A 57,671-nucleotide genomic window follows, 5' to 3' on the forward strand; every position below is an offset into this window, starting at 1 on the left:
CCCACCGCCTTGAGCGTGATGAACGCAACGGAAAGCGTACAGAAGGTGCATGTGTCCGCGGCACGGGTTATGGGCGCGTCTCGCGCAGCCCTGCTGCGCCGGGTCTACCTGCCCGCCGTGATGCCGGAACTGATCACCGGCGCACAACTGGCGTTCGGCAATGCCTGGCGGGCGCTGATCTCAGCGGAGATGATTGTCGGCTTCGGGTCCGGGCTGGGTCGCTCCCTCGCCTACTCGGGGGAGATCGCGGACATGACCGGCGTGATGACCAACATCCTGGTGATTGCCATTCTCGCCACGCTGATCGACCAGGTGGTCCTTGAGGGAGTCAAGCGCCGGGCTTTGCGGTACCAGTACCTGTAAGCGTGATCGCGCACGGGTGATCTGTACCCGCCGTGTTAAGAATCGACAATAAAGATCAATGATCACCACCTGAGAACCGGAATCACTATACTGGTTTCCCATCATTCCAATAAGAATCCCGGGAAGCCCTATGCGTGCTGTTGTTCTGGCCATCCTCCTGATCCTGGCTCACAGCCCTGCCCTTGCCAAAACCCCGTTCACCACCCAGGTGGATCCGGCCTGGTTCCGCGAGGTAATGCCCTCGGCAGAAACCTTTGCAGACAAGAGCGGTGATCCGCCGGTCATTCGCGGCTATCGGACCCGCCCGGAATCCGGGGAACGGGAACTGGTGGGATTTCTCTTTTTCAGCAAGGATCTGCCTCCGGAGGAAAAGGGTTACAGCGCGCCCATCGACATGCTCATCGGCCTGGGCACCGACGGGCGCCTCACGGGCCTGAAGGTCCTCAATTATGTGGAGTCCTACCGCTATTCCCGCGGCGATTTTCTCGCCCGCGAAGGCTTCCAGGAGCAGTTTCGCGATAAACCCATCAACGACGAGTTTCGGGTCCGGCGGGACCTGGACGGAGTCTCCAACGCCACCATCAGTAGCTGGGCCATCGCCCGTACCGCTCGCACAGCGGCCCGTAAGGTGGCCACAGCCTACCTCCAGTACGAAGAAGGCGATCAGCTGGCCAAACAGTGGGCCGCAAACGCCCGGGAGCAACTGGATCAATGGTCCTGGCAGGATCTGCTGGACCGGGGCATGGTGGCCCAGGGCCAGGTGGCCACTCCCGTAGGAGAGCCTCTGCAACTGTCAATTGCCTATATGGGCCGCCGGGTGCTGGGCGAATACCTGGTGGGGGATGCGTACGAAAAAGCGGAGCGGGACGCGAGCATCCGTTTCGATACCCCGGAGATGCTGCTCTTCGCGGTCGGTGGCGAGTCCTCTCAGTATTTTCGCCAGGAGAGGCTGGCGTTACAGCAGGGAGATGCACCGCCCCGCCGAATCCATCCGCGCAGGATCGTTAACGCCGGGAACGCGGATCAGGGCGCTATCGCCGGCCACGCCACATTTGCGGGCGCGGTTGTACTCGAAGGGGAACTCAATTTGAGCCAACCCTTCGCGGTGGTCTATCAACCCCTGGGCGGCGAAGATCTGCACCTGGAATATCAGCTCGACCAGTTGAGCCTGGCAATCTCCCGCGATGAACCCATACTGTCCCTGGAAGAGATCGAGAAAGCCCGCCTGGCTGAGGCCGGCCTGTTTGAACGCTTGCGTCACGACCCGCCCTGGGGGGAAACACCCTGGGCGAAGGTGGCAATGCTGCTGATGATCTTGGCCCTCGTCATGGCCGCTTTCCTGCGCAAGAGCAGTGCTCTGCGCTGGACCGCCCTGACCTTGACCCTGGTCTACCTCGGTTTTGTGGATGGCGGTTTCCTGTCCGTGTCCCACCTTACCGGCGTCATCATGCAGGGGCCGGAGATTCTCCTCAACAACCTCCCGGCCCTGTTGATCGTCACCTTCACCCTGGTGACCACACTGCTGTGGGGGCGCGTGTTCTGCTCATCCCTCTGCCCCTTTGGCGCGGTACAGGATTTTATCTCGCGATTTGTTCCCCAGCGCTGGCAACGTTTCAAAGTGCCCCAGGTTCTGCACGACCGTGCGCTATATATCAAGTACGGGATTCTGGCGCTGATCCTGGGCAGTGCTCTGGTGCAATCACAAGTGAGCATCTTTCAATACTTCGAGCCTTTCGGAACATTGTTCTTTTTCAGTTCCTCGGTGCTCCTGTGGACGATTCTGATCGCCATCCTGGCGGGTTCGGTGTTCATTCCCCGCTTCTACTGTCGCTACCTCTGCCCGCTCGGCGCGGCGTTGGGCGTGGTCTCTCTGGTGAGCCCCTTCCGCATCAAGCGCGTGCCCCAGTGCGAAGTGTGCAAAGTCTGCGAGAACGCTTGTCCCACCGGCGCCATTCGCGGCCCGCAAATCGATTTCAAGGAATGTGTGCGCTGCGATATTTGCGAGAGCAAACTGATAGAAAAGGCAGGGTCCTGCCGGCACAGCATAGAAGAGATTCAGAAAAGACAGAAAAAAGCCCAGGTGATCGCCGTCGACACGTCGGTTGGGTGAGGCCAAGGGCCGTAACCCAACAGCGCGATCCCATGTTGGGTTACGCTTCGCTAACCCAACCTACAAACAACGCACTACCGCACCACGTAGGTTGGGTTAGGCCGTAGGCCGTAACCCAACAGCACCGACCGACCCGATGTCGGGTTACGCTTCGCTAACCCAACCTACAAACAACGCACTACCGCACCACGTAGGTTGGGTTAGGCCGTAGGCCGTAACCCAACAGCACCGACCGATCCCGTGTTGGGTTACGCTTCGCTAACCCAACCTACAAACAATCCATCGAACCCGCTCGACCCATTCAACTAATCTCGATGAAACCCTCGGCAACCATCACACTGGGACCACCGACCCGCGCTTCAACCACGTCTCCGTCCTGCTTGAGAGCTTTCACATGAAGCACGCTGGGACGCCCCATTTCCACCCCCTGGGCTACGGTCCAGTGGAGGTCTGCATCATCCTGCGGATGATAGTGGGCCAGCAAGGCACCCAGGGCGACGTTGGCACTACCCGTGGCCGGATCCTCCGGCACGCCGCTCAGCGGTGCGAACATCCGGCTGCGGATCTGAAATTCGTCGTCGCTTCGTGTGTACACGTGGATCATGTGGGACGGTGACTCCAGGTCCTTTAATGCCTGCAGGTTACATCGCGCCCGGGCCAGCGTTTCCGCGTCACGGACCTCCACGAACAGGAACGGCAGGCCCACAGAGGCCACCTGGGGCGCGTGCGTAGCCAGCACCACATCGTCACGCTCCAGGGACATAACCGCCGCTACCGACTCGGCGGCTACAGTGGGGCCGAGTTGCAGCGCCTCGGGCGCCAGCAGTTCGCAGTGCACCAACCCGGCCTCGCCTTGCTCGACCCGTACCGGCACAAGGCCGGCTTCTTCCTCAAAGACCAACTCGCCGCCATTGGCCACCGCAACGTCGCCGGTGGACGCCAGCACGAATGCGGTCCCCACGTTGGGGTGCCCGGCAAACGGGACTTCCTGTGCGGGGGTGAATATCCGAATCTGGCGGTGGCCACTGCTCCGGGCCGGCAGCACGAAGGTGGTCTCGGAGAAATTGAATTCCCGCGCGATCTGCTGCATCTGTGCGTCGGAAAGTCCATCTGCCTTTGGGAGTACTGCGAGTTGGTTGCCACCAAAACGGTGACGGGTGAAAACATCGCAAATGTAGTAGTGGTATCGCATGGCAGGCGTCCTGGGGTTGAGTTGTCGGACTGGGCGGGCATAGTAAATCAGCCACTTGCCCCATGACAACGACCGGTGACAGCGCGGCGGGATCGAACAGCAGCGATAAATCAGGGGCGGGCAGCGCCCGGGAGCAGCGAAATGGCCGGGGCGCGCCGGAAATGACCCGCTTCAGAACTCGTACACGAGGCTGACGCTGGTCTGGGTGTCGGTGTTCTCCCGATCGGGCGGTACGTCGGAGATGTGACGGGCCTGGAAGGCGATTTTGGTCGCCAATTGACCAATCAAAGTGGAAACCAGGCCGATCTCGAATTTGGAGACCGTGAGGTCTTCGCCGATCTCACTGGTGAGGCTCTGGGTCATGCTCGCGGAATCGCTGAACGCCCAGTCGAGGCGCTCACCCAGTGTGAGAATAGCCTCGCCCTCATCTTCTTCGATCACATAGGCATTGTGGCGATAACCGAGGCCTGCGTAGGTTTCAAGCATCAGGTCGTCGCGATTGAAGAAGTAGTGACCGTAACCGACCGAGGCCGTGGCCTGGTAATCGAAGCCGGTAAAACGATCGTCCGTATAACTGAGCTTTCCGAACAGGTAATCGTCGTCGCTGATCTGAAAATCGGACTTCCCTTGAGCAAAATAGCGCTCGCCATTGGTCACCGATTCCTGCTCCGTATACAGCCCCTGAAACTCCAGCGAGTGCACCCAGTTTTCATTGCGCCGGGTATACAGCATCTGGGTTTCAAAGGTTTGGCTTTCGGTGTTCCCGGTGGTTCCCACGTAGCCCAGCGAAATGCTGGCATCGTAGGGGCGCACATCCTGGGCGTGGAGGGCGAAGGGAATGAGAGCACTTGTTGCCGATACAAATACCAATGCGCGTCGCGCCTTCATGGGGACTCCTTTCTCTCCCGTCGTGACTTGGCTCCAGAAGACACAGATGAGCTTGCGGAAGTTCCGCGCGACGGATATGGCTAAAAACGCGGCATTCTACAGCATCAGTGGAAACGGAACAGCTTTTCCATTAACGGACGCACCTTGGCAAGGTCCGCAAGGCGATCCCGGCTCGCATTCCGAAAACCCAGCGCAAGGAGGACCACGCTCCCACTACCACTGCCGCGGAGCCCCAGAACTTCATCCACCCCTATTGCATGGCTTCGACGATGTTCACGATTATTCGTCCTCCACCTGTGCGGTGGTAGCGATCGACCCGCCCCAGTGAAACAACAGGCTTCCGCCCACCACCAGAATGGCGGCCAGCAACAGATTGGGCGGCGGCGATTCGTTCAGGGCGAATACGGCGATGATAGTGCCCACCAAAGCGGCAACGATGCCGATCTGGCTCAGGTAAACGGGCCCGGCAATCTTCTGCAGGATGAAGAAGAACAGATACAGCACCGAGAAGATGGCGGTTTCCGCCAGCAACAGCGTGTGCGGCACGCCTCCCGCAAACAGCTCCGAAAACCGCCCCGCTTCGGCGACCATCGCCACCGGCGCGAGGCTCAAGGCCGCGCCCAGCATCATCAAAGCAGCAAGGTAGATCGGCCCACCCCGCTCGGGCCAGCGCGCACTGCGGTAGATGTTACCGATCGCCAGCAACAACGGCATGGCCAGCACCACCAGGGACCATCCCAAGCCCACATTCGGGGCGCCAGCCTGGCCGGAGGCCAGCAGCAAACCGGCGCTCAACCCCAAAACCACACCCAGCAAGCGCGCCGGCCGCAAGCGCTCCATGCGGAGCAGCACTGCCAGCAGCCAGGTAATCAGAATAGGAAACGCGAAGCTCAGGGAGACGAACCCTGCCCCGACCCGGCTCACAGCAAGAAACCCCAAGGCCTGGGGAGCGGCCAGCAACACGCCCGAGACCAGCCCGTACTCGAGGCTGCGCCCATCGAGCGGCATCTCTTGCCGGCCAATTACAGCCATGCCAATCAACGCCAGACCGGCGCCGCCCATGGCCAGAGTCAGAAATGTCAGGCGCGGCAGGTGTGCGCCGTCTGCCTTCTTCATGACCATAACGGACAGGGCAATCAGGCTGCCTACCAGGATCAGGCATCCGAAAGCGTAAACGGCCCGCTTACGCGCCTTTGCGATTCTGTTCTGCATAAAAGTCGACCCAATTTTTGAACCACCTGGAGGGGAAACCAGGAACTACTCGCCGGTGCCTGCGTCGGCCTCCGGGCAGCGGTACCGAACAAAATCGGCTCCGTAGGTAATATCTGTCAACTGCTCCCCTTGCTCCGACAACCGGAAGTGTCGAAAGGACGACCAGCGCTCCCCTTCCCCCTCCAACTGCGCGATCAACGCAAGCTCCTCGTCGCCCTGAGTGGCGAAAACTTCAATGACTCCCCTGCTTTCGTAGAACGCGATCCAGTTGCTGCCGATTCGCAAGCGTGAGGCATTGCGGCCGGTGCCGCAGTCTGCAATTGTGCGATTCCATTCGCCCTGAAACTGCGGCGGAACATCCCGCGCAAGGGCCGCTCCGTTCAGGCCGGGCACCACGGCGAACAGCAGCACCGTTTGCATTGTATTGATCTTCATCGCAAAACCTCGCTCTCAACCCACCAACACGAAAATGCGGGCCCAATTATGCCTGACGCCAACAAGAAATAGTGAGCACGGGGAGGATTCAGACGGATGCACTTCGGCGAGCGGACGCGCTTGATCTGACAACGTCCGTCAGCTCGCCCGTTCCGCAGGGATTGAGAAGCGGATTGTGTTCACGAGAGGAGCGGGCTGCCCAAAGGCAGCCCGCGGTTTTATCTTGGTTTTTTCTGCCACTGCCCGAATGTCGGCGCTCCCGTCCCGCCGCTGGCCGGAACCGGCAGCAGACTGCCGGCCTGTTCGCGCACGGCGTGGTCCATAGCCAGGGCAATAAACTCCACGTAGGTTCGGCTCAGGTGATGGGTATCGAAGTACATCAACCGATTGGCGAACACCACCGGGCAGCTTTGATCCGTGCAGATCAGATCGCTGAAGTCCACCGAGTGAAACAACGGCATCCTGGCCTCATACGGCTCCGCAGGATTCTCCTGCAGGAAAAGGTCTGTCACCGGCCGCGCACATTCTCCTGCGGTCTCCAACTTGTTCCACAAGCACACATTGGGATCGCTCTCGAACCAGGGATTGTCGCGAATACCGAGCACCGGAATCCCGAGCCCGGTTATTTCCTGCCATTTTTCCACGTAGGCGTTCGGCACCACCTCGGGGACCGTCCACTCGTTCTCCCGGTCCAGTCGAGTGGAGTTGGTTACCACCAGATCGGGCTTCAACTCCTTGATGCGCCCCACAATTTCGTTATTGAAGGTCTCGCAACGCAGGTCCATCCCTTCCAGCCATCCCAGTGCACAACTCATCTGGACGATGGTGACGACCTTGAACCCGTAACGCTTGCCGAGCACGGAAAAGGCGGACTCCCACTGGGCCGCGTGAGACCCACCTACGATGGCCACGACCCGATCGGAATCCAGGTCACCGTACTCGCACAGTTCACCAGTCAGACAATGCATGATCGGCTCGGCTTTGTTGTCGTCCACCGCCGCAAACTGACTGAGGTCCACCCCACTGGCATCATGCTGGATGCCAATGCGCTGCCCGGTAAAGTAGCGGGGATCCGCCGCTGTGCTCTCTTCAAACTTGTCATACAGGGATACCGCGTACTGGCGAGCGCCAACGGCAGGCAGCATGGTCGGCACAAAAAACAGGAAACCCACTGCGTAGGATGGCCAAAGGCGCGTTTTGGGAAGCAGCCGCAGGGGCCGTTCCACCGCCTTGGTGGTGAGCCAGGACAGGCCCAGGGATGCGAGCACCACCACAAGCCCCTGCCACAGATTCAGCTCGATACTCTCGAAGTAATACTGGGCATAGACAAACAGCGGCCAGTGCCACAGGTACAGAGTGAAGGAAAAACCGCCAATGGCGACCAGCCAGCGTGCGGACAGCAGCCGCGAAGCCAGGGGCAGGTAGCGGGCATTCGCACCGGACACAATCAGCAGAATGGCGCCCGCAACCGGGAGCAACGCGATATAGCCCGGAAAGTTCACACCCCGGGGCACCATCACCCCCGTCGCGAACAGAATCATCAACCCGGCGACACCGCAGAGAGAAACCAACACGGGGCCGAGCCGCAGATGCGGCAACACGAGGGCCAGCAAACCGCCCGCAAGAAACTCCCAGAACCGGGCGCCTGTATCGAAGTAGGCCGGCGCCGGCATTCGACCGGTAGCAAGTAGCGACCAGGCGAAAGACAACAGCAGAACCGCGCCGAGCAGCCCGATCAGCGGGCGCAGGGAGCCTGCACGCCTGGCCAGCAAAAGCCCTGCACCCAGAAGAAGTGGCAACACAAAGTAGAACTGCATCTGCATGGACAGGGCCCAGTATTGCTGGAAAGGGCTGGCCGGATTCTCTCGCGCCAGATAATCCACCGAGAGTCGCAATAGCTGGAAGTTCTCAATATGCAGGGCGCTGAAGAACAGGTCGTTGAGACTGACGCGCCAAAAGGAAGGGGGCAGAAAAAAGTAACCTAGAATCAGCGTGGCAAATAGAACCAGGTAGGCTGAGGGTGACACCCGTTTGACGATGTTCCCCCAGAACAGAAAGGGCCGGAGTCTTCCCTCCCGGGCACATTGTCGCAATAAAAGGCCCGTCATCAAGAATCCGGAAACCACAAAGAACACATCGACACCGCCGGACACCTTGCCTACCCAGATATGGTAAATCAAAATCAGGATGGCACCGATGGCACGAATGCCCTGAATATCCTGCCGATAAATGGCCTCGGCATAGGGCGCAAACAATTTCTTCACTCTTTCCACTCCCGCCTGCAATACAAACGCCGCAGGTCCACATCCATGTGTCGCGGGGAGATGGTAGCAAAGCCTTTGTAAAACCCGGTGCCCCTTTTGAAATAACTGGCACTGCAAACGGCCCGAAGTGAGCCAATGGACTGAGAGCGCCATCAAACATTCAGTGATTCAATCGGGCACCGGTTATAAGCGCGCTTCGCGCCGGCGAGCTTCGGCCCGTTTCAGTACGACGCGCGACCGGCTTTTGTTTGCGGTGTTTGCTCCAGCGGTCCCGGGAGCCCTGCCGCCTTCAGCACCATTGCGATGACCAGCAGCAATGAGAGAAGCACCAGAACCGAGGACCCCGCGAGCAACGGCTCCACCGACTCGGGTGGCGCATGGTTACCGTACAGCAGATAAAGCCCGCCAATCATCCCCACGGCACCCAATTGGTGTCCTGCGAATTGCAGTCGCGGCAATAGACCAACTCCGGAAACCCACAAGCGGTAGATCACCCCATAGAGGATGGATAACACAGAACCGACCAGCAGCAAATGCGCGTGAGTCACCAACTGGCCGTGATCGTGGGTAGCGGCCATCACGATCCCCAGCCCCATACCAACGACCGCATAGGCCAGCCCGAACACTAGATAAATCCTATCCAAGGTCATGCGTCCTCCCGGAGGTTACTCCACAAAAATTGCATATCCATTCTGGTTTAGTATGATGAACTGGCGGTATTTTCCACGGGCGCCGGTCAAACGACCAGGGCAATAGCGAACCAGGACCAGGACTGATACGAACTCGAGGCAATGCAAATGCAAGGGGAAGAGTTGATATCGCGCCTTTCGACGAGCGCACTTGCGCAGATGGACCGGGAGCCGGTGATTCGCGAGGAGATCTGGCGTCCCGTCTGCTACCTGGATGTTCAGCCCACCGATCCGGCGGCAATGACCTTCGATTTCAATCTGCTGTCTTTTGAGGGCATGCACTTTCAGGAGAGCCGCATGAGTGGCGCTCTCCTGGAGCGCGACAAAGGGCTGGCCAGCCGCGCTCAGGACAAAGTGGCCATGGTGTCCTACTTCGACGGCCCGACCAGCATCCGCTGGCGTGGCCGGGAAGTTTGCGCACGGCCGGGCGACGTTCTGTTCCTGCACACCACCGAATTGGCGAAAGTTCAGGTCCCCGACTCCCGCTTTGCCTGTGTCGGCGTCGAGTACGAAACACTCAAGCCCCTGCTGTCCGGCGAGCCGGCGGGCATGACCGTCGTCGAGAACAGCAGCGTATTCCGGCTCCTGCTCTGTTATCTGCGGGGAATCATGGACGGCCCGGACAAGTTCAGCGCTCCCGACTTGCAGCAACTCGCGTTGCGGCACATACGCGAACTGATGGCCGCGGTCCTTGCCGAAGCGAGCCGGAGTGGCACCACCCACGAGCACCTGGATTCCGGGCTTCGCGCCGCGCGCATGCGTAGTATCAAGTCCATAATCCATTCGAAGCTGCCGGAGCGGGACCTGACCCTCACCGCTGTAGCCGCACAGGTGGGCGTCACCACCCGCTATGTGCAGCAGTTGTTCGAACGGGAGGGAACCAGTTTTTCCCGCTATGTGCTGGAGCAACGCCTGGCTGCCACGTACCGTGCTCTCGGCAGGACGGGCACCCCGCCACCGTCGGTGACACAAATCGCCCTTGATGCCGGTTTTGGCGACCTTTCCTATTTCAATCGCTGCTTCCGCCGACGTTACGGTTGTACACCTTCGGAGGTTCGGGCTTCCACCCAATGCCAGTGGCCCATACGCAAGGCCACCTGAATCGCATGCGACCGGGAATCAAACGTCGCCACTTCATTGTCGCTACCGGGTCTGTTCTTGGCGCACTGGCCCTGCGCGGCCATTCCGCGACAGGCGCACCGGCCCATTTCAGCCATGGTGTCGCCAGTGGCGATCCCCTCGCCGACCGGGTGATTCTCTGGACGCGCGTTGTGCCCGGGAGCGGTCGCGGGGAATTTATCGAAGTGCACTGGGAGGTGGCGGAAGATCCGCAGTTCCGCAAGACCGTCGTGAGGGGAGCCAGCGCCACCAGCCAGAGCTGGGACTACACACTCAAAGTGGACGCCACGGGTCTGTCGCCGGGACGCACCTACTACTACCGCTTCCAATGCCAGGGAATCTACAGCCCCGTGGGCCGCACCCGCACGCTACCGGCGGAGAACGTCGAGCGCATCCGCCTGGGGGTCGTGTCCTGTTCCAATTATCCCCAGGGCTATTTCCATGTTTACCGGGAACTGGCCCGGCGGCCCGACATCAACGCCGTGCTGCATCTGGGCGATTACATCTACGAATATGCCCAGGGCCAGTACGCCAACCGGCACATGCTGGAGCAAGGCCGGGGGGTGGAACCGGAGCATGAAATCGTCACGCTGGAGGACTACCGCTCCCGCTACGCTCTGTACCGGAGTGATCCGGATCTGCAGCTGGTTCATCGCGCCCACCCCTTCATTTGCGTGTGGGACGACCACGAGATCAGTAACAACACCTGGCGGCAGGGGGCACCGAATCACAACGAGGGTGAAGGCCCCTTCGAAGCGCGACGCCGGGCCGCAATCCGCGCGTTTTACGAATGGCTGCCCATCCGCGAGTACGGCTCGATCCAGGACGGAAAGATCTACCGCAGCTTTGATTTCGGGCGACTAGCCTCGTTGATCATGCTGGACACGCGCCTGGTCGGCCGCGACAGGCAACTGTCCGGCAGCATGGCAGACGACGAACTGAAAACCGCGCTTGCAGACCCGCAACGGAGCATGCTTGGCGTCGAACAGGAGCAGTGGCTGGCGGCGGAACTCGCGCGCTCCGCGGCCGCCGAACGGCCCTGGCAGATCATCGGCCAGCAGGTCATCATGGGTAAACTTTTACCGCCCATGTTCAAGGACGAGCAATTTGACGAGCGCTTCCGCGAGCAAGTCATCAGCGGCAGCTACGGCCGGCTGCGCGAGCGCGCGCGGCGCGGCTTCACCTACAACCTGGACGCCTGGAACGGCTACCCCGCCGCCCGGGAGCGGGTCTACAAGGCCTTCAGACAAAGCGCCAACAATGTGGTGGTACTGACGGGCGACACTCACAGCAGCTGGGCGCTCGACCTGCGGGATGAAAACGGCGCAGCGGTCGCGGTGGAATTCGCCACGCCCAGCGTCAGTTCACCGGGGTTCGAGTTCTTTCTGCCGGTTCCTGTGGAGCAACTGGAGGAAGTCACCCTCGCGTCCAATCCGGACCTGCGCTACTGTTTTTCCTACGGGCGCGGGTGGATCGAGCTGGACGTTACGCAAGACACAGCCATTAGCCAGTGGATGTACGTGACGACGGTCCACGAGACGGATTATCAGGTGGTCCGCGGTACAACCCGGCAAGCCAGAGCCGGACGTCACATCATCGATGTGTGACCGGCCTCCGGTTGCCTCCCAAGACTGACCGCTCAAAACCCGCTCTAAACCGTTGCATGCCAAAGCCACCCGCGACGCCGCCCGCCCACTTCCGCTATACTGCGCCGTTTCCTACGAGGGAGTGAATAACGGGAAAGCCCCACCCGGGCGCGACTTGACGCGCGGACGATCTCCGCCGGTTCGCACACCTGTTATTCGAACGCTCTCAAGACTCACGAGGTTTTTGTGACGGGACGTACAGTGCGCAGCGCACTGCTGCTTCTGGTCGTCGGCAACGCGCTGGCGATCGGCTCCGATGTGGTCGTAAAACTGATGGACCCGGAGCTGCCGCTCTTTCAGTTTATATTCCTGCGCACTCTGCTCAGCGTCATTCTGCTGCTGCCCCTCTGGCGCCAGGTGGATTTTTCGCACCTGCAACGCGGCGGCAAGTTGCACCTGCTGCGCGCGCACATCACCCTGGTGGGCATCATTTGCATGGTCACCGCCCTGCAGACATTGCCACTCGCGACGGCGAACGCCCTGTTCTATGCCGCGCCCCTACTGGTGGTATTGTTCTCGGTCATCCTTTTTCGCGAACGGCTCACGGCACTCAGCGTACTTGCGGTGGTGAGCGGCTTTGCGGGCATTCTGGTGATTCTGCGCCCGCTCGAGTTCAGCTGGACCGGCCTGAGCGCACTGGGCGCTGCCGTGGCACTGGCGTTCAATGCGGTGCTGGTGCGCAAGCTTCCCTCCGGGCAATCGCCCATCCACGTGCTGTTTGTCACCACCTCGCTCGGGCTTCCCGCAATCGGAATCCTGGCGTTGTTGGAGGGCGCAGCCTGGGAGTGGTCCCTGTGGACCTATGCCTTTGGCTCCGCAGCGCTCATTCTGGGTTACAGCCTGACTGTGCTGATGGCCTACCGGCACGTGGAAGCGAACCAGATCACCAGTGCCGAATACACGGGTTTGCTCTGGGCCGTGGGAATCGGCTGGATCTGGTTCGGGGAAGTGCCCGACCTGTGGTTCGTGGCCGGCGCGCTGATGATCGTGATTCCCCTCCTCCTGCTCGCCTGGCAGCACAGCAGGAAACTGCGACGAACCCTGGAGTCGATCGACTGACCGCGACTTACCGTGCTCTGTGCAACGCTCACCCATGTTGGGTTACGGCCTTCGGCCTAACCCAACCTACACTAAGCGCGACTTACCATGATTCGTGCAATGCTCACCCATGTTGGGTTACGGCCTTCGGCCTAACCCAACCTACACGAGACCAACCACCGGTCCCGTAGGTTGGGTTAGCGAAGCGTAACCCAACAAAGCCCACCCATGTCAGGTAACGGCCTTCGGCCTAACCCAACCTACACAAGGCCACCCCGATCCGTAGGTTGGGTTAGCGAAGCGTAACCAAACAAAGCTCACCCATGTCTTGTAACGGCCTTCGGCCTAATCCAACCTACACGAGACCAACCACCGATCCCGTAGGTTGGGTTAGCGAAGCGTAACCCAACAACGCAGAGTCGGCACCTAATCAAATGATTGAACGTGGATGATCACCGCGCCCGCGCAAGACCCAGAACCAACATCAACTGCGCGCCGTAGTACGTCGCCATCACTGCAACACCCGCCAGCGGCAGTGGCGAAACAAACTTGTTCACAGCAATGAGCGAGTCGGAGATCATGAAGGTGACGGCACCGGCGAACAGCAACGCCGAGTCCCCCCGATGGGCCGCGGCGCTGAGCGCCATGAGCACGATGGCCAGCAGATAAACCAGAACGGCCGGGGCCAACTCCCCCGCGGCAGGCAGCAGCTCAAGAGCCAGGAGAAGCGCCGCGAACAGGATGGGTAGACCACGGAGCACCGCGCGCTTGTTTCGGAAGCTGGCGTTGCGCAGGAAATTTCCCGCGTAAGTCAGTTGGGCCAGCAGGAAGGCACCGAGACCGAACACAAACTGATTCGGAAAGTCGAGCGCCAGAAACACATCGCCCAACGCGGACAGGGCAAGCGCCGCCAGCGTGAGGTTGCGGGTCGGTCCGCTCAAGCGACCCAGGGCTATGACGCCGACCAGGGCAATGGGCACAATCTTCAACGCGGCCATCCACGGACCGCGCAGTCCGGTGCTACTCAGCGCGATGTAAGCAACGGCTGATAGGAAAAAGGCCACAAGAAGCCAGACTTGGACAGGGGCGGACTGCCCGCGGGCGGGAATGCTCGTAGTGGTCATATCGGGGCCTCATTTTTTATTATGTTCGTAGCAGCGTATACAGGATAACGCACTTCCAACCAAGTTGGGTTACGGCCTGCGGCCTAACCCAACCTACACAAGATCAACCTGCGAAACCGTAGGTTGGGTTAGCGAAGCGTAACCCAACAATTGGGCATCGACGCTACAATCCGCAGTGTTGGGTTACGGCCTGCGGCCTAACCCAACCTACACAAGACCAAACCGCGAACCCGTAGGTTGGGTTAGCGAAGCGTAACCCAACAATTGGGCATCGACGCTACAGTCCGCGGTGTTGGGTTACGGCCTGCGGCCTAACCCAACCTACACAAGACCAACCTGCGAATCCGTAGGTTGGGTTAGCGAAGCGTAACCCAACAATTGGGCATTGGCGCTACAATCCGCAGTGTTGGGTTACGGCCTGCGGCCTAACCCAACCTACACAAGACCCAATCGCGAACCCGTAGGTTGGGTTAGCGAAGCGTAACCCAACGAGCTCGGCCAACCTACGCACCCTCAACCAGGGGCTCTTTGCGCCGATTCCGCAGCGCAAGCAGGAACCCCGCGATCACAATGCCCACCACCATCACCACGTTGGCGATAATCCCTGTGTAATACAGATCGAAAGGCACCTCGGCGTCGATCCAGCCTTGGCTCACGGCAATGGTCCAGCCGGTAAAGGCGACCGTCGCGCCGATGCCGATCCAGGGCGCCACGCCCCTCAGAGAAAGGTTCCGGAACCGCCCGCTCGCGAAGGCCATCCCATAAAGCCCCAGCAAACCCCCGCCGAACAGGGAGACCAGAATGGTGGCGTAGTCCTGAAGCGTTTGCGTCTCCGCGTTAAGAATGTACAGGGCACCGCCGATCATGAACAGACTGCTGCCGGTGGCCACGGCATAGGCGACGTGCAGGTAATGACGGTCACTGGCGCCCGGCCGCAGGAAACGGCGGTAGATGTCGTTGATGGAAACTGTGGAGATGGCGTTGATGCTGCTGTCCAGGGACGACATGGCCGCCGCCAGCGCCGCGGCGATCACAATCCCCGTGAGACCCACCGGCAACTCCCGCAGAATGAACCAGGGCAGAATCTGCTCCGCCTTGCGAGTGCCGTCCAGCATCTCCGTCACCTCCGGCGCGGGGAATTGCAGGTAGAACACATACAACGCCGTTCCAAGGAACATGTAGAACGCCCAGATGGGCAGACTGGCCAGCACACACACCCACACCGCCTTGCGCGCCTCGCCATCACTGCGCGCGGCGATATAACGCTGCACCACGTTCTGGTTGCTGGAATATTCCGTAAGCCAGTTGACCAGGCCCAGCACCAGCATCATGGTTCCGGTCTTGTTCAGCAGGGACATATCCCAACTAAGCGGAATCGTCTCCCCGTTCTGCCAGTCGGCAAAGGACAGTTTGCCCTGCTCCCGCGCCACATCCACAACCTGCCCCAGTCCGCCGGGCAGCGCCTCGACGATCACGGCCAGTGCAATGCCGCCCCCCAGAATCAACACAATGGTCTGCAACACATCCGTCCAGATCACCGCATCGATACCGCCGACAATGGTGTACAGGGCCACAAAGCCGCCGGCCACGAACACGCTCCAGGTGGCATCGAGCCCGGTCACTTCATGAATCAGCAGGGCCAGCAAATAAAGGATGGTGCTGATCCGCACCAACTGCGCCAGCACAAAGGCGGCGGCGCCATACACCCGCACCCCGGGACCGAAACGCAGCTCCAGGTACTCGTAGGCAGTCGTGAGCGAGTGGCGGCGAAAGATGGGAATAAATATCCACACCGCCAGAATGGCCGCCAGCGGCAGCATCAAGTTGGGCAAGTAACGCAGCCAGGCCGCCTTGAACCCATCCGCCGGGTAGGCCAGGAAGGTCACGCTGCTGATGGACGTGCCCACCAGGCTCAGGCCCACCACCCAGCCGGCGAACTGGCGGCCGCCGAGGAAGTACTCCTCTGTTGAATTATTGCGGCGGGAAAAATAAAAGCCGATGGCGAGAATGCCGCCGAGGTAAATCAGCAGCGTCAGGAGGTCGAGCCCTTGGAGTTGCATACTTCAGGATACCTTGGGAACCGGGGATCGCGGCGGTGCCGCCGAAGCTGGAAAGCCCCTGTTTTTATTAGCGTGGTGGCAAATATAGATCAGATCGAGGGTTTCTGCAGGGCCAGTGGCCTCAGGTGGCGACCCTGGACGGCCGACGGGCGAGCTCACTACACCGGCGAGCCCGCCACTCGGCGAATTACAACAGGCGGTCAGTCGAGCTCAGCGTTGTGATAGACGTTCTGCACATCATCCAGGTCATCCAGCATGGCGAGCATCTTCTCGAACAGTGCTGCATCGTCGCCGCTTAGGGGCGTTGTGGTCTGCGGCAGAAACTGAATGGCATCCGCTTCGTAGTCGATATCCCCGAAAGCGTCCGCGAGCGCCTGCTTGGCCTTGGCGTATTCGGTGGGTGGCGCAAACACGGTAATCTGACCGTTCTCGTTCTCGAGATCCGACACGTCCACGTCCCCGGTCATCAGTGCTTCGAGGACTGCATCCTCATCGTCGTGTTTGAAAGCCAGGATCAGACTGTGGTCGAACATGTGGGCCACGGTGCCGGGCGTCCCCAGCTTGCCCTTGCCCTTGTTGAAACAGGTGCGCACATCACCGAAGGTGCGGTTCGGGTTATCGGTCAGGCACTCCACGATCACCATGGCGCCACCGGGGCCAAAACCTTCGTATCGAGCCGGTGCGAAGTCCTCGCCGCCCACGCCCTTTGCCTTCTCCAGCGCCTTCTCGATGACGTGGCTGGGCACCTGGTCCTTGCGGGCCCGCTCGATCATGCCCCGCAGGCTGGTATTGCCATCGGGGTCGGCGCCGCCGTTCTTGGCGCAAACATAAAGCTCGCGGCCATACTTACTGTAGAGCTTGGTTTTGGCGTCCGCCGTTTTGGCCATGGACAGTTTGCGGTTCTGGTAGGCTCGACCCATATGGCCCTCGTAATGACTGGATAGTTTAGGCGCGAAACTGGCCGACAGGTGTGCGGACCCCGCCCTCACCCGCCCGGTTGTGGCGCAAGGGCGCGGATTTTACACCGCGCTCGTCGCTCGGAAAAGCCGAGGCTCCCCCGCAGGCCAGCGGCTAGGCCGCAGGTGCGAGCAGCTTGGGGTTGGGGCCGTACTGGTTTTCACCGGGCTCGCTGTCCATTGCGAAGAAGATGATCAGCACAATGGGGCCAATGACCGGGATAAAACCCAGCAAAAGCCACCAGCCGGTTCTGCCCGTATCGTGCAGGCGCCGGATGCCCACCCCGATGGCCGGCAGGAGCACCGCCAGGCCGTACAGGCTGCCAAGGAACTCCCAGATCCAGCTCAGAACCACGGAAATGATGATGTTGAACAGGACGAACCACCAGAATTCCGCCCGGTGGGAACGGCCTGTAAACACGGTGTACTTCTTCAGAACTTCCACGTACCACTCAAAGGGGGTCATTGCGCTCTCCTTTTTGTTGATTGGGATTTCCTGGAATCGTTGGGGCGCCCTCTTCTGAACCACCCGCGCGTCTCATGCAGACTGCAACACCACCCCGGCCGTTCCGGGATTCACAACTACATGTCGGTACAATGAGCGCCCTCCGGCGCCTGACCCGAACCCAACGCCACCGGTGCCGGAGCCGCGTAGGGGTTGATCGGCGTGGACAGGGACGCGTCCACCACGAGCAGCAGAACGAGGAGTAAAAGCGTCAGCAGGCCGATGGCGGGACGACCGGGCAGGTTGCGAAGGATGTTCATGTCAGCGCCTCCCCGCCCGTTGCCACCGGCGCTGCGGGAGCCGGTTTAAGGACGTAGGGGCGCATTTTCACGCCCAGGCAGGAGCCGGCAAAAGCCGCCGCAAACCAGAACCAGCCGTGCAGGCTTCCGGTGGCAATGCCACTGAAATACGCCCCCACGTTACAGCCGAACGCGATGCGCGCGCTGTAACCCAGCACCACACCGGCGATCGCCACCACAATCCAGCTCCCGTTGCTGAGCCGCGCGACCTGGGGATCCGGCGCGCGTCGCCAGCGCATCACGGCAAAGGCCCCCACGATCAAACCGATATTGGTGAGGGAGGTGACGTCGGTCAGCAAGCTTTGCTGTAAACGGGCCCCGTTGGAAGGAGCAGCCCAGAAACCGTTCGCGGCCACATCGATGCCGCCCGCCTGGGCCAGCTTCGCCCCCCACAAACCCAGCCCGTACACCACGCCCCAGGCCTGCCCGGCAATAACCAGGTTGAGGAGCGCGAGACCGGCAACCAGGCCCGCCGCCAGCCACAATCGTGCCGGGGGCCTGCGCTTGCCGGGAGAGGAAAAGCGCAGGACCACGGCGGCCACGCCCAGCAAACCGGCAAGGGTGAGCCACAGGCCCGCCCCGCCAAAAATACCCTGCAAGGTGTACACAGGCAGCGAGCCGAGCGAGGTCCACCAGTTCAGATGCAGTGAGCCCAGAAAGCTGCCAGCCACAAAGCCCACCAGAGCCAGCAGGCCGACCAGGTTGCCACTGCCCGCCGACAGCAGAACGCCGGACCCGCAACCCATGACCAATTGCATCGCCACCCCGAACACGAAGGCGCCGGCGACCATGGCAAGCCCCACCGGGGCGTGGGCGCCGCTCAACTCGCCGGAAAACCGGGCGAGCAGCGGAATGGCCACTGCCGCGCAGAGGCCGATGGCGATAAGCTGCGCCAGCAGTCCACGGCCGTCCCGCTCCGTAACCAGCAATCGCCAGGGCCCCGCAAAGCCAAAGCGCAAGCCCTCCATGACCAGACCCAGGCCAAGCCCCACGCTTAGCAAAAATGCAGAACGCGGGCCGGCTGCCGCAAATGTGCCGAAGACAAGGGCCAGGGCGAGCAGCAGCACGCCGGCCCGGGTGATCATGTTTTGGTCTGTTTTCACATCAGCTCCCCGTCAATTCCGTAAACCAGCGGGTAGTCATATCCCAATAGTGACGCAGCCGGTTCGGCTCGTTGTCCATGGGGCGGTCGGCCATGGTCCATTCGGTCATGCTTTCCGGGTAAAGACGGGTATTCTCAACACCGGCCAGTTCGCTCATCACAAACCAGTTGATTGCCGCAAGATGGCCCGTATTGCAGAAGGAAACGGTCAGTGAAGCATCCCCCTGCGCCCCGGCCTCCAGAACCCGATTGAGCTCCGCTGCCGGCATCAGGGAGTTGCCCCCGAACCAGGATGTGAAACTCAGGTTGGCCGCTCCGCGAATGGTTCCGGGGCGCGCTGATGATGCCCGGGTCCCCTCGAAGAAACTTGCCGGGCGCGCATCGATCAGCCGCGCAGTCCCCCCGTCTACAAGGCCTTCCAGATCCTCTGTGCCCACCTGCCAGTCGCCCTGCCAGGTGGGAACGAAGTCGCTGGGCGCCGGTTCGACCACCGCTGTGGTAACAGGCAGTTGCGCCCGCCTCCAGGCCTCAAACCCGCCATTGAGGATGGCAAGGTCCTTCACCCCAAGGGACTTTAGCGTCCAGTACACGCGCGCCGCTGCTCCCATATCCGCAGCGCTGGCGCCCCCGTGGACCACCACCACCGGCGTTTCGGCGCTGATGCCCAACTCCTGCACCAGCGCCGTAAGCGCGGCCATGTCCGGCAAGGCTCCCGGATTGTTGCCGGGCCCTCTGAAGCGCGAATAGGACACGCCTACGGCTGAGGGAATGTGCCCTGCCTCGTAGTCGCCGGTTACCCGGACCACGCGCACCTCAGGCGAGCGGTCCAGGATTTCGGCCAGGGCCGCTGGCTCCAGCAGCGGCGACCAGCCTGCCGGCACGGCCAATCCGGGAGCAGCCAGGCTTAGCAGGACGCAGGCGATCAGCCAACGAAAATTGAAATGTCTGTCCATAGTTCAACTACACCCTGTTCGGTGGGGTCGGATCACACAACGCCCTATGCCGCTTTCTCCTGGTCGGCGGCAATGCGCTGGGCGGATTCACGTTCGGCGATCTTCGCCGACAATGCCTTGGCTTCCGGGAAGTCGCCAAGCAGACTCATGCCCAGTACCCGCTTGCTGCAAATCGCGGCCAGACCGACGCTGTACATGAACATGATGTCCGCATACGTGAAACTGTCGCCGGCCAGGTAGGGGGCAAACTTCGCGTTGCGCTTCAGGCAGGCCACGCCCTTGGTCAGGTCCGCGCGGGCTTTTTCCTTCACCTCCTCGGTAACCGTGCCGCCGAAAAAGGCCTCCTTGTAACAGGTGCGGGCGGGCAGTTCGATATACAGCTCCACTTCCTTGGTGAGTTCGCGTACCTTGGCGCGCTCGAAGGGATCCTTGGGCAACAAGGCCGGGCCCGCGCCCAACTCTTCGAGGTAATCAAAGATCACGTCGGTTTCGGTCAGGAAACCCTGCTCCGTCTCCAGGGCCGGAACCTTGCCCATGGGGCTCTTGGACAGGTAGCTTTCATCCTGACTGGGGCGCGTGTTTACCTCCTCGAACTCGATGCCCTTTTCCAGCAGTGCCATTTTGACCATGTTGTAGTAATTGCTGATGGGAAAACCGTAGAGTTTGAGCATAAAGACTCCTTATGGGGTGTAATAGGCGGGACGAATGCGCCCCCTGTTCGAATCCTGGTGGCTGAGGATACCCGAGTTCAGCCCAATCTACGATAATACAAGACCATCAAAGCGCGGCCAGAATGTGAACAGACAGCCCATGCAGCCCTTGGAAGTAATCTACCGGGACCAACACCTGGTCGCCATCAACAAACCCAGCGGCCTGCTAGTGCACCGCAGTAAAATCGATCGCCACGAAACCACTTTTGCCTTGCAACTGGTGCGGGATCAAATTCAGCAACACGTCTTCCCCGTACACCGCCTGGACAAACCCACCTCCGGGGTTCTGCTGTTCGCCTTGTCCGCAGAGGTGGCACGCGCCCTCTCCGAACAGTTTGCCCAGCAGGCGGTCAGCAAGCGTTATCTGGCCGTGGTCCGCGGCTATGCGCCGGAAGGCGGCACCATTGATCATCCGCTTACCGAAGAACAGGACAAGATGACGGACCGGCGCGCCCGGCAAAACAAGGCCCCGCAAGCGGCCATCACCACCTTCAAGCGGCTCGCCACAATCGAGTTGCCGGTCTGCGTGGATCGCTACCCGCAAACCCGTTATTCACTGGTGGAAGCCCTGCCCCTGACGGGCCGCAAGCACCAGATCCGCCGCCACCTGAAACACATCGCCCACCCCATCATCGGCGACGCCAAGCACGGCAAGGGTGTTCACAATCGCTTTTTCCAAACGGAGTTCGGCTGTCATCGTCTGCTACTGGCGTGTGTGGAGATGGGCTTCGCTCATCCGATCACCCAACAGAGAATTCTGCTCCACGCGGGACTGGACGGCGACTTTCTAAGCGTTATGCAGCGGTTCGGCTGGGACGATCCATTGAAGGACTGACCCGATATGCTCTTCATCGCCCCTGCAGATCAGACCCTGCGAATTACAGCTCCACCTGAATCTTGCTGACCACGCGCAGCGCCTTTTCAATGGCCTTCCGGACGTTCTCATCGCGGGCAAGGCCAACACCCAGGCGCCGCTCGCCCCGGACCTCCGGTTTGCCGAACAGGCGCAGGTCTGTGTCCGGCTCCGCCAGGGCCTCGTGCAGGTTGCCGTAGCGCATATCGGCGGAGTCTCCGGCCACCAGCAGCACCGCCGATGCTGAAGGCCCCAACTGTCGGATCACCGGAATCGGCAACCCGAGAATGGCCCGGGCGTGCAGGGCGAATTCCGACAGGTTCTGGGAAATGAGCGTTACCAGCCCGGTGTCGTGGGGGCGAGGCGACACTTCGCTGAAGTAGACCGCGTCGCCCTTCACAAACAGCTCCACGCCGAAGATTCCGTAGCCCCCCAGGGCCTGGGTCAGCTCGGCGGCGATGCGTTGGGCTTCCTCGAGGGCGACGTCGCTCATGGGCTGGGGCTGCCAGGATTCGCGATAATCCCCCCTCTCCTGCCGGTGGCCGATGGGAGCGCAGAAACTGGTGCCGTCCCGGTGGCGGACTGTGAGCAGGGTGATTTCGTAATCGAAATCCACAAAGCCCTCCACAATAACCGTGCCGCCGCCGGTGCGACCGCCGGACTGGGCGTACTCCCAGGCCGGCTCGATATCCTCCGCGACCTTGACCGTGCTCTGGCCCTTGCCGGACGATGACATGATGGGTTTAACCACGCAGGGCAGCCCCACCGCTTCCACCGCTGCCAGGTATTCAGTTTTGGATTCCGCAAAGCGATAGGGCGAGGTGGACAGCCCCAGTTCCTCAGCGGCCAGCCGGCGAATTCCTTCGCGATTCATGGTGAGCTGGGCCGCACGGGCGCTGGGGATCACCTGCCAGCCCTCAGTCTCGAGCTGCACCAGTTCATCCGTGGCGATGGCCTCGATCTCGGGCACGATCAACTGCGGCTTCTCCAGTTCCACCACCCGGCGCACCGCTGCGCCATCGAGCATGTTGATCACGTGACTGCGATGGGCCACCTGCATCGCGGGCGCATTGGCGTAGCGATCCACCGCAATCACCTCACAGCCCAGCCGCATCAGCTCGATGGAGACCTCCTTGCCGAGTTCCCCGCTGCCCAGGAGCATGATGCGAGTGGCGTGGGGCGCGTTGGGGGTTCCGAGGGTGGTCATGGCTGCTGCCTCCAGGATAAATCTCTGTTCAAGCCGGCGATGTTCGCCGCCGGCTCCGGGTCGGGCCGCATTCTAGCAGGCGGGAGCTCCAATCGACGGCAATTCCCCCGCCGACCCTTTCCTCACCAACGCCGCCAGCTAACGGTGAATCTGTGACACCGTTGGTCAAGCCCTGGACTCAAACCTCAACCTCAGCCTTTTTTCTGATGTCCGGCGATGGAGCTGTCGCCCATAATTGGGCACCGCCAGAGTCCTCACACTCGACCAGGTCCTCACACTCAAACAGGCGGAAGGGAAAATTGGGTTACCGAGGTTCATCATCCTTTCGGGCCGCATCCAACGGGAGCGCTCAATGAGATTGCGTCCGCTAATTACCCTGGGCTTGGCCGCAACCATCACAAGCGCATGTTATCAAGGAGGCGCGATGGCAATCTTCAAAGGCGAAAAGGTCGAAGCTGTGCTGTTCTCGCCGCTGGAGGGCACGCTCCTTTATCGTGGAGAGCCGGCTGCAGGAGCCACATTGAAGCGGTGGGTAGCCTGGAAGGACGAAAGGGGTGAGGTCGACACTTTCATCGCCGACGATAACGGTCGCTTCGAGTTACCCGAAAAGACCGCGAGATACCGCGACGACCCCCTCGCCCAGATCTCCATCGGGCAATCCGTCACCGTCGAGTACGGTGGCGAAAGCTTTAAAATCTGGGACGCGGGAAAGTCAACGACGGACCTGTATGGCGAGCTCGGCGGGCGTCCCATCGGCCTCAAGTGCGAGATCACACGACGGGAAGTTGACCACCACGTCGACATCGGCCTGGTCAGTACAATCTGTCAATGGGATCGACTGGAAACATGGGACTCTTGAGTGCCTTTCAGCCAGGTCTCGCCACTGGATTGCCGCGCAAACTTCGTTCGTCCGCGCCTCGGTTCAAAGGAAACAGCCCAACGGGAAACGCGAACAGGTAGATCAATCCGTGCGAATATCAATTCTTGCTAAATTAACGCTAACAGCACTTTTAACCAGCGCATGTCATCAAGGAGACGCCATGGGGATTTTCAAAGGGGCTGACGCGGAAGCTGTGCTGTTTTCGCCTCTGGAAGGCAAGCTTACTTTCGAAGGTAAGCCTGCAGCCGGCGCGACGCTCAAGGTGTGGATCAAGTGGGACGATCCCGAAGGGAGTACCGAAACCTTCACTGCGGACGAGGCTGGTTTTTTCAGCCTGCCCCGTAAAACAGGACATTACAAAGACAACCCTCTGGTGGAACTGGTCATTACCCAGGAGATCACCGCGAGCTATCAGGGCCAGGACTTTCTGATCTGGACAGCAAGTAAATCCAATACACACGAATACGGCGAACTGGGCGGGAAACCCGTGGGGCTCACCTGCGAGCTGACGGGAGACATGCGTGGAATCCGGACCGACGAAGTATTGATGGGAACCGTATGCACCTGGGACTCGCTGGACAGCACGGGGGTGAACAATGAGTGATCTGAACCCAGGGCATGCGGCTGAACTGGCCGGCGACGTTTATCGCGTTCAAACGGAGAACCAGGTCGGGCTCTTCATGATGCATCCGGTATTCAACCGCAAATCCTCATCCAAACCCGGCAAGACCGTACACCTCAAAGCCGAAGTCGGCGGTCGCGTGCTGCTCAATCATAAGGATGGCTTCGGCATTTGTGCCGAAGGCGGCGACGGCCACAAGGGAGAGGTGTTTCTGATCTTCCGCGGCACCACCATGGCCAACAAAAAGGCCGATGTGCTGACCGACGCCCGGATCGGCATCAAGCGCAACGCCGCGGGGCTGCCCGTGCACTGTGGCTTCGACCATTGCTTCAGCAGCATGGTGCCGGAGATCCGCAAGTTTCTCCTTGGCTGCAAGGGAGCGCGCCTGGTTCACTGCATCGGCCACAGCCTTGGTGGCGCCGTGGCCTCCCTGGCGGCGGACTGGGTTGCCCGCAACACGCCCTTTGCCACCCGGCTCTACACATTCGGGGCACCCCGGGTGGGCACCGACTGGTTTGCCAGCAGCACGACCCGAGCGATCGGTGCAGGCAACATGCACCGGGTTTACCACCGCACGGACCCTGTCTCCATGGTGCCCCTGTACCCGTTTATGCAGGCGCCCTACCAGACCACGGGCCACTACCTGTTCTCGGACGAGCCCCTCACATCGGGCGCCGCCCACAAGATGGCCAAGTACATCAAATCCGTGCGGGGGAATTCGTGGGACCAATTGAGCCAGTCGCCGGAGGAGCCCTATACCCTGGAGACCGCCATTGAATCCTGGCTCAAATCCAAATCGCCGGTGGACAGTTCCAGCGCCGCATTCTGGCGGTGGGTGGACTCAGCCCTGATTTACGTCATCAAGAAGGTGGCCATGGCCGCAATCGTCAGTTTGCAGGGCGCATTCATTGCCGGCTTTACTGTGGCTGACCGCATCGCCTACATCCTGGCCAAGGGCATCAGTCTGGCCGAAAATATCAGCATCTGGGTGGTGCGCCTGATGCACAAACTCATGGAAGTGCTGGGAATGAAGCCGCCCAAGGACAAGAACGGCCTGAGCCGCTCCCTCATTCGCCACGTGCTGCAGCGAACCGCTGAAGAGAGCAACCGCAACGCACGCAACGCGATCAATAAAGTGGATTAACCGGCGCACTATCGCGAAAACAAATGGGTACCATCCTGCTGATTCTGAAAATACTGGCCAGCCTGTTCCTTGTAGCACTCTTTGTGGCGGGCGTATTCAAGGCCAACCCACGCAGCCACGACCCGGAGTATCCGCCACTGGCGGAGTACGGGGCGGGCTTCATTTCCTGTGCGCTGGCCTGCGTGGGGCTCTACTACCTCTGGACCTGAACGTTCTTCGACCGGGTCAGACGGGCTGGCTTTTGAGCGCCCGCAGGTCCCGGGGCGCAACACCGAGGTCACGCCAGTTGTCCGGGTGGCAGGTAAACAGCAGGATCTGATGGCGCTGTGCTGCGTCGAAGAGAATGCGCTTCATCTGGTCCAGGCGCCCGCTGTCACTGTGAACCAGGCTGTCGTCCAGGATGATCAGGGTCGGTCGCCCCGCTTCTTTCAGCAGGTCCGCATAGGCGAGCCGGCTCACCAAGGCCAATTGCTCCCGGGCACCAAAGCTGAGTTCTTCCAGGTGGCCCAGTTCACCGTCCCGCTCGAAACTCCCCGGTTGCAGGCTTTCATCCACATCCAGGCGCGCCTTGGGAAACAGCAACGCGAGGTATCGATCCAGATGGTTCTGCAGGGGCGCCTGCAAGCGACGCGTGAGGGCCTGGCGCTTTTCCCGAAGCAGATTGAGCAGCAGGTCCAGGGCCCGGGCGCGGCGATCCAGCTCCTCAAAACGGCGGCACACGTGTTCCAGTTCGGCCGCCAGTTCGTTGTGCTTCTCCTCCAGGCCTTCAGCCCCCTGAACTTCCAGCCGGCTCTGCAAGCCTTGCAGTTCAACAGCGCGGGCCTGGTGCTCCGTTTCCGCCTGGCGGGCACTGGCGCTGAGCCGTTCCATGTCCTGCTGGAGAAAGTCGGGCTGGGCCTCGTCGATCTTCGCCTGGCGCTGCCGAAGGGATGATTCCAGCTGTGCTTGCTGCTCGCGCGTGAGCCTGATTTGCTGCTCCAGCTTTTCGGTCGCGGCTTCCCGCTCGGGCGTGTTCATTTCGTCCCGCAGAGCCTGCCATTCCCGGCTCGCGTTTTCTTCCCGCTGGCGGGCCATCGCCAATTGCGTCTGATGCTCTTGCAAGGCCCCTTCCGCGTTATCCAGGGCCAGTTCCGCGGTCTGCCGCGCAGCTTCGGCCTCCCTGAGCGGAGTGGCCGGCCCCTCCGGCTTCGGCAGCGCGTCCAGTTCACTGTGGCAGTCGTCCAGTTGCTGGCGAAGCTCGCCTTCCTCGCTGCGCAGTGCATCCAAGCCTTTCGGGGCTGCGGATTCCAGCAGCGCCTCCAGGCGGCGAACGCTCTCCAGGCTTTTGGCGTGAACCTGGGCACGCTGCTCCGCCTGCTCAAGGGATGTTGCGTTCAGGCGATTCAGTTGCTGGGCCTGCTCCTGCTCCAGGCGTTCCAACTGCCGGCGCAGCTTGCCCACGTCTTCGCCGCCCGGGGCAATCTGCAGCTTACCGATTCCGGGCACAAGAAGTTCGCTTTCTTCGAGGAGCTGGTGCTCGCCCGCCCCTTGAAGGGTTTCGCCGTTCAGGGTCAGGCTCTTCCCATCGTCCAGCTCATAACGCAGGCGCGTGGCCACAACCTGCAGGCGAATGGATGTTTCCTCCAACTCACGGCAGGTCTTCCGAAGGGCCTTCAGCGTATTCTCATCCATCGGGTTGCTGCGGGCCTGTGCGCGGGCCGCATCCAGTTCCCCCTGAAACTCCCGTACTTTCGCGATGCTTGCGGCAAGTTCCTCCAGGCGGGTTTTCAGGCGCCTGACATCCTGCTCCAGCTTTGTACGCTCGCTCTGGGCGCGGGCTTGTCGCACGTTCTGCTCTGCATCGCTGTAGGCGCTCTGGGCCCGCTCACGGCTCTGCTCCAGAATGGGAGACTGTTCTCCAAGCTCCTCATGGGCGCGGCGCGCGTTTGCCAGATCCCGCTCCCTCTGCTGAAGCCGCCCGGCCTGGTCCGCCAATTCATGACGGCGCTGCTCCAGCAGGGCGAGGGTTTGCCTGCTGCCTTCCAGCGCCTGCTGTTCCCGTTGCTGCTCCTGCTGGCGCTGCTGAACCTGCCGGAAGCGCTCTTCCGCCTCACTGTGCTGCTTCCACAAGGCATGCCAGGGCTTGCTGTCTTCGTCCTGCTGATGCTGGCGGCGCAGCTCCCCCAGCCGGTCCACTTCCGTGCGATAGGTGGCAATTCGATCCTGCAATGCGCTTAGCTGCTCCTCCAGTTCCAGGCGCTGCTTGCCCACCTGATCGTACTCGCCCCGAGGCCGGCCCGTGCCCGTCAACAACTCGTCGCGCTGGGCGCTCACCGCCTGGATAATGCCGTCGCCGCCGGTGCTGGCCACTTCCCCCAGCAAACTGTTAAGCGCGGATTTGAGGTGGTCGCCCGCAAATTCCACGGATTGCTGCAAGTCCTGGCCACTGCCCTGCTCCACCCACAACAGGCCGGGAATCCCCCAGTGCTTGTCCTGGCTGGCCCCGCGCTGGGGCTGTTCGTAACCCAGTAGCTCCGTAAGCTTCGCCTCGGCCTCGTCGCCACTGTGGCGCTCACTGCCAATCTGCAGGTCGCAGCGTTTGCGTTGTAGGAAGCTTTTGGTGAGCCGCCACTCCTTGCCCGCCGCCTCGAACTGCAATTCCACCGTGGGTGCCGCCGCGGAATCGCGCCAGGGACGCAGATCGTCTACCGTCCCCGACCGGTGCCGCTCGAAAAATGCCGCACGAATCGCTCGCACCAAGGTACTTTTGCCTGATTCGTTCGGCCCGTGAATCAGGTTAATTCCCGGCGTGAGGTCCGAAAGCTCAAAGGGCTCGCGGAACTGTCGCAGTTGCTGAACAGTCAGTCGTTTCAGGTACACAATCAGCCCTCCGCCGCCGTGGTGGTCTCGGCCGAACGCTGCGCCCCCAGGGATTCTTCCCGGGAGCCGTCCTCCGTTCGCTGCTCCCGCAGCAGGCTTGCGAGAATGGCCAGAGCATCCCGCGCGGCCACGGATTCCGGTTCCCCGGGCCAGTCACGCAGCTCCTGAATGACCTCCCCCAGGTAGCCGTCCGCCCGGAGCGCGGCAATGTCCGCCTCCGTGGGCTGCAGGCGCAGGCCGCTGCGGTCGCAACGTAGGCTCCGGTGGCGGGCCTCCGCCTCCGCGAGCGCCTGTAGCAGCCGCTGTTCACCCGCCAGGGTAACCTCGCCTACAAGGCGAATATCCAGCACAGAATTTGGCGTAATCCCGGCCAGGGCTTCCACAAACGCATCCAGATCGCTCTCCACCGTCAGGGATTCATGCAAAAGCTGCCATTCGTGCTGGCCGGTGCGATGGGGCGTGACCACCGGTTCGGCGCCGGGCTGCTCGAAATCCACCACCAGCGCATAGCCCGCGTCGTTGTTGCGAAACCGCTCCGGTTCCGGCGTGCCGCTGTACCAGGTCCGGCCATCGATTTTCTTCACCCCATGCCAATCGCCCAGGGCCAGATAATCCAGCCGCCCGCGCTCCGCGCGGTCCTGCGCAATGGGGTTGGCCGAATCAATCTCCTCCGCCAGAATCCCCTGCACACAACCGTGAGCCAGCCCAATGCGCAACAGGCCGGGCGACGTTTCCCACTGATCGAAGGCAGCAGTCAGGTCATCATAGGTGTGCCGCTGGGTCAGCGGCGCCGCAAGCACCGCCACCCCCTGCTCCGGCAGCTCCAGCACGCCCGGCTCCAGAGCCAGATGCACATTGTCGGGCACCGCCTTGAGCCGGCGGGCCCGCGTCCAGACGCTCTCCGCCAGGGCCGCATCATGGTTGCCCGGCAACAGCACCCAGGGGCCGGAGAACGCCTCCAGGGCATTGAAAGTACGGCGGATCGTGCGATCGGACACGGTTTGCGCATCAAACACATCCCCCGCCACCACAACAAGATCGCAGCCCTGATCCCGGGCAAGCTCCGCCAGGCGCTCAACGGCCGTAAAACGAGCTTCCGCCAGGGCCGCGGCGTCTTCCACGTCCAAACGGTTATAGGCGCGGCCAATTTGCCAGTCGGCGGTGTGGAGGATTTTGGGCATGGGTCGATTCCGTTGGTAATTCTCGGGTTAGAGTGGGGATTGTAGTCAGAAAATGCCAACTCGGGGGGCGGATTCGTGTCGAGGCACAACTATAGGGATCATCGGGATCGGTTGCAGCCGCTTCGCAGGGAGCGGCTTGAAACCGATGTGCAATGTGCGCGATTACTCGTGGCGGATAAGGGAGGTGGGGAATGCTGCAAGACGTGCTTGTTGTGTATCAGGGGCATCCTAATGATCGGATAGACGCTTATCTCGAATCGAATCAGCACTGTGGTTCCCACTTGGGTGCTCGTCACATTTCGTCGGCCATTTTAGCGGCGGGAAGGTATCCGTCAGCCTCATATTCGGGCATTCGGACTTGACCTTGTTATAGCTGACCTGCGCTTCAGGGCTCAGCTCCAAGGTGATGGTGTTGAATATTGCATCCTGGAGCTCCTGCACCGGACTTGGGTCAAAGGTCGGCTTTCCGTCTCGTATGAACCAACGAAACTCAGGGCAGAACGTCACCTCCACAAAATGCTGGTCACTGATGGGAAACACGAACAAATATTCAGGCGAAGAGAGTGTTTTTCCGTCCGATGCCAAATGAGAAATCGAGAAACTCGCACTGGGCACTGGCAGCTTGTCATAGACCTGCCAGTCCAGCGGCCCCCGAAAACGAGCGATGTGCCCCTTCCTTCCATCCCAATGCTCATGACCATAAGCATCATTCAAGTAATTAAGTAGGACCACCTCGAAGGCACGGGGATTGAAAAAGGAGATGTCCGAGAAAGCGTGCCCTTTCTGGCGGCCCGCGACGACAACCGACATGAATAACTCGGCTTTTGCGCCCGTCATCCAAGGACCCCAAAAGGCCCATCGCCGCTTGAACGGCACTCGGAAACCCCAAAAATCATTGGCCATCGCTCCGTTGCTGTATGTTTTGTAGAGACGACCGCCCTCGAGCGCGTCTTGGCCTGGCAGCAAACGTTCTTGCTTCGTACTGCGGAAGTGGGGAGCATGACGGGGAGCCTTGAACCGCAGCATACTACCGCCAATGGGGATTGAAACCGTACGGGCGCGTCTGAAACTTGGGCCCCTCGGGGTACAAAACTGGGTGCGCTGTCGCCATTCCAAGGGAAGGTACTTGATCAAATTTAACATGTTCATCAAACCTTTAGTCGGTGGCGAAGATCTTTCGCAAGGCTCTGTCCCAGTGCGTAAACCGCTCCACCGCCACTCACCACTGCCGCAATATTGGCCAGCATCGGTATGGGAGCCCCCAGCGCAGCTGCCCCGGACGCGACAAGCCCGACTGGAGCACCCACCTTAACCAACCCATTGATCCAGGAATGCGCGAAATACCCCTTGTCAAAAGGATCATCCCTATTGCGTAGTCGAACACCCGAAACCAATATTTGGCTCACCGCCCCTCGCGCGCTCCAGCCGGTGTCTGCAAACGATTCGTTCATGGTGAGTTCGAGCCGGTGGGCCAAGCGTAATGCCTCACCAGGGGAGCTCTTGCATAGATTCAGAAAAACCGAATGGCCGTGCAGAGTTACACCTCTATCCACCAGGATCTGCATTGCTTGCGTCAGCACCGCTGATCCTCCCTTATCCGCGACCCAGATAACATTTTTTAGCTGTTTAGCATCAATCATTGTTTCAGCCAACTGAACAGCTGAGCCTCGGCAGTTATCATTCACGAGCGCGCTATAGCGAACCAGGCTACCTAAACGGTTGTTCCCGGCTGTATGGTGAAGATCGCACCCCTCGTTACGAACGCTCGTCGTCGGAACACCAGAAGCCTTCATTACGGAAGGAACGGTCTTTCGAGCCGCCTCGTACGCAGTCGCATAGCCGGAATCGGCAATTGCTACCGTCCGGCCACTCGTGTTCAAAACTTTGCCGTCCTCCACATGCTTCGCCGACCAATCGTCGCCGCGGCTTTTGCGTACTCGATAGAGCCCGGTACGGTCCTCCGATGTCGCTTTGAAGTAATCACCGTCCAACACTAAGTCGACAACGCAGTAGTCGTCATTTGGCCACCGCACCAAGGTGGCTTTCAGGCCAGGCAGAAAAACCGAAAACAGCGGGTACCCGTTCGGGTCCCGCCCACCAGGTCGAACATAAACATTCTTTTTGTCCAGTAATCCGCTGCTGAGAGCGGTAAGCTCACGAACTGCGATAGTTGGCCAGTAGTTGCCTCGGGCGGCTGCGCGATATAACCGATCGAGGGTGGGTTGGTAGGGTGTAGTGCAACGGATTCTTTTGCCGCTGGCTTTCCCCGCGACGAGGGGGAGATTGGAGGCTTGCATGGAGGGTCCTTTTTCCTTGTTATACAAATCCTGGTGTCAGATTGACGCCCGAAATCATAGTATCGGCCGTGAACCCAATCAAGCTTGGTTCCGCCGAACGCCTGGAAAAAGGAACCTTCATTCCCTCGATTTACGAATAAAGTATGAATACCTGCTCACAAAACTCCACGAGCAAAGGCGTCGGACTTGGTTCATTTGCAGAACCAGTTTCAGCTTCTCGCCGATCTCATCGGTTCGGACTCGCAGCTTTGAGGGCCCATTACTCAATGCGCCAGAGCATACCGCCCTTCCCCGCGATTCTGGACATGGCCTCTTTTCACCAACTCCCGCAGGCCCTGTTCCAGTGCGCTCTGATCAGCCTTCGTCAGTTCCATAATTTTCGCCAAGCTCAACTCGCCCCGCTTGCTCAAGTGAAGAAGGATATCCATGGAAAGCTCGGAAAACTCCTCGCTGTCGGTTCCCTCGATCGGTTCCATCGCGGGGGCGAGGTTGGCCTGCTGCAACTTCAGATGGTTCAGGAAGAAGGTGAACCAGGGCTGCCAGTTGTCCGAATCATCTTCGAGGACAGACCGAGTGTTGCGGAGGGCTTTGTAGAAGTAGTCCTTGTTCTTTTCAATCACCGCCTCAAGGGAGGTATACGGCAGGTAGTCGTAGCCGGACCGCAGTAGTAGCAGGTTCGTGAGAAGCCGGGACAGGCGGCCGTTCCCTTCTTCAAATGGTTCAACAGCCATCAAAGCGACGTTGAAGATGGCAATGAGCAGCAGCGGATGCATGGTGGCCTGGTCCAGTGCCGCGGCGGTCCACTGAAGAAGATCTTCCAGACCTTTCAATTTTACGTGTTTCTGCGGGTCGCCTATTCCGGTTTCGGAATTTCGAACCAGAAGCCGGTGAAGCTTCTGAACATTTTCGGTGGTGAGGTGAAGCTCGCGATGATCCTTCAGTACCCGATCCAGGGCTTCGGCGTAGCCAACCACCAGCCTTTGATCGTGGTCTAGTGCAGCCCTCTCGCCCGGCAACTCTCGATCCGACAGGAGGGTTGCCACTTGCGAATTCGTCAGCGTGGCCCCAGCAATCCGACTGGAAGCACCGACGCTTTCCAAAAAAGCGGTGTGGCGCAGCCGTTCGAGGTGGTCGGGAGGAAGGAGCTTGGCCGCCTTCCATTCCTTGTTGAAGTGGTCGATCCCGGCCACCAGTTTGACAATGTCCTGGCCGATGGTGACTTTCGGTTGTTTCATTAGACGTGCTTCATCGTCCCGTTAGTGCCTTGACTTCGGCTAGCATGATGCGCGCGGTAGCGATTAACTCTGCTAGCAACTGCTCTTCTATCTCCAGGTGCCCCTCGTACTCGGCGATGTTTCTTCGTTTGTGACACTGGTCTAACACCCGCCAGCGGGCCGATTCCCAGCCGAGTGTATGCTGCAATGATTGGAAAACGATATAGCGGTTTTCAGCGCGGTATCCATAGCTGCGTAATGCTGCCAAACCCAGGGAATGGGCAGCCGCATAAGCAAGCGAAAACTGGCTGTCGGTGGAAAGGTTTGGAATCGCAGCGTCTTTGAGCTTCGTTTCCGCAGCACGTATCATCCCTTCGATTTCGCGCTGGTCCGGCGGCTCCGGCCTAAGCTGTTTGGCCTTGACCAAGTTATTTAATCCCTCCATGGTCTTCCCCTTTTATCCATAGTTTTCCTTGCCCCATTACCCGAGTAACGAAATGCTGCTGCTCGGCTATGCGTTTCGAAAATTCAGCCGGCGTGTAAACCGTCGGATTGATAGTACGTCCGAGTCGCTCTTCCGCCGGCAACAAGGCATTGATCAGGTCGCTGTAACTCACATCATCGCCCACTATCATCAAATCAACATCACTGCCCGCGTGCTCCTGGCCCTTGGCAACGGAGCCATAAACAAAAGCAATGTCGAAGGAGTCGAGAATTGGATCCAAAGCTTGCTTCAGCACGTCCACTACGCCAAACGTTTTGAGGACTATACCCCTCAGCTCACTGAAGATGGGGCACTCCGCATTGGCCTGGTAATGGGTCTGGTTGCCGCGTCGTTCCGAAGTCAGCAGCCCAGCCTGCCTCAAACGCTCAAGCTCCCGCTTGACAGTTCCCTTGCCCATTCCGGCGAGGCGGACAATTTCGTTCAGATAAAAAGTTTGCTCAGGGCGACTAAACAATAATCCCAGCACTTGCTGCTGGGTGCGAGTAAATAACGCGTCGCCTATGGCGGAGTTGAGCGCCATACAAGATCACCTAAAAAGTCCCATTTTGGGAACTATAGGTCCCTTTTTGGGACTTTTCAAGTTCCGCAACAAGAAACCGACGCAGGGCCCCGTGTGCTGCAGCCGAGGCTCAATCCTCTTCCGAATCCTCGGACTCATCCTCCGCCGGGATCAAGCCCTTATCCTGCATCCGCCCGATTTTCAGGGCGTTTTCCATTGCGTAGTTGCCCTCGTGGCAGGCGTATTCATAAAGGCCCGCTGACGGACTGAACTCATACTCGCCGCCCCAGGGCTCGTCCCACACCAGCGGGTCCTCCACCTCGAATGCGTAGTGCAGCCTATCCGGCGCAACACGTGTAAAGCGCTCAGTGACCTTCAACTGATCAGAGGCGTGGTGGAAGTACTGCTTCGGGCTGTAGTTGATGGTCTCCACCACCAGCGTGTCTCCCTCGTACCAGCCAATGGAGTCGCCCATCCAGGGCCGTGTTACTGCCGAGGCGGGGTTGTGTTCGGCATTCAGGCGGACGATCCGTGCATCATGGATGGTTTCCGCAAGAATCATCACGTGATCAGGGGATTGCACAATCTGATAGTTCGCGTTGTAAGCGCCCTGATGCAGCACCGCGCCGGCTTGGGACGGCCAGAAAATACAGCGCTCTACCGATGAGCGTGTTTCATAGGATGTGAGGTCTCCCACATCGATCGTGAAGAAGATAGTGTGCCAGCCATCTGTTTTCTTCGGCGGTGCGTCCGCTTTGCGTGGCGGAATACGACCATTCTCAGGGTAGGTAATCAAGGAGGTGCGCGGTTCGCCCCCGACTCGCATCACGCTGTTTACATTGCCAGCCCAAAAGCGGTTGTAGCCACCGGTTCGACCATCCGTGGGCGTGCCCTCGTCCGGGTCGGTAGGCGCATTCGCCGCGTGGTACGACGCATCGGCCCGGCCTTCCATCTGCGCGGCTTCCTCGTCGGTCAAAACCAATCGATCGCCATAGCGTTCAGGGCGCTGGAAACGGGTCAGCGTCTCATTGGTCCACAAGCCGGAAATGTCAGGCTGGCCCAGGCTGTTGCGCGGCGACTTGTAGCCGTCCGTGGCACAACCAACCATCGTGGATGCCGCGATAGAAAGAATTAAGGCGGTGACTCCAAGAGAAACACCAGCTTTGCGCTGCGCGACTTGTACAGATGACATACACCCCCCTTCTGGGACTACCCGAAAATATATTGTTTTCCACATTTTCCCACGGGGTTGAATTGGTGGCAAGCACGATGCCGCTTGCCGACTCACTTCCCTCCTTCACGGTGGTAGTCGGCCACTGGGCTCTGTATCTGGTTCGGCTGATGCGAATCGGAATGCAGGAGGTGCTCCTCCGGTGTGAGTGCCGCTACGGGAGAGTCGCGGAAATCTTTGACATTGCGCGTGATGATAGCCTCGCAGGCAGCGCTCGCGGCCGCCGCAGCAACCACTGCATCCTCAAAGTCGGCCCAGCCCAACTGGAAGGCCCGGACCAACTCCCCGCGCCCAACCGGGGCGACTTCGAAGTATTTCAGTAACCAGTCCACCGCTTCCCCGGCTCGCTTTCCGCTATGGCATCGCGAGATCAGGTAATGGGCCGTAGTCACTGCGTGAGCGGCCAATGCCCCGCCCTCCTCCCGGCGGACGACCCTCTCCAGCACAGCCGCGGAGGCTCGGTAGTGTGGCTCGCGCTTTTGAAATACATCCAGAAGCACGTTGAGATTCACAAGAATCATCGGGAATGCTTCTCGATCTGGTGCCGACGGTATTCCTCCTCGAGGTCGACGTCTGGGGGCAAAATCCCGCTAATGAAATCCAATTCCGGTGCAGGCTCCCGGGATTCCAGCGCACGGATGCGGCGCAGGTATCGGTCGATGACCTCAGTCACCGTGAGCCCGTGTGTTTTGGCGTACTGCTTAACAAAAGCCACGTCCTGAACAGGCAGGCGGATCGTCAGCTTGTTGGTTTCGTTCTGCATGGGGTTGTCCGTACGGCTGTTTTCTGAAGAGTGTACGGCAAACTCTGAAAGGAGCAAGCCAGAACAGTGGCCGGCTTGGGCGGGGTGGTCATTATGGTGTTCCCCTGCTGGTGAGCGGGTCGGCCGCCTACTGTTTATACATAGCAGCGCGTTTAAATGTCCACCGACGGTTCCTTATTTGACCTCTCGCAGGCTTATCAGGACCGAGGTCGGCAGGAATCCAACGGTCACATGCTTCGGCCCACGGCCGACGGGAATGCGAGCGATCTCGGTCTGCTGTTGGAGATCGACAATCGAAACATCGTCGCTGCGATTGTTGGGCAGGATGCAAAGGCGTCCATCGCCAGAAACTTCGGCCCAGCTTGGCGCGTCGCCGACCGGAACGGTTGCGACCAGCGAAAGATCCTCCGCATTGACAATCCCCGCGTAGTCGGAAGCGCGTCCGGCAGCGCACAGCGTTTTTTCATCGGGCGTTAAAGCCAGTCCGTGGTGAGGCGCCTCGAAATCCCAATCGCCTTCCGTAACTCCATCCGCCACGGGCAGATCGATCCGAGCAGTAGTTGTATCAGATCTCAAATCACGAGCAACAATGGCGTGCGTATTCGAGAGCTGGGCGTAAATCGTGCCGCCATCCTCGGTGAGCTGGAATGGACGAACTCCAGAATCGAACCGGTATTCTTTCAGCACCTCCAGGGTATCTCCATCGGCCACAGTGATGGTGTAGGCCTCGGGGCTGTTTCCCCGGTTGGCGACGTCGACCTGCATATCACCGAGACTGGCCACGTAGATCTCTGCACCATCGGGCGTCACATGAATATCGTGCGGCCAGTGTCCGGTTTTGAACGAGCCCACCTTGTTGCCCGATTCAGTATCCAGGACCTCCACGATATTCCCGGATTGGATAAGCGCCGCCACATACAAACGCTTGCCATTGGGAGAAATGTCCATGTGATCCGATCGGATTCCGGCAATAGGTGTCCGCCACAGAATGTCACCGGAGGAAATATCCATCGCAATCACATCACCGAGGAATCCGCGGGATACGAACATCACCGTGCCGTCCTTCGACAGATCCGTGTCCTGAGCGTAATTCAAGCCGCCCCGCCCTTCGATCATATCCTGGGCATACCACTGCATCGGATCGCGGAGAAGCGACACCTTCGGCCCGTCGGGGATGACATTCAAGGTCTTTAGGACCTGAAAGCTCTCCAGATCAACAACAGAGACCGTTCCGCCCACCGCGTTGGAGACCAGAGCAACTTCACGCGTGGGTCCGGCTGGATCTCCAGATGAGACTCTTGGCCCCGTACCATGGCCGGCCTCTCGCCAGGAAAGCACCAGCGCGATACCGCAGATGATTGCAAGGGAGGTCAGTATTATTTTCTTCATGTTTGTCCCCTTCCATCGCTGCGGTCGGTGAATCTTCAATCGTGTATCGGTGTCCCGCTCTGCCCTTCTCGAGCCTGAACTATCCAATGATAAGCGAATGACAGAGCCGCAATCTCGAAAACCATCACCAATACCGACACAAGCGCCGTAAGGAAGGACGCATGCGGTATCATATCCATCAACGTCGAAAGCAGGCCCATGAATTCCACGGGAAAATTCCTACTTCGATACAATTACGCGATTTCCGTTCACCGGATCAACCGCAAATATGGCGTCCCGTGCGGTGTCGTTGATGAAGTACATACTCCCATCCCAGCTAACTAGAACATTCGTGGGCGTGTGCGGCATGGGACCATTCCCGATTGCGTCATCGTACAAAATCGTCCGATCACCACTACCCGGGTCAATCAGGATTATGCGACTTTGTTTTCCCACCACTTCAGTGGAATGAACGGTCACTAATCGTCCTCGCAGCGGATCGAAGGCAATGCCATTTATGTCATACAAAGGAGGGCCATCGCCTATATCCTCGCTCGAAACGATCGAGGCCACGCCTGTCGTCAGGTCTACTTTTGATACAAATCGTCCCAAATAGGAATGGCTTGCGTAAAGTAGCTGCCCGGCAGCGTCCAAGGACACACCTCTAACGCCTTGTAAGACCACCCCGCTTCCCGTTGTGCCGCCCGAAATCTCCGTTATCTCTCCCGTGACGGGGTCCAGCGCCAGCGTGTCAGCACCTTGTCGCAATACTAAGCGCCCGTGGATCTCATCAAAAAGCAACTGGCCGGTAACCCCCTCAACAAAGACGCTACGGTCACCGGTAGCTGGATCAACCAGCCGAATAGCTTCGTTGTCCAAGTGATAGTTCCCCGAGTCGGCCACAAAGACATTGCCGGTCCTCGGATCGATCGCCACCGAGATCGCGAATTCGAAGTTGTCACCTGTACCCCGATCTAAATCCGAAATGACGGTGCGATTGCCATTAGCCAAATCGACCGTCCCTACCGAATCCAGGCCCCTACCGAGCGCTCCATCATTAATCCCGGTATCGACCAATAGCAGACGATCGTTGCTCTGATCCAGGACCATGTCACTAACGCGCCCAAAACGGTAGCCGTCGCCGATATCCAACCCCAAAGGCACTCGCGCTCTGCTCAAAGTTGTCTGATCAAGCTCAAGGACAGAGCCGATCATTTCTGCCAAGAAAACACGCGCGCTCGCTTCGTCGACCTCTATGGCCACTGGCATTTTGGGCGAATCGCCATCCCGGTCGAATTCAGCGTACAACGTCCGGTTTCCAGTGGCCGGGTCGACTTGCAGGAGGCGCGAGTGACCATCCTGACTGTCGATCACCAGGATTTGTCCGCTTGCATCGTCAAACGTCAGATCGCTGTATCCCCATGGATACTCGCCCGCTCCACGAGCGTTGTCGGAGACCCTCCTAAATAAGCCGGAGGTCAAGTCTACTGACATAATTGCCTGTTCGTTTGTCAAATAGACCAGGTTGTTATTCGCATCCAACGCAAGTGATCTTACGTAACTCAACGGATTTCCGGCCGTCTCAAAGTCGAAAAAGGTTCGATCACCCGTGGTAATGTCCACGCGCACCAAGCTGTACGAATTCTGATCCAGCACTAGCAAATCATGGTTAGATGAGTCGAACTGAAGATGATGTGGTGACACCAGTGGGTCACCAGCGCCAACACTGGGGCCCGACACCTCGGCACGGTGCCCTGTTGCCAGGTCGATCCGAACAATTCCCGGCAACCCAAAGTCAGTCACATACAAGGTATCACTCAGAACATCAAATACCACACGCCTCGGTTCCGCGAGCGGCACCCCCGTTCCGACAGTGTCACTCGAAACAGTCGAAACCATGCCAGTAACCGCATCCACCGTTAGCAGACTGCCCAACTCCGCATCTACGACAAAAAACTGATCATTCATGCTGTCATAGGCGAACCCCGTTACAAGCGTTATGTCGATTGAGCTCTTAATTGCCACCCGAGCGGCGTTGGCGTCCGTATTCGAACGCGCATCGGTTGCCTCAACGGTCAGTTCGTTGCCACCTCGGATGAGTGGGACGTCCACTTCCCAGGTGAGAAAATCATCGGTCGATTGTGCCTCGATGCCATTAACCTGGATACTGCTGATTCCGCAAATGTCGCTTGCCTCGCCTCGCACAAGCACGCTGGTTTCACTTGTCGTCGATAAAGCCGGGGGAAACGCCACATTCACCACGGGCGGGTCCGTGTCTAGAGCATCGAATGTCGTAACGGAAAACTCTTCAGACGTGTTGCCGATCGTAAGCTCTGCGCGACTGACCGCTGAAAGATCACTTGAACTCACCTGCCGGACGATGACCGAATCCCCGTTAGCGACGGACGCAGGATCAACCGCGAAGGGGCCACCATTAACAGAATACTCGCCACGCACAACAGAGATCGGCGCCTCGACCTCCAGGCCACCCACAGTGATAGCGTTCGACTCGTATACCGTGTCTGTACACATCCCATCAAGGGCTACAAATGAAAAAGGATCGGGCGTGGCGTCCGCGGTCCGCGTCGTTACCGTGAAATCACCTGCGATTCCCCCAATACGAAGAGTTGTGATGGAGGTGCTTTCAAATGCCTCGGAACTTTGCAATCGCACAGTCACCGACTGCCCTTCGCGGACCAGATCGGGATCGGAAGTGAACTCAGCACCATCAACGGAATACTCGCCGCCGGTAATGCTCACTTTTGTACTGTTGTTAATTCCACCGATGATAATTGCATTAGATGTATAGAACGTACTCCTTTCCGCATCGTCAGCGCTGTCGAAAGAAAAGCTCTCCGGAACAGTGTCTTCGGAGACTGTCGTTACCTTAAAGCCTCCGGATACACCGCCCACCGACAGAACAGCGTTGGTCGTCGTCGAGAACTGGCCCGAGGAGGTCTGCCGCAGAACAACTCGCTGATTATTGACGATAGTTCCAGTTCCACTGGTAAAGCCACCTCCATCGATAGAGTATTCACCACCTTCAATGCTGATTCGCGCCGGTGCGTCGATGCCGGTAATGGCCACCGCATTGGATTGAATAACAGTTGACCGTCTTACATCGTCATGGTCTAAAAATGAGAACGCGTCGGGGACAGTGTCGTTCGTGGCTCCATCTGAGCCGCCACCGCCACCATTTCCGCCTCCCCCGCCTCCGCCGCCACACCCGAAAAGCATGACTACTAAATGAATTATCAATACACTTGCTAGGCCTCGGGACACTGCGATTCTCCGTTATTTTAGACTTATAAAATGAAGTACCAGCGCTGAACTGGTCGATAGTAAGCGTTGTTCAGAGCGGTGCAGAAGGGCGAGCAGCCCTCAGGCGCAGAGCGCCAAATCTTATTGATCTGGATGATGATGGCAAACTCGGAAACCGGTCCGACTCGTCTGTCCTTTCCCTCAGCTACTCTTAACCTCGTCCAACATCTCATCCCAGAAGTCGGTGTCCAGCTTTTTGACCGTCAGCGTTTGCTCCGCTTGCATACCCAAGCCGTAGTCGTAGATATACTGCGCAAGCTGGTCTCCATCGACCAATACAAGTGTTGTGGTGCCGTTCAGACTTTCTGCATACTGGACAGCGCCGGCTGAAAAGTACGAAGTGGTAATAAAAACGCCCTTCTGGGACTGGGCCACAGCGAGCGCGCCGACGAACTTCTGGATATCGTCCCGCCCGACCCCGATATCTCGTCGGTAACGCTTCGCCTGCAAATGAATGCGCCCAAGGCCCAACACATCCTCTTTAATTATGCCGTCAATGCCGCCATCATTGGACATCTTCGTAACCTGCAAGGCATCGTCGATCTTCCCCCCGTAGCCCATTCGATCCAAAAGCTTCACAACCAGTTTTTCGAACTCAAAGGGCGATTTGCTAAGGATCGTGTCTAGAATCTGCTCATACACCGCCCCGCGAATTGATTCATAAGCGCTCAGCATCTGTTCTTGTGGCGTCTGTTCGTCGGCATCGATCTGCGGGGCGGGTGTTGATCCCTTCGCTGCCTGCTTGGCACGACTCCGCTCCGCAACCGTCTGCTTCACGAATGGTTTGATGTCGTCAGGTTTGTCCAGAAACTGTCGCCCGAGCTCCGTGATCTCGTAGTGCCCCCGCTTTGGCCTGCTCAGCAGTCCGCTGTTTGTTAAGTAGCTGAGACACCAGGACAATCTGTCCAGGAAAATAGTGCCGTTCCCGGAGCTGTACTCGATCGCAAGGGCTTCGTCCGAGAGACCAAAGACGTCCGCGATTGGCCTCTCCATACTCCGCCACGCGGTCACTCCTGCATCGGACAGATAGCGCAACGCTGGTTCAAAGAGGTCATCGTAGCGAGGAAGCGAATCTGGTTCTGTCTTAATCATTATATAGTGTCCGTATTTGTGATCGTTGCATATGCAGCTGGCTGCAGCTGCCTCAAATCTCGTTGTCGATCGCCAGCCGCGGCAACAAGGATCTCAGCATGACCTCTCGTTAAGGAATCGAAATGCTCAACTCATCAAACGCGGGTCGTGCAGCGTTGAGTAGATTGATCAAAGTACTGATCAGCCATTGGTTACAGGTTGGCCAGTTCGCCTCGTCAAACGCACTGACCCGGTTCCGGATCGATAGCTTGCGGGCCTTGCCTCTCACGTCGATATCTTCAATTTCCGTCCCTAGCCGATTTCTCAGGCCCGCCACATCCAACCGTTCGTAAACTGCCAGGCCTGACTTTCCACGGAAGACAAGCCGCACCTCGAGTTCGTGCTGTTTGAACTCCAGAACCACGAACAATCCACGGCCTGGCAGGGCTTCACGAAGATACCGATGCGGACCAGGAACCGCATCTGCGAAAGCCCGAGTACCGCTCTTGTGCAATTGTGGGAGAAACTGCTCCCAGAAGGCCCGCCGCACGCGAATACGATTTGGGGAGCCGGACTTATCCTCCCGCTCCTGCTCCTCCTTCTGGTTAATGCTGATCATGTATTCTTCGGCTTCTTTGACAGGAATAATCTGGTCCAGCGACAAGAAAAGGGACTCACCCAGGGAATACGCGGTAGCCCGAACACAGCGTAGATCGATGCGGTGGCTGCGTAGCCAGAGCGCTGTGGAAGTCACCTCCTTTCGGAAGTTGGCGGCCACGAGAATGATTCGTTGGCCTTGTCCACTATTCAGGATCAAATCATCAAACTCGACACCCCCGAAGAACTCAGTAAGCTTGATTTCAGCGTTCTCCCCCGGACCTAATTTGTCCAGGTAGGTCTGGTAGATCGTCGCAATCTGACGCTTGCTGAGACTCGAACAATACGAAACATACTTGAGTGCTTGCCATACCACGTCCCGACCTGAGTCATCGAGTTTGTTCTCGATCACAACCAGATTTCCCGCCTTATCAAGCGCCAGCAGGTCCAGGCGCTCACGAGTATCCGCGAATCCATCAAACTCTTTCTGAATGATCAGCAGATCTTCCCCGAGGGCCTGCGGGTTAGCTGCCAACCACTCCTGCAGGTGATCTCGCTCGCGAAAACCCAGCTGCGAGAAATCCATCTTCTGCAAAGCTTGGATGGTGTTCTGGTTGGTATCGATTTGGTACATAACTAACCCTGTTCGAAACGAACGACTGAAATCGTAGAGCCTGCTTGTCAGACGTGGGCCCTAAACCTCTTGAAGTTCTCCGCCTGTTCAAAGATCTCTTTGTAAACCTCATCCCGATCCACTGGCGGGTAGCCGTGCTCCGCCAGAACCAGAATCAGGTCCACCTTCAGCTCCGCCTTGATGTCGGCGCGCTGGTTCCAATCGGTGTACCTGGCTTTGTCATCCACCACAGCCTTCACGGCTTTGGATAACGCCAGCAGCTTGTCTTCCGGATAAGTGAAGTCATACCGGTTGGCGAGCTTCTTCAGGATGTCGTAAAAGGCTTTTTCTTCCAGGTCGATGCCCAGATCGGCGAAGGATTCCTTTTCCTTTTTCAGCGCCTGAATCAAGTCGATAATTTCGTCGGAGAAATCTTCCAGGACGTTACTGACCAGAACGTCGTCTTCTTTGCGTTCGTTGTAGTGGTCCACCAGCTTGCGAAACTTCTCGGCGAAGTCGATGGCCTGGGTCTTGTTGACCTTTTTGAAGTCCTCAATGGCCTGGGCAAGCAGTTTTTGGAGGAGTTTGATTTTGGTGTTTGGGAGTTTGATCTTCTCGATCTTGGCGAGGTAGTCGTCGGCGAATATGTCCATCTCCTCGCCCTGGTCTTCGCCCAGTTTGAAGATTTCTTCGACTCCGTCGGCTTTGAGGGCCTCGGCGATCATTTCGCGGACGCGGGCGTTCATTTGGGAGATGTCAGGGGCATCGCCCTTGGTGAGTTTGAAGACGATGGAGCGAATGGCCAGGTAGAAGTGGATCAGGTCACGCTCGGGCTGGGTGATGGCTTCGGAGCCGCAGCAGATGTCGTAGGCAGCCTTGAGGCGCTTGACCAGGGCCATGAAGCGTTTTTCTATCTTGTCGGTGATCTGAACGTATTCGGCGGCCATGTTGAGGCAGTTGAGCTGCTCCACGGGGCTGCCGGTGAAATAGGGGCCGCTATCAAATTTGTGGAAGATCTTGCCCAGCAAATCGAGATGGTCCTTGACCACAATGACGGATTGGGCGATTTCCTCGATGTTTTGCTGGTCCGCCTTGTTGTAGTGGGCCAGGGCCAGGTTCATCTGCTTCTTGATACCGATGTAGTCCACCACCAGGCCTTTATCCTTGCCCTCGTACTTGCGGTTGACGCGGGAGATGGTCTGGATCAGGTTGTGGCGCTGGATGGGCTTGTCGATGTAGATGGTATCGAGAAAGGGAACGTCGAAGCCCGTGAGCCACATGTCCACCACAATGGCGATTTTGAAGTTGGACTTGGGGTTCTTGAACTGCCGGTCCAGCTCCGTGCGGTGTTCCTTCGAGCCCAGCATGTTGTAGAGGTCCTTCTCGTCATCCTTGCCACGGGTCATGATCATCTTGATCCGCTCCATGGGCTTGATCTCTTTTTTCTCTTTCTCCGTTAGCTCGGCGCCCTCTTCCGCCGCCAGCACCTCATTCCATTGGGGCCGAAGGTTCACCACTTCCTGCCAGAAGGCGTAGGCAATCTCACGGCTGCTGCTGACGAACAGCGCCTTGCCTTTGACCGTGGCACCTTCCTCAATGCGCTTTTCGTAATGGTGGACGAAGTCGATGGCCAGCGCCTTGATCCGGTCCGGATCGCCGAGGATGGCCTTCATATTGGCGCTGGCCTTTTTGCTCTCTTCGATCTGATAGTCGTTGGTACCCTGCTCCGCGCACTGGGCATAGTAGTCTTCGATTTCCTGAAGCCTGTCATTATCCAGTATCACCTTGGCGGCGCGGCCCTCGTAAACGATGCGCACGGTGATCTCGTCCTTCACGGATTCGGTCATGGTGTAGCTGTCCACCACCTCGCCGAACACGTCCAGCGTTGCGTCGATGGGCGTACCGGTAAAGCCCACGTAGGTGGCATTGGGCAGAGAATCGTGGAGGTATTTGGCGAAACCGAAGGTGCGTTTCACGCCCTTGTCCGTTACGCGGACCTTCTGGTCCAGGTTGATCTGGCTGCGGTGGGCCTCGTCGCTGATGCAGATGACATTACTCCGTTCAGTGAGCAGCTCCGTATCCTCGGTGAATTTGTGGATGGTGGTGAGAAACACACCGCCGCTGCTGCGGCCCTTCAAGCGCTCGCGCAGGTCCGCACGGCTTTCCACGCTGACCACGGTGTTATCGCCGATATACTCCTTGGCGTTGGTGAACTGGGCGGAGAGCTGGTCGTCCAGGTCCGTACGGTCGGTAATCAGCACAATGGTGGGGCTGGCGAAGTCCACGCTCTTCATCAGCAAACGGGTAAGGAAGAGCATGGTAAAACTTTTGCCGCAGCCGGTGGCGCCAAAGTAGGTACCGCCCTTGCCGTCCCCGTCAGGTTTGCGGTGCTCGAGGATATTGCGGTACAGCTTGGTGGCGGCGTAAAACTGGGGGTAGCGGCAGACGATTTTCGCCTCGGCCTTGGAAACATCCGGGAAGTAGATAAAGTGCCGGATGACCTCCCGCAGGCGGGACTTGTGGAACAGGCCCTGGAGCATGGTATGCAGGGCGTCGATGCCGTCCTGGTCAATGGCTTCGTTGCCGGTGACCTTGCGCCAGGTGTAGTAGAAATCGTAGGGGGCAAACAACGAGCCCATTCGGGAGTTCACCCCGTCGCTTATCACGCAAAGCGCGTTGTACTTCATCAACTCGGGAATGTCCCGGGCATAGCGGACGGTGAGCTGCTTCCAGGCATCGAAGATGGTGGCGTTTTCGCGGATGGCGCTTTTGAACTCGAGGACCACCAGGGGGATACCGTTGATATAGAGGATGGCATCGGGGATGCGCAGGTTGCCGCCCTCGATCTCCATCTGGGTGACCAGCCGGTAGATATTGCCGTCCTCGTACCCGCCCTGCTTCTCGGCAATAACGGTCTCCACCTCGCCCTCCTTTGGCCTCCGCTGCTCCGGCAGGCCCGCATAGTCGATCAACTGGATGTAGAGGTCTTTCTGGAGGCGGTTCTTGTTATCACTGCGCGGCTCCCTTTTTAGGAGGAAGCCATCAGCCACCATTTTGTGGATGGTTTTGTTGCTGTCGTAAAGGTCAGCAGCCGGGAGGCGATCCAACCGGTTGATTACGGCCTCAATTTCGCCGGGGGTAATGCCATCGCCTTTGTAGCGGCGGGCCAGGAACTTGCGCAGGTCATCCTTCAGCAATACCTCTTGAGGAGCGCGCTCCAGCGTGCCACCGGGCGTATGCGGATAGTTCTGTTCGCCCAGCAGGCTGACAATCGCCGCTTCCAGTTTGGGTTCGTCAAACTTCATGGATAGTTTTCCGTTGATGCTCACACTTCGAACTCGATTTCATCCTTTGAGACAAAGTCTTTCTTGCGCATCACCGTGATTGCAATAACCTCTCGCTGACTGCGTCCGGATTGGTCGGGCTGCCTGGACATGGCGCATGGGATATTGATGTCCGTACGGCGGCAGCGCACATTGAATGTATCGTTGTGCTGGAGGCGCAGCAGTTTGCCAAGGTGAATCGTAGTAAGCCGATTGAATATACCCTGTAGCTCCGTGATGGTTATTGCCGGATCGTTCCTTGGGTCGTTCATTCTGTCTCGCACAAAATGAATCGAGAATTTGAATCGCAGGTTATCTTTCTTAAATTTTTCGTTAAGTACCGCTTCCAGCGTGCCGATTTCGTCCAGTGCGATTCCCATGATTATTCTCCTTTTCCGTCCTGGAATTGCTGAAAAATCTCAGTCAGCTTGCGATTAAGCTCCTCGGAACTGCTGGCGCGAATCGTTCCAGCTGGTTCCGAGGCGTCGATGCTGCCGATCCGCACATCGAATTCCTTGTTGTCGAAGGAATCCACGAATACGGCAACTCCGGTTTCCTTATCGACGAAGGATGCATAGTTGTCTGTAATCGACATATCAAACTTCATTCCTTGATCTCCTTGTTTGTTCTGATCGTTATGTCTTTGATCATTCTCAGGTACTTCTGGTCCGCTACCACTACCCTCTTCTCAAATCACACCACTTCGGCGATTTGCGTTTCCGCTTCGGGGATTCGGAGTTGGCCGGACAGAAGCTTCGGAAGCAGCGAATCTCTAATTGACGTCAACGTGGTCGTCTGCTCCGAAATCAATAGCAGCTTTGACAGCATCGGCTCGCTCTGTTGATTGAAAAACGCAGCAATTTGGCCATCGGGCACCAGAAATGGGATAGGCCTGAAGTTCTTCTTGCTGATCTCAAGAAACGTACTCCCGTTCGCACGGTCTTTGACTTTTTCCATGTTCGATCTTGCCCAATTGAGTAGGTAGAGCGGGCCGAAGGTGGAGTTTGGGAGCATTGCAATAATGCCTTGATTCACCGAAACAGGAATATCGCTAATTGCCAAATATCCGATCGGTGCACGGGATGACATCAATACCGTTGCCAGACGGTAGTTGTCCCGATGAAATTCTGGCCACGCCAGCATCCGTCAGGTGCCGTTCGGTATCCATCAACACCCAGGAGGACAAATTCGACATGTCCTTCGGGGTACAGAAAGCATGAGTTCCATATTCCCAGTAGTCCGCGTTTTTTGTGCTCGGTGTACCTCCTCCGGTTGTTTCGACCTGCTCGCCGACAGTGCTGACCTCCCACCCCTCCGGCACCCAGCCCAGTTCCTCGGTGAATACGAAGTCGCTGGGGAATAGTTGCTGGATGTCCGCTGGCAGGGGTTGGCGCTGGTCGCCGAGGGCGGCGCGGCGCTGGGCTTTGGCTTGCAGGGCTTCAGGGATGGGCTTTCCGGCGGCGAGCATGTTGTCGATGACCGGATCGAAATCCACAAACCAGCTTTTGAACAGGGCCTGGGCCATGGATTCGAGGGTGGTGTTGATTTGGCGGTTGAGTTCGATTTTGTTGTCAAGACTCGCCAAAATCCGGAGGATACCGTTTTGAACGTTTAGTGGAGGTATCGGGACTTCAAGGGTATTCAAATTGGTTATATTCAGGTTTTGTTGAACTGATCCAGTTGCCACGGTCTGGATGAGCTGCTGGCCCGTTGTGCTATTGAAAAAATAGCGATAGAACCATGGATTTGCCACGGACCTTCTCAACCTGTATCTGATCAAGAAGGCACCCGGAACTACCGGTCGGTCGAATTCCGTAAAGACAGCCACGGTCCCGACTCTCCCAGTCCTCGTGATAACCAAGTCATCCTTCTGCAAGTAATGAGATCTGAATGCTTTTTCATTTAACTCCGCTAGCGGCATACTCGGAAAATCGATCCTGCCGTCTGCACTTATGTCTTTTGTCCGCAAACAGGCTATGTTTCCGTTATCCGCGTATTCTTTGCTGCTAAAACGCGGACCGAACGCACTCGCTTCGGCAAGTGCACCGAGAGTCGTGGTTGGCCACTCACTCCTCATAACCCAACGCCTCCAAATTGCGTCGAATCACCGCATCCAACTTCTCCCCTTCCTCCATCTGCTTGTAAAGCGTCTGGGTCAACGCCCGCATCTTCTCCTCAAACACTTCCCCATCATCTTCCACTGCCGCCGCGCCCACATAGCGACCGGGGGTAAGCACATAATCATTGGCTTTTATGTCTTCAATGGTGACGGATTTGCAGAAGCCGGGCACATCCTCGTACTTGCCATCCTTCGCTTCACCCCGCCAGGCGTGGTAGGTACGGGCGATTTCCGCGATGTCCTCGGTGGTGAGTTCCTTGTGAGTGCGGTCGATCATGCTGCCCATGTTGCGGGCGTCGATGAAAAGGGTTTCGCCCTGACGGTTGCGGTGGTTGCTGTCGCTGTGGCCGGGGATGACTTCGGCCTTTTTGTTTTTGGTGAGGAACCAGAGGCAGACGGGGATTTGGGTGGTGTAGAAGAGCTGGCCCGGCAGGGCGATCATGCAGTCCACCAGATCGTTTTCGATAATCTTCTGGCGAATCTTGCCTTCGCCACTGGTGTTGGTGCTCATGGAACCGTTGGCCATGACAAAACCCGCAACGCCGTTTTCGGATAGCTTGCTGATCATGTGCAGTATCCAGGCGTAGTTGGCGTTGCCGGTTGGAGGAACTTCGTAGCCGGCCCAGCGGGGGTCGTCGGTGAGTTCGTCGGGGCCGCGCCATTCCTTCAGGTTGAAGGGCGGGTTGGCCATGATGAAGTCCGCCTTCAGGTCCGGGTGCTGGTCCTTGAAGAAGGTGTCCGCCGGTACTTCGCCCAGGTTGGCGGCAATGCCGCGAATGGCCAGGTTCATTTTCGCCAGTTTGTAGGTGGTGCTGGTTTGCTCCTGGCCGTAGATGGAAATGTCTTTTTTGTTGCCCTGGTGGTTTTCCACAAATTTGACGGACTGGACGAACATGCCGCCGCTGCCGCAGCAGGGGTCGTAGATTTTGCCCTGGTAGGGTTCGATCATTTCCGCAATGAGGTTGACCACGCACTTGGGCGTGTAGAACTCGCCCCCGCCTTTGCCTTCGGTGGCGGCAAAGTGGCCGAGGAAGTATTCGTAGACGCGGCCCACCACATCATTTTCGGCGTCGACGATGGTGTCGATGTTGTTGATGGAGTCGATGAGCGCGGCCAGCTTGCTGACGTCCAGCCCCAGGCGGGAGAAGTAGTTATCCGGCAGTGCGCCGCGCAGGGTTTTGTTGTTCTTCTCCACGGTGTGCAGGGCGGTGTCGATTTTCAGCGCAATATCGTCCTGCTTGGCGTTGTTGGCGATGTACTCCCAGCGGGATTCCGCCGGCAGGTAGAAGACGTTTTTCATGGTGTAGAACTCCACCATGTCCACGTAGTCGCCCTGCCCTTCGGCAATCAGCTCTTGCTTGCGGGCCTCGAACTTGTCGCTGATGAATTTGAGGAAGATGAGGGACAGCACCACGTGCTTGTATTCGGAGGATTCCACACTGCCGCGCAGCTTGTCGGCGGTATCCCAGAGGGTTTGCTCGAAGGATTTTTGGGGTTTGGGGGCGGCTTTGCGCTTGGCGGGGGATTTGGTTTTCTTAGCTTTGCTTACTTCGGTCATTACCACGTTCCCTGCTGTGCGGGTGATTACTTTTTGTGCAGAAACCTGCCAAGGGTGGGCATCTGGCGCCTAGATCCCTTAGCTGGCGTAAAAATGATCGCTGGATCAAAGAGATAGACCCGCAACTCAACCATTAAGGATAGCCCTAGGTGGGTTTCTGTGCCACCAGTCTGGAAGCTAATAAGCGTAATTTCGGGCCTGGACGACGGGACCGCTACTTCAATCTCACCTGCCGCGCCTGCTTGGCCCAAACAGCCAACGAATGAGCCCAAACGGCTAACTTGTTTGTTTTGGCTCCAAGCAGCTGGCTAGGATGGCTGCCCACACCAACCGGAGCCAAATAGGAGAGATCATGAAAGCGTCGCCGGGTTTGCTCAATCGCCAAAAAGCCGAACTAGAAGACCAAATCTACCTGCAAATGGACAAGCTACTGGCCCTCTGCGGTATGCAATCTCTCGCTGACGCGAATGACTGCCAGGTGCCGCTTGGCTTGCGGACCAATTATTCAGCGGTGCTGGAGGAGCAGGCCTTGGCCCTGCGAAAGCTTCTGGATCAAGCTTTCGGCTAGGTTACTTGATCTGGACCCGCTGGCGGGTCGTTTCATTCTTCATCATTGGCGCCTTACTCGCTTCTTATCCCGTCAAGTTCACCGTCTCACGGCAAATGCTCAGGAGAATCTGGGCCAGCAGAAGTACCGGGCTCAACCGGCGCCAATAGTGCTTCCCTTTGGCCATTTTCCTAAAAGCCACGATGATGAGTTTTACAGCGCATAACCGACTTTATGCCCACTATCATGTGCTTTAAAGTAATTACCCGACAACGCTTGCAATACCCCTTATGATGCGTATTATCGGTCCTATCTCAATCCACTGCCCACTATAGTGTGTCTTATGACATTCAACTTTTCCCTTGCCAGCGACCAGCAGGTCCACGATGAGCTCTGCCACCGGTTAAGGCAGGCTCGACTCAATGCGGAATTGACACAGAAAGAGCTTGCCGAGCGGTCTGGCGTGGCACTCAACACCATCGGGCGGCTGGAGTTGGGCAAGATAAGCCCTACTCTCGCGTCGATCATCGCCATTCTGCGAGCGTTGGGGCTCATTGAGCAGCTGGACAGCTTCCTGCCGCCACCGCCACCAAGTCCGTTGCGGCAGGTTCAGGGGGGGAGCCCAAAACAGCGGGTGCGCAAGTCGAAGAAGCTGCGCAAGCCGAGCGCTGGCTGGAAATGGGACGATGAAAAATGAGTGAAGTCACGACAGCGGAAGTTATTTTGTGGGGAACGCGCATCGGGGCCGTCACCTGGGACAGGGATCGCGAGCTGGGATACTTCGAATACGATCCAGCTTTTCTCGATGCCCCTGTTGAAGTCTCGCCGATCGTTATGCCAAAAAGCCCGGGCGTAAAAAGCTTTCCCGCACTGCCCCGAACAACCTTCAAGGGCTTGCCTGGCCTGCTGGCCGACAGCTTGCCCGATAAGTTTGGGAACATGCTGATCGACCAGTGGTTGGCGGATCAGGGAAGAGAGGCGGCATCGTTCAGCCCGGTGGAGAGGCTGTGCTACATCGGGAGACGCGGGATTGGGGCGCTCGAGTTTCGGCCCGCGGTAAACGGCGCGGTTCACAAGTCCGAGTCCATTGATCTCGAGGCCCTGGTGGGATTGGCAAACCGCATTCTGATTAAGCGCGAACAGCTGCATACCACCCTGTCCCCTGCGGATGAGCGAGGCATGGAAGAGGGAATGCGACAGATAATCTCCGTCGGATCCTCTGCTGGCGGAGCGCGGGCCAAAGCGATGATTGCCTGGAATCCGGCGACTGGCGAGGTGCGGTCTGGACAGGTAAGCGCACCTGATGGGTTTGAGTATTGGCTGCTGAAGTTCGATGGTGTCGCCGAGAATCGGGACAAGGAACGCCTCGCGGACCCACTGGGATACGGGCGCATTGAATATGCGTACTACCTGATGGCTACTGCGGCTGGAATCACGATGAGTCCCTGCCGATTAGAGGAAGAAAACGGTAGAGCACATTTTATGACGAAGCGCTTTGACCGCGACGAGGCTGGTGAAAAGCTTCACATGCAGTCGCTGTGCGCTATGGCGCACTACGATTTCAACCAGGCAGGAGCCTACAGCTACGTCCAGGCACTGCAGGTTATCAAGCAGTTACGAATGCCCCTTGAGAGGGTCGCGCTGGAGGAGCAGTTTCGGCGGATGGTTTTCAACGTGATGGCCCGCAACCAGGACGACCACACGAAGAACATTGCATTTCTCATGGACAGACGGGGCGAATGGCGCTTGTCGCCGGCATTTGACGTCATCTACAGCTACAACCCGGAGGGCGAGTGGACAGCGCGCCGCCAGATGAGCATCAATGGTAAGCGCGAAGAAATTACTATCGATGATCTTCTAGTGGTGGCGACCCACGCAAACCTCCGCCCCAGTCGAGCCAAAGGGATAATCAACGAAATCCGCGATGCCATACTGAACTGGCCGCACTTCGCTGCCGAGGCAGGCATTGACAATCAAACGATGGAGTCCATTCAGAGGGCGCATCGCTTTTTCAAGGCATAGGAGGCAGAGCCACGGCGGGCCACGCGAGGGTTCTGTCAAAAGATGCGAGAGGAACCTGCATGAAGAGGCCATGTTACTGCTGTCCGAGCCGGAGCATTACAAAAACGCTCGCTTTGGCTATGTGCGCGGCAGCGAACCGGTGAACCACGTGCGGGAGATTCGGGGGCGGTATCTTGGGTACTTGAGGGTTCGATAGCACGGACGTGGCCAAGGTGCGTAAACGCTGCATGATCGCCAATCCATCAGTGTCCTGCTGGTAGCTGGGGTTCAACCTGGTGCTCAGTGCCGCACCGGTTCCGCCCGGCCAATCTACAACTTTATTCTGATGAGCCGGAGTGTATTGGGCGTCATAATTCGCTGCACCAAAGGAGCCCCCAGGAACGTCACAAGGAAGAGCAATCATGTCCACTATTTCCATGAAGGAGCCTACAGATGTAGTCGCCTACTCCGTAAAAGCAGGCGACACACTCAGTGCCATTGTCCACCGCTACTACGGTGCCGTCTCACCGCCGCGGCGCCAGGAGATTATCCGCTCCATCCAGGCCGCCAACCCGACGGTCAAAAACCCGAACTTCATTCGGCCAGGTCAGTTGATCAAACTGGAAGTGCCCGCCCAGTACTGCCCCATTCCCGACCGACCGGTTTATTCCCTTGAGGACTGGTTCCCTACCCTGGAGCGAGACTGGTCCGCGTCCAGCCCGGAGGAGCGGGGATTGCAGATCGGGTTGGCCAAGCTCACGCTGGGAGCTGGCTCAGCGAACCTTTCGGCCATTGACCGCACCTTCAAAGGCGCTTCGCCCCTGCTCAGCGAGATGGTCGAAAATTACGAAGAGTACAAGCGCGGTGGTATCACAAAAGGTCGGTACGATTACCAGCGTAGCAAGGTGCTCAAGCAGCTCACCAAGCGCCTTGGGCCAACCAACTTCCTTGTCAACGGAACCCGCAGCCCCAATGAGGTGTTGCGCATCTCCCGCAAGAGCGGCACAGCACCCACCCAGCCCATTACCCAGCAGATCACGAAGATGAAGCGTGTCTCCAAGATTGCCTCACGCGGCGGGGTTGCTTTGTCCGTTGTGGGTTTGGGGATCGCTTGTCATGAGATCTCCCAGACGGATGATGTGGGGATGAAGAATGAGATTTTGGTGGAGAGCTTGGGTGGACTCGGAGGCGGTTTAATCTATGGATTAGGCGCGGCTATTGCGATTGCGTTGATGGCCACCCCTCTCGGCTGGGTTGGTACATTAGTAATAGGAGTCGGAGGAGCGCTCGCGGGGTATGCTGGAGGGAAAGTTGCGACCCAGCTTTACGATGCCTCAGGCCGGAAAATTGATCTTTCCGGAAACCTGGGCGTAAGCACCCTGTGTGCGCCCGGAAATTTCGAAAATCTGAGAGCTTCTGCACCGAAACTGTCCAGCGCAGCGCTATCAGCCCTTTAATATCAATGGGAACAAAGGTCAGCAATAGATGGGAAATGGCACTGGTGATTTCGACATTTTCTCCGGTTTTCTGGTTATCCTGGCAATATGTTTTCTACTCGCAGCCATCGTCTTTGTCTTGTGGATCGCCCTCCATCGTGTGCTTTCCAAGTACGACGACGTTTTGCTACGAGAGCCCTTTTTTAGAAAGTCGGAACAAATGAACGCCCTTGTGTGGCCATTCAACTATTGGAAGACCCTAACGTACATCTGCTTGTTTGCCGCCCCGGGATTGTCGAAGAAGAAGCGTTTCAAAGGGTTGGATAAAATCCCCCGCGTCAGCAAAGCCACAATCATGGCCAGCAAAATCCAGTTCTCTCTAATGTGCTTCTGCGGACTGATGTTCTTTGTCTACTTCGGATACGGCGCATTCTTCCTGTATATCTACCCCCGTCTGCAGTGACCCAACCCGGAGCGACCACAGATCCCCCACTTGGCAGTTCCTCCCCCATCTCGCCTCTTGCAACTCCAGCGGAACAATATTCCCTCCTGCCGGTCTGGTGTGAACCGCGTCACAACGATGGCGCCATTGTCCCTGCAACCCGGTAGCTTTGGATCTGGCCCCTGGCTCTGCGACACGAGCCCAGGCGACCGGAAACCGGGAGTCCGTACGAAAGGAGTTGTACTTTAGATGACCGCTGACATTACGGAAATGACCCGCGCTGAAGCGCCTATGCCGATGGTTTTCGACCCCCGCACGGGAATGCTCGAGAGCACCAACAATATGGCGCTCCTACTGGGCTGCGCCTTGGGGGTCGGTGCCCGCTCTTCGGAGCGGCAGCTGCGGGTGCTGGCTCAGATGGCGGACCTTTGCGAGCAGTCCACACCCGCAAACTTGTCAGTGGATTTCAGCTATCCCATTTGGAAGGATCGCCAGCGGGAGGTCCCCAGGGCGCAGCATTCGCCGCCCGCCCCTGGCACCAAAACATTACCTAGAACGGAAATACCATTTTCAGGTTCACCTGCTCCGTTTCAAAGCTCTCCGCCACGGACTGCTCGTAATGCAGTTTCACGCTGAACCCATCGGCGGCCATGAAATCCAGCCCGGCTTCGAAGAGCTTCTGGTTTTGCCCCAGGTCGCTGCTGGTACGCATCCCTTCCACGTAGGCAGGCGCTCCGGCCAGTTGGGCTTCGACCTCCGTCTCCTCGTCACCAATAAAGTGCATGAGGCTCGCTCGCAGGTATGGGCGCAGTGATGATCCGGACCTGAACGCGAACTCATGCCCCAGTTCGAGACCGGGGCGGAACCAGGAGTGAGTATCACTGCCGCCTTCCATGTCCAGGCTCAGTGCGCCGGCGTCTCCTTCGGTTTCACCTTTTGCGCGCATGCGCATGGTGCCCAGCTCCATGAGCGGTCGCAGAGTCAACCAGGGTTGATTGAAGCTCTGGGTGATTCCCGCGGTCGCGGCCACGAAGTTCAGCTCCTGACTGCCAGCGGCAACGACCGGGTCCACCAGCGAGATTGAGCGCTCCATGTTGGTGTCGGAGCGGCCCATTACCAAGGAGGACGTGAGCAACACATCGTCCAGCTGGTACTTGATAACGCCACCGAGTTGAGTGGTGTCGCCATTGCCGCGCCAGGCTTTGTTGAACCCATTGGTGCTGAAGTCCTCAATGGAGAAGCCGAGCCCCAGGGTCAGATTGCCCTCGGTCTTCTGCCCGCCCATGGCGGTGCGGGTGCCCGTGTATTCCATTGCCGGAGCGTCGCTTTGCGCGTCGAACTCGGTGCTGGGGCGATCCACCCGCAGCCACGTGCAGGAGCCCTGACGCTCGTAGCGATAGGCCATGTCCACGGTCGAGCAGCTCATCAGGGAGCGGCCAAACTGCTGCGCTGTGCGCACGGAGCTTGTTTGTTGTGCCGCGTAGGAGGCGGCGCTTAGCTGGGTGAGAGCCTCGCTATAATCAGCCGCGTCGCCGGTGTTGATCAGCACATCCATGAGGCTCGCCAGCGAAGGAGAACTCCCGGCTGCCTGAACGCGGTTGAAGTAGTTGCCCGCCTCGGCCAGATTGCCGCGCATTTGATTGTGGGCGGTGAAGTCCACGTCGTAGGTCAACTGAATCTCCTGCCCGGAAGTCTGCCGCAGGTTGTACTTGATCACCGCCGAGGGCTCGGTGCTCCACTGGAACCCGAGGTCCTCTATCCCCTGCTCCGCTCTGAATAGTGTGTTCTGATGTACGCCGGGTTTGATCTGGCCGGGGTTGACCAGGTCGATGTCCAGGGCACCGGCCAGGTCGATGCGACCGGTTGCGTGCAGAAGATCGGAGGTGGCGGTGGCAAAGTCCAGTTCCATGATGGCCAGGCCGTCCGCATCCTGCTGGTAGCTGCCGTTCAGGCGGGTGTTCATCGCCACGCCGGCTCCGCCCGGTGCCAGGGTGCCGCTATTGCGGAATGCCGCGGACGCGCTCCCCAGATCCAGCACCGAGCCGCTGAACAGTCGCGCGTTCATGTGGTTGGTTAGATGGTTGTGGCCGGCTCCCAGCTCCACATCGCCAAGGATGGTTCCGAAGTTGTCCACGCGATCGTCGCCGGCGGTGGCCAACATGGCACCGCCGAAAACGCCCTGGAGGGACGACAACGTTCCACCGTTGGCATAGTGGTTGCTCTTGCCGCCGACCAACATCAGCGCAGGCGCATCGAAGCCTCCCACAAGCGCCTTGCCCTCCCCCAGTGACAGGGTAATGTCCCCCGCACCGTCGGCGCCTTCGCTTTGCAGATACACCGCGGAGGCGGCTGCGGAATACACGCTGCCATTGAGGTCGATGTCGATGGCCGCGCCCTGGCCGGCACCGCCCGCCACGAAGGCGCCGGCCCCGTCCACGTAACCGCCACCACCGCCGAGCGATTGGGCAAACAGACCGTAAGCGCCCGCACCGCCGGCAATAATGTCACCATCGAAGGCGACGCGGATTTCCCCACCGTCGCCGCTGTTGGACGCCGCCAGGTGAACCGTAGGGGAATCGGAAGCGTCGCTGAACACTGCACCCCCGCCGCCGCCGATGGATTGTAAAAACAGGCCGTGGGAACGCCAGCCGCTGGTTTGCAGGTTGCCGGTGAAGGTGAGATCGATATTTCCGGCGTTGCCGCTGGCCTCGTTGCTACCGCCCAGGGTAACGCCGAAATTATCCGGGCCACTCAAGTGCAGCGAACCGCCCCCAGCGCCAATACTCTGCGCCAGGAAACCAACGGAGTTGTCTCCGGCGCTGCCCACATTGCCGCTCTGCTCGTGAACAACATTCCCGGCGCGATTGGTGCCGCTGCCTTCCGCCCCCAGAGCCATATTCACCGTATCCAGCCCGCGCTTGTCGCCGGACACAGTGACAAAGCCCAGGCCGCCCCCGCCGCCAATGGAGCGTAACGAGGCCGTGGGGCTCTGGTTGCTGGTGGATATCAGGTTACCCTTGTGAGTACTGGCAATGTTGCTGCCGTGGTTGTCGTCACCATCCTTGCCGCCCAAACGGCTGTTAATGGCCATCGATCCGCCGCCTTGCTGGTATTCGGCGAAGTTCAGGTTCAGCATCAGGCTGCCGCCCCCGCCGCCCACGGACTGCATGTCCAGGGCACTACTGCGCTCGCCCATGGTGGTGAAGTTGCCCCGGGTCTGGCTACTCACGGAGCCGGCCTGCATGCGGGTCTGGGCTTCGCCGCCCGCACGCAGTGTCAGCGTGGGATCGACGGAGTAATCCAGGTCACCGGGATCCAATAGCCCGGGGATGGTCGGCAACGCATCGCCGCCCGG

At 58.7% G+C, this 57,671-nt stretch carries 51 protein-coding genes (2 of these 51 cut by a window edge); 15 read left to right on the forward strand and 36 right to left on the reverse strand.

The features are described from left to right. Nucleotides 1-363, forward strand: the end of a protein-coding gene (locus ACURWW_RS06010; RefSeq protein ID WP_445615946.1) for an ABC transporter permease. Its footprint begins 393 nt before the window's first position; only the last 363 of its 756 coding nucleotides appear in the window; its start codon lies beyond the left edge, outside the window; the stop codon is at nucleotides 361-363. A gap of 130 nt (nucleotides 364-493) precedes the next feature. Next, nucleotides 494-2,473: a 4Fe-4S binding protein gene (locus ACURWW_RS06015; RefSeq protein WP_445615945.1), complete on the forward strand. Its 1,980-nt coding sequence runs from the start codon at nucleotides 494-496 to the stop codon at nucleotides 2,471-2,473. Nucleotides 2,474-2,774: 301 nt separating this feature from the next. On the opposite strand, the gene ACURWW_RS06020 is transcribed toward ACURWW_RS06015, so the two are convergent. The 6 genes from ACURWW_RS06020 to ACURWW_RS06045 all read right to left on the reverse strand — a co-directional run bounded on the left by ACURWW_RS06020 (nucleotide 2,775) and on the right by ACURWW_RS06045 (nucleotide 9,114). After that, on the reverse strand, nucleotides 2,775-3,665 hold the full coding sequence (locus ACURWW_RS06020) for a PhzF family phenazine biosynthesis protein (protein WP_445615944.1): 891 nt from the start codon (nucleotides 3,663-3,665) through the stop codon (nucleotides 2,775-2,777). Nucleotides 3,666-3,836: 171 nt separating this feature from the next. Further along, on the reverse strand, nucleotides 3,837-4,553 hold the full coding sequence (locus tag ACURWW_RS06025) for a DUF481 domain-containing protein (RefSeq protein ID WP_458618445.1): 717 nt from the start codon (nucleotides 4,551-4,553) through the stop codon (nucleotides 3,837-3,839). A 279-nt stretch (nucleotides 4,554-4,832) separates the two neighbouring features. Then, the gene (locus tag ACURWW_RS06030; RefSeq protein ID WP_445615942.1) at nucleotides 4,833-5,765 is read right to left on the reverse strand and encodes a DMT family transporter; all 933 of its coding nucleotides are present in this window, start codon (nucleotides 5,763-5,765) and stop codon (nucleotides 4,833-4,835) included. Between the two features lie 45 nt (nucleotides 5,766-5,810). Next, nucleotides 5,811-6,200 (reverse strand): hypothetical protein, encoded by a 390-nt coding sequence (locus ACURWW_RS06035; protein ID WP_445615941.1) that lies wholly within the window; start codon nucleotides 6,198-6,200, stop codon nucleotides 5,811-5,813. A 218-nt stretch (nucleotides 6,201-6,418) separates the two neighbouring features. Next, nucleotides 6,419-8,464, reverse strand: a complete 2,046-nt coding sequence (locus ACURWW_RS06040) for an acyltransferase family protein (protein WP_445615940.1) — start codon at nucleotides 8,462-8,464, stop codon at nucleotides 6,419-6,421. Nucleotides 8,465-8,685: 221 nt separating this feature from the next. Further along, nucleotides 8,686-9,114 (reverse strand): TonB-dependent receptor, encoded by a 429-nt coding sequence (locus tag ACURWW_RS06045; protein WP_445615939.1) that lies wholly within the window; start codon nucleotides 9,112-9,114, stop codon nucleotides 8,686-8,688. A 141-nt stretch (nucleotides 9,115-9,255) separates the two neighbouring features. Here ACURWW_RS06045 and ACURWW_RS06050 point away from each other — a divergent pair, with 141 nt between their 5' ends. From ACURWW_RS06050 to ACURWW_RS06060, 3 genes are all read left to right on the forward strand, one after another. After that, nucleotides 9,256-10,254 carry an AraC family transcriptional regulator gene (locus ACURWW_RS06050; RefSeq protein ID WP_458618446.1) on the forward strand — a complete coding sequence of 333 codons (999 nt, stop codon included), beginning with the start codon at nucleotides 9,256-9,258 and terminating at the stop codon, nucleotides 10,252-10,254. Continuing rightward, a complete protein-coding gene (locus ACURWW_RS06055) occupies nucleotides 10,230-11,879 on the forward strand; it encodes an alkaline phosphatase D family protein (RefSeq protein WP_458618447.1) in 1,650 nt (549 codons plus the stop codon). The genes ACURWW_RS06050 and ACURWW_RS06055 overlap by 25 nt, the downstream gene beginning before the upstream one ends. Before the next feature lie 225 nt (nucleotides 11,880-12,104). After that, complete coding sequence (locus tag ACURWW_RS06060) at nucleotides 12,105-12,977, forward strand: DMT family transporter (RefSeq protein WP_445615936.1); 873 nt, start codon at nucleotides 12,105-12,107, stop codon at nucleotides 12,975-12,977. Nucleotides 12,978-13,408: 431 nt separating this feature from the next. Here the strand turns inward: ACURWW_RS06060 and ACURWW_RS06065 are convergent, their stop codons facing one another. From ACURWW_RS06065 to ACURWW_RS06100, 8 genes are all read right to left on the reverse strand, one after another. Further along, a complete protein-coding gene (locus ACURWW_RS06065) occupies nucleotides 13,409-14,080 on the reverse strand; it encodes a lysoplasmalogenase (RefSeq protein WP_445615935.1) in 672 nt (223 codons plus the stop codon). A gap of 503 nt (nucleotides 14,081-14,583) precedes the next feature. Beyond that, a complete protein-coding gene (locus ACURWW_RS06070; RefSeq protein WP_445615934.1) occupies nucleotides 14,584-16,140 on the reverse strand; it encodes a sodium:solute symporter family transporter in 1,557 nt (518 codons plus the stop codon). A 200-nt stretch (nucleotides 16,141-16,340) separates the two neighbouring features. After that, nucleotides 16,341-17,060: a YebC/PmpR family DNA-binding transcriptional regulator gene (locus ACURWW_RS06075; protein WP_445615933.1), complete on the reverse strand. Its 720-nt coding sequence runs from the start codon at nucleotides 17,058-17,060 to the stop codon at nucleotides 16,341-16,343. Nucleotides 17,061-17,211: 151 nt separating this feature from the next. Beyond that, nucleotides 17,212-17,562, reverse strand: a complete 351-nt coding sequence (locus ACURWW_RS06080; RefSeq protein WP_445615932.1) for a DUF805 domain-containing protein — start codon at nucleotides 17,560-17,562, stop codon at nucleotides 17,212-17,214. Nucleotides 17,563-17,678: 116 nt separating this feature from the next. Next, the gene (locus tag ACURWW_RS06085; RefSeq protein ID WP_445615931.1) at nucleotides 17,679-17,861 is read right to left on the reverse strand and encodes a hypothetical protein; all 183 of its coding nucleotides are present in this window, start codon (nucleotides 17,859-17,861) and stop codon (nucleotides 17,679-17,681) included. Beyond that, entirely contained in the window at nucleotides 17,858-19,003 is a 1,146-nt protein-coding gene (locus ACURWW_RS06090) for a YeeE/YedE family protein (RefSeq protein WP_445615930.1), read from the reverse strand. The genes ACURWW_RS06085 and ACURWW_RS06090 overlap by 4 nt, the downstream gene beginning before the upstream one ends. Nucleotide 19,004: 1 nt before the next feature. Next, complete coding sequence (locus ACURWW_RS06095) at nucleotides 19,005-19,955, reverse strand: sulfurtransferase (RefSeq protein ID WP_445615929.1); 951 nt, start codon at nucleotides 19,953-19,955, stop codon at nucleotides 19,005-19,007. A 44-nt stretch (nucleotides 19,956-19,999) separates the two neighbouring features. Then, on the reverse strand, nucleotides 20,000-20,626 hold the full coding sequence (locus ACURWW_RS06100) for a glutathione S-transferase family protein (protein WP_445615928.1): 627 nt from the start codon (nucleotides 20,624-20,626) through the stop codon (nucleotides 20,000-20,002). A gap of 139 nt (nucleotides 20,627-20,765) precedes the next feature. Between ACURWW_RS06100 and truC the strand changes: the two genes are divergently transcribed. After that, complete coding sequence (gene truC, locus ACURWW_RS06105) at nucleotides 20,766-21,500, forward strand: tRNA pseudouridine(65) synthase TruC (RefSeq protein ID WP_445615927.1); 735 nt, start codon at nucleotides 20,766-20,768, stop codon at nucleotides 21,498-21,500. 43 nt (nucleotides 21,501-21,543) lie between these two features. Here truC and purT read toward each other — a convergent pair whose 3' ends face one another. Beyond that, complete coding sequence (gene purT, locus ACURWW_RS06110; protein ID WP_445615925.1) at nucleotides 21,544-22,725, reverse strand: formate-dependent phosphoribosylglycinamide formyltransferase; 1,182 nt, start codon at nucleotides 22,723-22,725, stop codon at nucleotides 21,544-21,546. A 424-nt stretch (nucleotides 22,726-23,149) separates the two neighbouring features. On the opposite strand from purT, the gene ACURWW_RS06115 reads away from it, so the two are divergent. From ACURWW_RS06115 to ACURWW_RS06130, 4 genes are all read left to right on the forward strand, one after another. Further along, nucleotides 23,150-23,584, forward strand: coding sequence for a DUF6795 domain-containing protein (locus tag ACURWW_RS06115; protein ID WP_445615923.1), 435 nt, complete (start codon nucleotides 23,150-23,152; stop codon nucleotides 23,582-23,584). 181 nt (nucleotides 23,585-23,765) lie between these two features. Beyond that, entirely contained in the window at nucleotides 23,766-24,209 is a 444-nt protein-coding gene (locus ACURWW_RS06120) for a DUF6795 domain-containing protein (protein ID WP_445615922.1), read from the forward strand. Continuing rightward, nucleotides 24,202-25,371 carry a lipase family protein gene (locus ACURWW_RS06125; RefSeq protein WP_445615920.1) on the forward strand — a complete coding sequence of 390 codons (1,170 nt, stop codon included), beginning with the start codon at nucleotides 24,202-24,204 and terminating at the stop codon, nucleotides 25,369-25,371. The genes ACURWW_RS06120 and ACURWW_RS06125 overlap by 8 nt, the downstream gene beginning before the upstream one ends. A gap of 23 nt (nucleotides 25,372-25,394) precedes the next feature. Further along, nucleotides 25,395-25,580, forward strand: a complete 186-nt coding sequence (locus tag ACURWW_RS06130; protein ID WP_445615918.1) for a hypothetical protein — start codon at nucleotides 25,395-25,397, stop codon at nucleotides 25,578-25,580. Nucleotides 25,581-25,596: 16 nt separating this feature from the next. Here ACURWW_RS06130 and ACURWW_RS06135 read toward each other — a convergent pair whose 3' ends face one another. The 20 genes from ACURWW_RS06135 to ACURWW_RS06230 form a co-directional block, all read right to left on the reverse strand. Then, nucleotides 25,597-28,230, reverse strand: coding sequence for an AAA family ATPase (locus tag ACURWW_RS06135; RefSeq protein ID WP_445615917.1), 2,634 nt, complete (start codon nucleotides 28,228-28,230; stop codon nucleotides 25,597-25,599). A 2-nt stretch (nucleotides 28,231-28,232) separates the two neighbouring features. Then, complete coding sequence (locus ACURWW_RS06140) at nucleotides 28,233-29,411, reverse strand: metallophosphoesterase family protein (protein ID WP_445615916.1); 1,179 nt, start codon at nucleotides 29,409-29,411, stop codon at nucleotides 28,233-28,235. A 228-nt stretch (nucleotides 29,412-29,639) separates the two neighbouring features. Further along, nucleotides 29,640-30,437: a hypothetical protein gene (locus ACURWW_RS06145; RefSeq protein ID WP_445615914.1), complete on the reverse strand. Its 798-nt coding sequence runs from the start codon at nucleotides 30,435-30,437 to the stop codon at nucleotides 29,640-29,642. A gap of 122 nt (nucleotides 30,438-30,559) precedes the next feature. Further along, entirely contained in the window at nucleotides 30,560-31,708 is a 1,149-nt protein-coding gene (locus tag ACURWW_RS06150; RefSeq protein ID WP_445615913.1) for a hypothetical protein, read from the reverse strand. A 263-nt stretch (nucleotides 31,709-31,971) separates the two neighbouring features. After that, nucleotides 31,972-32,943, reverse strand: coding sequence for a Fic family protein (locus tag ACURWW_RS06155; protein WP_445615912.1), 972 nt, complete (start codon nucleotides 32,941-32,943; stop codon nucleotides 31,972-31,974). 10 nt (nucleotides 32,944-32,953) lie between these two features. After that, the gene (locus ACURWW_RS06160) at nucleotides 32,954-33,367 is read right to left on the reverse strand and encodes a hypothetical protein (protein WP_445615910.1); all 414 of its coding nucleotides are present in this window, start codon (nucleotides 33,365-33,367) and stop codon (nucleotides 32,954-32,956) included. Further along, on the reverse strand, nucleotides 33,351-33,947 hold the full coding sequence (locus tag ACURWW_RS06165; protein ID WP_445615909.1) for a nucleotidyltransferase domain-containing protein: 597 nt from the start codon (nucleotides 33,945-33,947) through the stop codon (nucleotides 33,351-33,353). Before ACURWW_RS06165 ends, ACURWW_RS06160 begins: the two co-directional genes overlap by 17 nt. 109 nt (nucleotides 33,948-34,056) lie before the next feature. Further along, on the reverse strand, nucleotides 34,057-35,118 hold the full coding sequence (locus ACURWW_RS06170) for a hypothetical protein (protein ID WP_445615907.1): 1,062 nt from the start codon (nucleotides 35,116-35,118) through the stop codon (nucleotides 34,057-34,059). Nucleotides 35,119-35,210: 92 nt separating this feature from the next. Then, nucleotides 35,211-35,678: a type II toxin-antitoxin system VapC family toxin gene (locus ACURWW_RS06175; protein WP_445615905.1), complete on the reverse strand. Its 468-nt coding sequence runs from the start codon at nucleotides 35,676-35,678 to the stop codon at nucleotides 35,211-35,213. After that, nucleotides 35,675-35,920: a DUF6364 family protein gene (locus tag ACURWW_RS06180; RefSeq protein WP_445615903.1), complete on the reverse strand. Its 246-nt coding sequence runs from the start codon at nucleotides 35,918-35,920 to the stop codon at nucleotides 35,675-35,677. Before ACURWW_RS06180 ends, ACURWW_RS06175 begins: the two co-directional genes overlap by 4 nt. A gap of 174 nt (nucleotides 35,921-36,094) precedes the next feature. Continuing rightward, nucleotides 36,095-37,309 (reverse strand): YncE family protein, encoded by a 1,215-nt coding sequence (locus tag ACURWW_RS06185; protein ID WP_445615902.1) that lies wholly within the window; start codon nucleotides 37,307-37,309, stop codon nucleotides 36,095-36,097. A 219-nt stretch (nucleotides 37,310-37,528) separates the two neighbouring features. Further along, nucleotides 37,529-40,546: a hypothetical protein gene (locus ACURWW_RS06190; RefSeq protein WP_445615900.1), complete on the reverse strand. Its 3,018-nt coding sequence runs from the start codon at nucleotides 40,544-40,546 to the stop codon at nucleotides 37,529-37,531. Between the two features lie 204 nt (nucleotides 40,547-40,750). Further along, nucleotides 40,751-41,701, reverse strand: a complete 951-nt coding sequence (locus ACURWW_RS06195) for a restriction endonuclease (protein ID WP_445615899.1) — start codon at nucleotides 41,699-41,701, stop codon at nucleotides 40,751-40,753. Nucleotides 41,702-41,810: 109 nt separating this feature from the next. Next, nucleotides 41,811-42,911, reverse strand: a complete 1,101-nt coding sequence (locus tag ACURWW_RS06200; protein WP_458618448.1) for a DUF4268 domain-containing protein — start codon at nucleotides 42,909-42,911, stop codon at nucleotides 41,811-41,813. 47 nt (nucleotides 42,912-42,958) lie between these two features. Then, on the reverse strand, nucleotides 42,959-46,195 hold the full coding sequence (locus tag ACURWW_RS06205) for a type I restriction endonuclease subunit R (RefSeq protein WP_445615897.1): 3,237 nt from the start codon (nucleotides 46,193-46,195) through the stop codon (nucleotides 42,959-42,961). 20 nt (nucleotides 46,196-46,215) lie between these two features. Then, a complete protein-coding gene (locus ACURWW_RS06210; RefSeq protein ID WP_445615895.1) occupies nucleotides 46,216-46,593 on the reverse strand; it encodes a hypothetical protein in 378 nt (125 codons plus the stop codon). 2 nt (nucleotides 46,594-46,595) lie between these two features. Next, nucleotides 46,596-46,820, reverse strand: a complete 225-nt coding sequence (locus tag ACURWW_RS06215) for a hypothetical protein (RefSeq protein ID WP_445615894.1) — start codon at nucleotides 46,818-46,820, stop codon at nucleotides 46,596-46,598. An 86-nt stretch (nucleotides 46,821-46,906) separates the two neighbouring features. Then, nucleotides 46,907-47,356, reverse strand: a complete 450-nt coding sequence (locus ACURWW_RS06220) for a restriction endonuclease subunit S (RefSeq protein WP_458618449.1) — start codon at nucleotides 47,354-47,356, stop codon at nucleotides 46,907-46,909. Next, nucleotides 47,265-48,290, reverse strand: coding sequence for a restriction endonuclease subunit S (locus ACURWW_RS06225; RefSeq protein ID WP_445615892.1), 1,026 nt, complete (start codon nucleotides 48,288-48,290; stop codon nucleotides 47,265-47,267). The genes ACURWW_RS06220 and ACURWW_RS06225 overlap by 92 nt, the downstream gene beginning before the upstream one ends. Further along, nucleotides 48,280-49,890 (reverse strand): class I SAM-dependent DNA methyltransferase, encoded by a 1,611-nt coding sequence (locus ACURWW_RS06230; protein WP_445615891.1) that lies wholly within the window; start codon nucleotides 49,888-49,890, stop codon nucleotides 48,280-48,282. Before ACURWW_RS06230 ends, ACURWW_RS06225 begins: the two co-directional genes overlap by 11 nt. Before the next feature lie 352 nt (nucleotides 49,891-50,242). Here ACURWW_RS06230 and ACURWW_RS06235 point away from each other — a divergent pair, with 352 nt between their 5' ends. The 5 genes from ACURWW_RS06235 (at nucleotide 50,243) to ACURWW_RS06255 (ending at nucleotide 54,337) form a co-directional block, all read left to right on the forward strand. Further along, nucleotides 50,243-50,458, forward strand: coding sequence for a hypothetical protein (locus ACURWW_RS06235; RefSeq protein ID WP_445615890.1), 216 nt, complete (start codon nucleotides 50,243-50,245; stop codon nucleotides 50,456-50,458). A gap of 322 nt (nucleotides 50,459-50,780) precedes the next feature. Further along, the gene (locus tag ACURWW_RS06240; protein WP_445615888.1) at nucleotides 50,781-51,134 is read left to right on the forward strand and encodes a helix-turn-helix domain-containing protein; all 354 of its coding nucleotides are present in this window, start codon (nucleotides 50,781-50,783) and stop codon (nucleotides 51,132-51,134) included. Next, a complete protein-coding gene (locus ACURWW_RS06245; protein ID WP_445615886.1) occupies nucleotides 51,131-52,459 on the forward strand; it encodes a type II toxin-antitoxin system HipA family toxin in 1,329 nt (442 codons plus the stop codon). Before ACURWW_RS06240 ends, ACURWW_RS06245 begins: the two co-directional genes overlap by 4 nt. 401 nt (nucleotides 52,460-52,860) lie before the next feature. Then, entirely contained in the window at nucleotides 52,861-53,895 is a 1,035-nt protein-coding gene (locus tag ACURWW_RS06250; protein ID WP_445615884.1) for a LysM peptidoglycan-binding domain-containing protein, read from the forward strand. Nucleotides 53,896-53,923: 28 nt separating this feature from the next. Next, a complete protein-coding gene (locus ACURWW_RS06255) occupies nucleotides 53,924-54,337 on the forward strand; it encodes a hypothetical protein (RefSeq protein WP_445615883.1) in 414 nt (137 codons plus the stop codon). A 529-nt stretch (nucleotides 54,338-54,866) separates the two neighbouring features. Here the strand turns inward: ACURWW_RS06255 and ACURWW_RS06260 are convergent. Continuing rightward, nucleotides 54,867-57,671, reverse strand: partial view of a hypothetical protein gene (locus ACURWW_RS06260; protein WP_445615882.1) — the 3' portion only. The gene runs 7,761 nt beyond the window's last position; 2,805 of the gene's 10,566 nt are visible here — the last part of the coding sequence; the start codon falls outside the window, past its right edge — the gene reads right to left on this strand; the stop codon is at nucleotides 54,867-54,869.

Source organism: Gilvimarinus sp. F26214L (assembly GCF_054401055.1).

What these genes read in the sequence shown, in the direction of transcription:
- ACURWW_RS06180 (WP_445615903.1), bottom strand. Translation starts at nt 35,920, where the DNA reads ATGCAGAACGAAACCAACAAGCTGACGATCCGCCTGCCTGTTCAGGAC.
- ACURWW_RS06230 (WP_445615891.1), bottom strand. Translation starts at nt 49,890, where the DNA reads ATGACCGAAGTAAGCAAAGCTAAGAAAACCAAATCCCCCGCCAAGCGC.
- ACURWW_RS06165 (WP_445615909.1), bottom strand. Translation starts at nt 33,947, where the DNA reads ATGGCGCTCAACTCCGCCATAGGCGACGCGTTATTTACTCGCACCCAG.
- ACURWW_RS06210 (WP_445615895.1), bottom strand. Translation starts at nt 46,593, where the DNA reads ATGGGAATCGCACTGGACGAAATCGGCACGCTGGAAGCGGTACTTAAC.
- ACURWW_RS06020 (WP_445615944.1), bottom strand. Translation starts at nt 3,665, where the DNA reads ATGCGATACCACTACTACATTTGCGATGTTTTCACCCGTCACCGTTTT.
- ACURWW_RS06145 (WP_445615914.1), bottom strand. Translation starts at nt 30,437, where the DNA reads ATGCTGCGGTTCAAGGCTCCCCGTCATGCTCCCCACTTCCGCAGTACG.
- ACURWW_RS06175 (WP_445615905.1), bottom strand. Translation starts at nt 35,678, where the DNA reads ATGATTCTTGTGAATCTCAACGTGCTTCTGGATGTATTTCAAAAGCGC.
- ACURWW_RS06035 (WP_445615941.1), bottom strand. Translation starts at nt 6,200, where the DNA reads ATGAAGATCAATACAATGCAAACGGTGCTGCTGTTCGCCGTGGTGCCC.
- ACURWW_RS06125 (WP_445615920.1), top strand. Translation starts at nt 24,202, where the DNA reads ATGAGTGATCTGAACCCAGGGCATGCGGCTGAACTGGCCGGCGACGTT.
- ACURWW_RS06075 (WP_445615933.1), bottom strand. Translation starts at nt 17,060, where the DNA reads ATGGGTCGAGCCTACCAGAACCGCAAACTGTCCATGGCCAAAACGGCG.
- ACURWW_RS06140 (WP_445615916.1), bottom strand. Translation starts at nt 29,411, where the DNA reads ATGCCCAAAATCCTCCACACCGCCGACTGGCAAATTGGCCGCGCCTAT.
- ACURWW_RS06100 (WP_445615928.1), bottom strand. Translation starts at nt 20,626, where the DNA reads ATGCTCAAACTCTACGGTTTTCCCATCAGCAATTACTACAACATGGTC.
- purT (WP_445615925.1), bottom strand. Translation starts at nt 22,725, where the DNA reads ATGACCACCCTCGGAACCCCCAACGCGCCCCACGCCACTCGCATCATG.
- ACURWW_RS06015 (WP_445615945.1), top strand. Translation starts at nt 494, where the DNA reads ATGCGTGCTGTTGTTCTGGCCATCCTCCTGATCCTGGCTCACAGCCCT.
- ACURWW_RS06160 (WP_445615910.1), bottom strand. Translation starts at nt 33,367, where the DNA reads ATGGAGGGATTAAATAACTTGGTCAAGGCCAAACAGCTTAGGCCGGAG.
- ACURWW_RS06185 (WP_445615902.1), bottom strand. Translation starts at nt 37,309, where the DNA reads ATGAAGAAAATAATACTGACCTCCCTTGCAATCATCTGCGGTATCGCG.
- ACURWW_RS06245 (WP_445615886.1), top strand. Translation starts at nt 51,131, where the DNA reads ATGAGTGAAGTCACGACAGCGGAAGTTATTTTGTGGGGAACGCGCATC.
- ACURWW_RS06195 (WP_445615899.1), bottom strand. Translation starts at nt 41,701, where the DNA reads ATGATTAAGACAGAACCAGATTCGCTTCCTCGCTACGATGACCTCTTT.
- ACURWW_RS06080 (WP_445615932.1), bottom strand. Translation starts at nt 17,562, where the DNA reads ATGACCCCCTTTGAGTGGTACGTGGAAGTTCTGAAGAAGTACACCGTG.
- ACURWW_RS06250 (WP_445615884.1), top strand. Translation starts at nt 52,861, where the DNA reads ATGTCCACTATTTCCATGAAGGAGCCTACAGATGTAGTCGCCTACTCC.
- ACURWW_RS06155 (WP_445615912.1), bottom strand. Translation starts at nt 32,943, where the DNA reads ATGAAACAACCGAAAGTCACCATCGGCCAGGACATTGTCAAACTGGTG.
- ACURWW_RS06025 (WP_458618445.1), bottom strand. Translation starts at nt 4,553, where the DNA reads ATGAAGGCGCGACGCGCATTGGTATTTGTATCGGCAACAAGTGCTCTC.
- ACURWW_RS06070 (WP_445615934.1), bottom strand. Translation starts at nt 16,140, where the DNA reads ATGCAACTCCAAGGGCTCGACCTCCTGACGCTGCTGATTTACCTCGGC.
- ACURWW_RS06240 (WP_445615888.1), top strand. Translation starts at nt 50,781, where the DNA reads ATGACATTCAACTTTTCCCTTGCCAGCGACCAGCAGGTCCACGATGAG.
- truC (WP_445615927.1), top strand. Translation starts at nt 20,766, where the DNA reads ATGCAGCCCTTGGAAGTAATCTACCGGGACCAACACCTGGTCGCCATC.
- ACURWW_RS06200 (WP_458618448.1), bottom strand. Translation starts at nt 42,911, where the DNA reads ATGTACCAAATCGATACCAACCAGAACACCATCCAAGCTTTGCAGAAG.
- ACURWW_RS06120 (WP_445615922.1), top strand. Translation starts at nt 23,766, where the DNA reads ATGGGGATTTTCAAAGGGGCTGACGCGGAAGCTGTGCTGTTTTCGCCT.
- ACURWW_RS06030 (WP_445615942.1), bottom strand. Translation starts at nt 5,765, where the DNA reads ATGCAGAACAGAATCGCAAAGGCGCGTAAGCGGGCCGTTTACGCTTTC.
- ACURWW_RS06205 (WP_445615897.1), bottom strand. Translation starts at nt 46,195, where the DNA reads ATGAAGTTTGACGAACCCAAACTGGAAGCGGCGATTGTCAGCCTGCTG.
- ACURWW_RS06255 (WP_445615883.1), top strand. Translation starts at nt 53,924, where the DNA reads ATGGGAAATGGCACTGGTGATTTCGACATTTTCTCCGGTTTTCTGGTT.
- ACURWW_RS06130 (WP_445615918.1), top strand. Translation starts at nt 25,395, where the DNA reads ATGGGTACCATCCTGCTGATTCTGAAAATACTGGCCAGCCTGTTCCTT.
- ACURWW_RS06115 (WP_445615923.1), top strand. Translation starts at nt 23,150, where the DNA reads ATGGCAATCTTCAAAGGCGAAAAGGTCGAAGCTGTGCTGTTCTCGCCG.
- ACURWW_RS06065 (WP_445615935.1), bottom strand. Translation starts at nt 14,080, where the DNA reads ATGACCACTACGAGCATTCCCGCCCGCGGGCAGTCCGCCCCTGTCCAA.
- ACURWW_RS06150 (WP_445615913.1), bottom strand. Translation starts at nt 31,708, where the DNA reads ATGCAAGCCTCCAATCTCCCCCTCGTCGCGGGGAAAGCCAGCGGCAAA.
- ACURWW_RS06085 (WP_445615931.1), bottom strand. Translation starts at nt 17,861, where the DNA reads ATGAACATCCTTCGCAACCTGCCCGGTCGTCCCGCCATCGGCCTGCTG.
- ACURWW_RS06225 (WP_445615892.1), bottom strand. Translation starts at nt 48,290, where the DNA reads ATGAGGAGTGAGTGGCCAACCACGACTCTCGGTGCACTTGCCGAAGCG.
- ACURWW_RS06050 (WP_458618446.1), top strand. Translation starts at nt 9,256, where the DNA reads ATGCAAATGCAAGGGGAAGAGTTGATATCGCGCCTTTCGACGAGCGCA.
- ACURWW_RS06170 (WP_445615907.1), bottom strand. Translation starts at nt 35,118, where the DNA reads ATGTCATCTGTACAAGTCGCGCAGCGCAAAGCTGGTGTTTCTCTTGGA.
- ACURWW_RS06235 (WP_445615890.1), top strand. Translation starts at nt 50,243, where the DNA reads ATGAAAGCGTCGCCGGGTTTGCTCAATCGCCAAAAAGCCGAACTAGAA.
- ACURWW_RS06215 (WP_445615894.1), bottom strand. Translation starts at nt 46,820, where the DNA reads ATGAAGTTTGATATGTCGATTACAGACAACTATGCATCCTTCGTCGAT.
- ACURWW_RS06095 (WP_445615929.1), bottom strand. Translation starts at nt 19,955, where the DNA reads ATGGACAGACATTTCAATTTTCGTTGGCTGATCGCCTGCGTCCTGCTA.
- ACURWW_RS06045 (WP_445615939.1), bottom strand. Translation starts at nt 9,114, where the DNA reads ATGACCTTGGATAGGATTTATCTAGTGTTCGGGCTGGCCTATGCGGTC.
- ACURWW_RS06220 (WP_458618449.1), bottom strand. Translation starts at nt 47,356, where the DNA reads ATGCTGGCGTGGCCAGAATTTCATCGGGACAACTACCGTCTGGCAACG.